63 protein-coding genes (1 of these 63 cut by a window edge) are annotated in these 56,695 nt (G+C 29.1%); 39 read left to right on the forward strand and 24 right to left on the reverse strand.

The window, feature by feature from the left end; translation table 11 throughout:
• Positions 1 to 34 precede the first annotated feature (34 nt).
• Genes ychF through rpiB form a run of 6 tightly spaced genes read right to left on the reverse strand, consistent with a single transcriptional unit; the run spans position 35 to position 4,477 of the window.
• Positions 35 to 1,135 (reverse strand): redox-regulated ATPase YchF, encoded by a 1,101-nt coding sequence (gene ychF / locus CAMP5118_RS01695; RefSeq protein WP_337216450.1) that lies wholly within the window; start codon positions 1,133 to 1,135, stop codon positions 35 to 37.
• A 2-nt stretch (positions 1,136 to 1,137) separates the two neighbouring features.
• Entirely contained in the window at positions 1,138 to 2,583 is a 1,446-nt protein-coding gene (locus CAMP5118_RS01700; protein WP_337216451.1) for a leucyl aminopeptidase, read from the reverse strand.
• A complete protein-coding gene (locus tag CAMP5118_RS01705) occupies positions 2,580 to 3,173 on the reverse strand; it encodes a DedA family protein (protein WP_263703136.1) in 594 nt (197 codons plus the stop codon). Before CAMP5118_RS01705 ends, CAMP5118_RS01700 begins: the two co-directional genes overlap by 4 nt.
• A gap of 1 nt (position 3,174) precedes the next feature.
• Positions 3,175 to 3,711, reverse strand: a complete 537-nt coding sequence (gene apt / locus CAMP5118_RS01710) for an adenine phosphoribosyltransferase (RefSeq protein ID WP_337216537.1) — start codon at positions 3,709 to 3,711, stop codon at positions 3,175 to 3,177.
• A complete protein-coding gene (locus CAMP5118_RS01715) occupies positions 3,711 to 4,043 on the reverse strand; it encodes a hypothetical protein (RefSeq protein ID WP_039618138.1) in 333 nt (110 codons plus the stop codon). The genes apt and CAMP5118_RS01715 overlap by 1 nt, the downstream gene beginning before the upstream one ends.
• Entirely contained in the window at positions 4,040 to 4,477 is a 438-nt protein-coding gene (rpiB, locus tag CAMP5118_RS01720) for a ribose 5-phosphate isomerase B (protein ID WP_039668316.1), read from the reverse strand. The genes CAMP5118_RS01715 and rpiB overlap by 4 nt, the downstream gene beginning before the upstream one ends.
• 139 nt (positions 4,478 to 4,616) lie before the next feature.
• Here rpiB and CAMP5118_RS01725 point away from each other — a divergent pair, with 139 nt between their 5' ends.
• Both CAMP5118_RS01725 and CAMP5118_RS01730 read left to right on the forward strand, forming a co-directional pair.
• Positions 4,617 to 5,168, forward strand: coding sequence for a CheB methylesterase domain-containing protein (locus CAMP5118_RS01725; RefSeq protein WP_263679346.1), 552 nt, complete (start codon positions 4,617 to 4,619; stop codon positions 5,166 to 5,168).
• 9 nt (positions 5,169 to 5,177) lie between these two features.
• Positions 5,178 to 5,960 (forward strand): CheR family methyltransferase, encoded by a 783-nt coding sequence (locus CAMP5118_RS01730; protein ID WP_263664281.1) that lies wholly within the window; start codon positions 5,178 to 5,180, stop codon positions 5,958 to 5,960.
• Here CAMP5118_RS01730 and CAMP5118_RS01735 read toward each other — a convergent pair.
• On the reverse strand, positions 5,957 to 7,150 hold the full coding sequence (locus tag CAMP5118_RS01735; protein ID WP_263683290.1) for an MFS transporter: 1,194 nt from the start codon (positions 7,148 to 7,150) through the stop codon (positions 5,957 to 5,959). The two genes, CAMP5118_RS01730 and CAMP5118_RS01735, sit on opposite strands and share 4 nt — an antisense overlap.
• Before the next feature lie 105 nt (positions 7,151 to 7,255).
• Between CAMP5118_RS01735 and CAMP5118_RS01740 the strand changes: the two genes are divergently transcribed.
• From CAMP5118_RS01740 to mog, 15 genes are all read left to right on the forward strand, one after another.
• The gene (locus CAMP5118_RS01740) at positions 7,256 to 8,302 is read left to right on the forward strand and encodes a dehypoxanthine futalosine cyclase (RefSeq protein WP_337216452.1); all 1,047 of its coding nucleotides are present in this window, start codon (positions 7,256 to 7,258) and stop codon (positions 8,300 to 8,302) included.
• The gene (locus tag CAMP5118_RS01745; protein WP_337216453.1) at positions 8,302 to 9,522 is read left to right on the forward strand and encodes a M16 family metallopeptidase; all 1,221 of its coding nucleotides are present in this window, start codon (positions 8,302 to 8,304) and stop codon (positions 9,520 to 9,522) included. Before CAMP5118_RS01740 ends, CAMP5118_RS01745 begins: the two co-directional genes overlap by 1 nt.
• Positions 9,512 to 11,335, forward strand: a complete 1,824-nt coding sequence (gene recG / locus CAMP5118_RS01750; RefSeq protein WP_337216454.1) for an ATP-dependent DNA helicase RecG — start codon at positions 9,512 to 9,514, stop codon at positions 11,333 to 11,335. Before CAMP5118_RS01745 ends, recG begins: the two co-directional genes overlap by 11 nt.
• A complete protein-coding gene (locus CAMP5118_RS01755; protein ID WP_214127250.1) occupies positions 11,328 to 11,930 on the forward strand; it encodes a Crp/Fnr family transcriptional regulator in 603 nt (200 codons plus the stop codon). The genes recG and CAMP5118_RS01755 overlap by 8 nt, the downstream gene beginning before the upstream one ends.
• A 43-nt stretch (positions 11,931 to 11,973) precedes the next feature.
• Positions 11,974 to 12,621, forward strand: coding sequence for an amino acid ABC transporter permease (locus tag CAMP5118_RS01760; protein ID WP_263664277.1), 648 nt, complete (start codon positions 11,974 to 11,976; stop codon positions 12,619 to 12,621).
• A complete protein-coding gene (locus tag CAMP5118_RS01765; protein WP_039618154.1) occupies positions 12,614 to 13,273 on the forward strand; it encodes an amino acid ABC transporter permease in 660 nt (219 codons plus the stop codon). Before CAMP5118_RS01760 ends, CAMP5118_RS01765 begins: the two co-directional genes overlap by 8 nt.
• Position 13,274: 1 nt before the next feature.
• Positions 13,275 to 14,012, forward strand: a complete 738-nt coding sequence (locus CAMP5118_RS01770; protein ID WP_337216455.1) for an amino acid ABC transporter ATP-binding protein — start codon at positions 13,275 to 13,277, stop codon at positions 14,010 to 14,012.
• A gap of 108 nt (positions 14,013 to 14,120) precedes the next feature.
• A complete protein-coding gene (locus CAMP5118_RS01775; RefSeq protein WP_442863221.1) occupies positions 14,121 to 14,918 on the forward strand; it encodes a cysteine ABC transporter substrate-binding protein in 798 nt (265 codons plus the stop codon).
• A gap of 2 nt (positions 14,919 to 14,920) precedes the next feature.
• On the forward strand, positions 14,921 to 16,171 hold the full coding sequence (locus CAMP5118_RS01780; protein WP_337216457.1) for an MFS transporter: 1,251 nt from the start codon (positions 14,921 to 14,923) through the stop codon (positions 16,169 to 16,171).
• A gap of 37 nt (positions 16,172 to 16,208) precedes the next feature.
• Complete coding sequence (locus CAMP5118_RS01785; protein WP_337216458.1) at positions 16,209 to 17,615, forward strand: COG3400 family protein; 1,407 nt, start codon at positions 16,209 to 16,211, stop codon at positions 17,613 to 17,615.
• A gap of 7 nt (positions 17,616 to 17,622) precedes the next feature.
• Positions 17,623 to 18,681, forward strand: a complete 1,059-nt coding sequence (aroB, locus tag CAMP5118_RS01790) for a 3-dehydroquinate synthase (protein ID WP_337216459.1) — start codon at positions 17,623 to 17,625, stop codon at positions 18,679 to 18,681.
• Positions 18,678 to 20,207, forward strand: coding sequence for a mechanosensitive ion channel family protein (locus tag CAMP5118_RS01795; RefSeq protein ID WP_318530084.1), 1,530 nt, complete (start codon positions 18,678 to 18,680; stop codon positions 20,205 to 20,207). Before aroB ends, CAMP5118_RS01795 begins: the two co-directional genes overlap by 4 nt.
• Positions 20,204 to 21,460, forward strand: coding sequence for a tRNA (N(6)-L-threonylcarbamoyladenosine(37)-C(2))-methylthiotransferase MtaB (mtaB, locus tag CAMP5118_RS01800; RefSeq protein ID WP_337216460.1), 1,257 nt, complete (start codon positions 20,204 to 20,206; stop codon positions 21,458 to 21,460). The genes CAMP5118_RS01795 and mtaB overlap by 4 nt, the downstream gene beginning before the upstream one ends.
• Positions 21,450 to 23,048, forward strand: a complete 1,599-nt coding sequence (locus CAMP5118_RS01805; RefSeq protein WP_337216461.1) for an AAA family ATPase — start codon at positions 21,450 to 21,452, stop codon at positions 23,046 to 23,048. Before mtaB ends, CAMP5118_RS01805 begins: the two co-directional genes overlap by 11 nt.
• Positions 23,049 to 23,050: 2 nt before the next feature.
• A complete protein-coding gene (gene mog / locus CAMP5118_RS01810; protein ID WP_039618174.1) occupies positions 23,051 to 23,578 on the forward strand; it encodes a molybdopterin adenylyltransferase in 528 nt (175 codons plus the stop codon).
• A gap of 12 nt (positions 23,579 to 23,590) precedes the next feature.
• Here the strand turns inward: mog and CAMP5118_RS01815 are convergent, their stop codons facing one another.
• From CAMP5118_RS01815 to CAMP5118_RS01860, 10 genes are read right to left on the reverse strand one after another with little or no spacing between them, the layout of a single operon-like run.
• Positions 23,591 to 23,965, reverse strand: a complete 375-nt coding sequence (locus CAMP5118_RS01815; RefSeq protein WP_337216462.1) for a rhodanese-like domain-containing protein — start codon at positions 23,963 to 23,965, stop codon at positions 23,591 to 23,593.
• 2 nt (positions 23,966 to 23,967) lie between these two features.
• Complete coding sequence (locus tag CAMP5118_RS01820) at positions 23,968 to 24,300, reverse strand: rhodanese-like domain-containing protein (RefSeq protein ID WP_257936695.1); 333 nt, start codon at positions 24,298 to 24,300, stop codon at positions 23,968 to 23,970.
• Positions 24,297 to 26,126 carry a molecular chaperone HtpG gene (htpG, locus tag CAMP5118_RS01825; RefSeq protein WP_337216463.1) on the reverse strand — a complete coding sequence of 610 codons (1,830 nt, stop codon included), beginning with the start codon at positions 26,124 to 26,126 and terminating at the stop codon, positions 24,297 to 24,299. Before htpG ends, CAMP5118_RS01820 begins: the two co-directional genes overlap by 4 nt.
• An 11-nt stretch (positions 26,127 to 26,137) precedes the next feature.
• On the reverse strand, positions 26,138 to 26,506 hold the full coding sequence (gene crcB / locus CAMP5118_RS01830; protein ID WP_337196854.1) for a fluoride efflux transporter CrcB: 369 nt from the start codon (positions 26,504 to 26,506) through the stop codon (positions 26,138 to 26,140).
• Positions 26,503 to 27,192 carry a lysophospholipid acyltransferase family protein gene (locus tag CAMP5118_RS01835; protein WP_263725356.1) on the reverse strand — a complete coding sequence of 230 codons (690 nt, stop codon included), beginning with the start codon at positions 27,190 to 27,192 and terminating at the stop codon, positions 26,503 to 26,505. The genes crcB and CAMP5118_RS01835 overlap by 4 nt, the downstream gene beginning before the upstream one ends.
• Positions 27,170 to 28,375, reverse strand: a complete 1,206-nt coding sequence (locus CAMP5118_RS01840; protein WP_337216464.1) for a hypothetical protein — start codon at positions 28,373 to 28,375, stop codon at positions 27,170 to 27,172. Before CAMP5118_RS01840 ends, CAMP5118_RS01835 begins: the two co-directional genes overlap by 23 nt.
• Complete coding sequence (gene purQ / locus CAMP5118_RS01845; protein WP_337216465.1) at positions 28,369 to 29,019, reverse strand: phosphoribosylformylglycinamidine synthase I; 651 nt, start codon at positions 29,017 to 29,019, stop codon at positions 28,369 to 28,371. Before purQ ends, CAMP5118_RS01840 begins: the two co-directional genes overlap by 7 nt.
• Positions 29,016 to 29,252 (reverse strand): phosphoribosylformylglycinamidine synthase subunit PurS, encoded by a 237-nt coding sequence (gene purS, locus CAMP5118_RS01850; RefSeq protein WP_337216466.1) that lies wholly within the window; start codon positions 29,250 to 29,252, stop codon positions 29,016 to 29,018. Before purS ends, purQ begins: the two co-directional genes overlap by 4 nt.
• An 8-nt stretch (positions 29,253 to 29,260) precedes the next feature.
• On the reverse strand, positions 29,261 to 29,974 hold the full coding sequence (purC, locus tag CAMP5118_RS01855; RefSeq protein ID WP_149062286.1) for a phosphoribosylaminoimidazolesuccinocarboxamide synthase: 714 nt from the start codon (positions 29,972 to 29,974) through the stop codon (positions 29,261 to 29,263).
• Position 29,975: 1 nt separating this feature from the next.
• Entirely contained in the window at positions 29,976 to 31,292 is a 1,317-nt protein-coding gene (locus CAMP5118_RS01860) for a S41 family peptidase (protein WP_337216467.1), read from the reverse strand.
• Between the two features lie 207 nt (positions 31,293 to 31,499).
• Here CAMP5118_RS01860 and CAMP5118_RS01865 point away from each other — a divergent pair, with 207 nt between their 5' ends.
• The 5 genes from CAMP5118_RS01865 to CAMP5118_RS01885 all read left to right on the forward strand — a co-directional run bounded on the left by CAMP5118_RS01865 (position 31,500) and on the right by CAMP5118_RS01885 (position 38,328).
• Positions 31,500 to 34,073, forward strand: coding sequence for an ATP-dependent Clp protease ATP-binding subunit (locus CAMP5118_RS01865; RefSeq protein WP_337216468.1), 2,574 nt, complete (start codon positions 31,500 to 31,502; stop codon positions 34,071 to 34,073).
• A gap of 159 nt (positions 34,074 to 34,232) precedes the next feature.
• Entirely contained in the window at positions 34,233 to 35,372 is a 1,140-nt protein-coding gene (locus CAMP5118_RS01870; RefSeq protein ID WP_337216469.1) for a hydrogenase small subunit, read from the forward strand.
• 2 nt (positions 35,373 to 35,374) lie between these two features.
• Complete coding sequence (locus CAMP5118_RS01875; protein ID WP_337216470.1) at positions 35,375 to 37,090, forward strand: nickel-dependent hydrogenase large subunit; 1,716 nt, start codon at positions 35,375 to 35,377, stop codon at positions 37,088 to 37,090.
• Between the two features lie 15 nt (positions 37,091 to 37,105).
• On the forward strand, positions 37,106 to 37,798 hold the full coding sequence (gene cybH / locus CAMP5118_RS01880) for a Ni/Fe-hydrogenase, b-type cytochrome subunit (protein WP_263663354.1): 693 nt from the start codon (positions 37,106 to 37,108) through the stop codon (positions 37,796 to 37,798).
• Positions 37,795 to 38,328 (forward strand): HyaD/HybD family hydrogenase maturation endopeptidase, encoded by a 534-nt coding sequence (locus CAMP5118_RS01885; protein WP_337216471.1) that lies wholly within the window; start codon positions 37,795 to 37,797, stop codon positions 38,326 to 38,328. The genes cybH and CAMP5118_RS01885 overlap by 4 nt, the downstream gene beginning before the upstream one ends.
• Before the next feature lie 20 nt (positions 38,329 to 38,348).
• Here the strand turns inward: CAMP5118_RS01885 and CAMP5118_RS01890 are convergent, their stop codons facing one another.
• Positions 38,349 to 38,771 carry a PepSY-like domain-containing protein gene (locus CAMP5118_RS01890; protein WP_263708355.1) on the reverse strand — a complete coding sequence of 141 codons (423 nt, stop codon included), beginning with the start codon at positions 38,769 to 38,771 and terminating at the stop codon, positions 38,349 to 38,351.
• Positions 38,772 to 38,904: 133 nt separating this feature from the next.
• Here CAMP5118_RS01890 and gltX point away from each other — a divergent pair, with 133 nt between their 5' ends.
• Genes gltX through CAMP5118_RS01905 form a run of 3 tightly spaced genes read left to right on the forward strand, consistent with a single transcriptional unit; the run spans position 38,905 to position 42,127 of the window.
• Positions 38,905 to 40,200, forward strand: coding sequence for a glutamate--tRNA ligase (gene gltX, locus CAMP5118_RS01895; RefSeq protein WP_337216472.1), 1,296 nt, complete (start codon positions 38,905 to 38,907; stop codon positions 40,198 to 40,200).
• Between the two features lies 1 nt (position 40,201).
• Positions 40,202 to 40,489: a YggT family protein gene (locus CAMP5118_RS01900; RefSeq protein WP_263708357.1), complete on the forward strand. Its 288-nt coding sequence runs from the start codon at positions 40,202 to 40,204 to the stop codon at positions 40,487 to 40,489.
• Complete coding sequence (locus tag CAMP5118_RS01905; RefSeq protein ID WP_337216473.1) at positions 40,490 to 42,127, forward strand: lytic transglycosylase domain-containing protein; 1,638 nt, start codon at positions 40,490 to 40,492, stop codon at positions 42,125 to 42,127.
• Here CAMP5118_RS01905 and CAMP5118_RS01910 read toward each other — a convergent pair.
• Positions 42,015 to 42,509 carry a hypothetical protein gene (locus tag CAMP5118_RS01910; protein WP_337214675.1) on the reverse strand — a complete coding sequence of 165 codons (495 nt, stop codon included), beginning with the start codon at positions 42,507 to 42,509 and terminating at the stop codon, positions 42,015 to 42,017. The two genes, CAMP5118_RS01905 and CAMP5118_RS01910, sit on opposite strands and share 113 nt — an antisense overlap.
• Before the next feature lie 86 nt (positions 42,510 to 42,595).
• Between CAMP5118_RS01910 and mobB the strand changes: the two genes are divergently transcribed.
• The 6 genes from mobB to CAMP5118_RS01940 all read left to right on the forward strand — a co-directional run bounded on the left by mobB (position 42,596) and on the right by CAMP5118_RS01940 (position 47,775).
• Positions 42,596 to 43,075, forward strand: a complete 480-nt coding sequence (gene mobB / locus CAMP5118_RS01915; protein ID WP_337216474.1) for a molybdopterin-guanine dinucleotide biosynthesis protein B — start codon at positions 42,596 to 42,598, stop codon at positions 43,073 to 43,075.
• A 9-nt stretch (positions 43,076 to 43,084) separates the two neighbouring features.
• Positions 43,085 to 43,933, forward strand: coding sequence for a class 1 fructose-bisphosphatase (locus CAMP5118_RS01920; protein ID WP_337216475.1), 849 nt, complete (start codon positions 43,085 to 43,087; stop codon positions 43,931 to 43,933).
• Positions 43,933 to 44,127: a hypothetical protein gene (locus tag CAMP5118_RS01925; protein ID WP_263702588.1), complete on the forward strand. Its 195-nt coding sequence runs from the start codon at positions 43,933 to 43,935 to the stop codon at positions 44,125 to 44,127. The genes CAMP5118_RS01920 and CAMP5118_RS01925 overlap by 1 nt, the downstream gene beginning before the upstream one ends.
• A 13-nt stretch (positions 44,128 to 44,140) precedes the next feature.
• The gene (metG, locus tag CAMP5118_RS01930) at positions 44,141 to 46,027 is read left to right on the forward strand and encodes a methionine--tRNA ligase (protein ID WP_337216476.1); all 1,887 of its coding nucleotides are present in this window, start codon (positions 44,141 to 44,143) and stop codon (positions 46,025 to 46,027) included.
• Positions 46,028 to 46,969 (forward strand): hypothetical protein, encoded by a 942-nt coding sequence (locus CAMP5118_RS01935; protein ID WP_337216477.1) that lies wholly within the window; start codon positions 46,028 to 46,030, stop codon positions 46,967 to 46,969. It abuts the gene before it with no gap.
• Between the two features lie 62 nt (positions 46,970 to 47,031).
• On the forward strand, positions 47,032 to 47,775 hold the full coding sequence (locus CAMP5118_RS01940; protein WP_337216478.1) for a substrate-binding domain-containing protein: 744 nt from the start codon (positions 47,032 to 47,034) through the stop codon (positions 47,773 to 47,775).
• 43 nt (positions 47,776 to 47,818) lie between these two features.
• Here CAMP5118_RS01940 and CAMP5118_RS01945 read toward each other — a convergent pair whose 3' ends face one another.
• Both CAMP5118_RS01945 and queC read right to left on the reverse strand, forming a co-directional pair.
• On the reverse strand, positions 47,819 to 48,391 hold the full coding sequence (locus CAMP5118_RS01945) for a YceI family protein (RefSeq protein WP_337216479.1): 573 nt from the start codon (positions 48,389 to 48,391) through the stop codon (positions 47,819 to 47,821).
• Between the two features lie 62 nt (positions 48,392 to 48,453).
• Complete coding sequence (gene queC, locus CAMP5118_RS01950; RefSeq protein ID WP_337216480.1) at positions 48,454 to 49,119, reverse strand: 7-cyano-7-deazaguanine synthase QueC; 666 nt, start codon at positions 49,117 to 49,119, stop codon at positions 48,454 to 48,456.
• 52 nt (positions 49,120 to 49,171) lie between these two features.
• Here queC and ybeY point away from each other — a divergent pair, with 52 nt between their 5' ends.
• Positions 49,172 to 49,585, forward strand: a complete 414-nt coding sequence (gene ybeY, locus CAMP5118_RS01955) for an rRNA maturation RNase YbeY (RefSeq protein ID WP_337216481.1) — start codon at positions 49,172 to 49,174, stop codon at positions 49,583 to 49,585.
• A complete protein-coding gene (locus CAMP5118_RS01960; RefSeq protein WP_337216482.1) occupies positions 49,586 to 50,554 on the forward strand; it encodes a DUF3298 and DUF4163 domain-containing protein in 969 nt (322 codons plus the stop codon).
• Positions 50,555 to 50,558: 4 nt separating this feature from the next.
• Here CAMP5118_RS01960 and CAMP5118_RS01965 read toward each other — a convergent pair whose 3' ends face one another.
• Positions 50,559 to 50,969: a PepSY-like domain-containing protein gene (locus CAMP5118_RS01965; RefSeq protein WP_263663340.1), complete on the reverse strand. Its 411-nt coding sequence runs from the start codon at positions 50,967 to 50,969 to the stop codon at positions 50,559 to 50,561.
• 114 nt (positions 50,970 to 51,083) lie between these two features.
• Between CAMP5118_RS01965 and CAMP5118_RS01970 the strand changes: the two genes are divergently transcribed.
• Together CAMP5118_RS01970 and CAMP5118_RS01975 are read left to right on the forward strand one after the other, a co-directional pair.
• Positions 51,084 to 51,614, forward strand: coding sequence for a rhomboid family intramembrane serine protease (locus CAMP5118_RS01970; protein WP_337216483.1), 531 nt, complete (start codon positions 51,084 to 51,086; stop codon positions 51,612 to 51,614).
• A complete protein-coding gene (locus CAMP5118_RS01975; protein ID WP_337216484.1) occupies positions 51,611 to 52,102 on the forward strand; it encodes a SixA phosphatase family protein in 492 nt (163 codons plus the stop codon). The genes CAMP5118_RS01970 and CAMP5118_RS01975 overlap by 4 nt, the downstream gene beginning before the upstream one ends.
• 421 nt (positions 52,103 to 52,523) lie before the next feature.
• On the opposite strand, the gene CAMP5118_RS01980 is transcribed toward CAMP5118_RS01975, so the two are convergent.
• Positions 52,524 to 52,721, reverse strand: a complete 198-nt coding sequence (locus tag CAMP5118_RS01980) for a molybdenum cofactor biosynthesis protein (protein WP_263679393.1) — start codon at positions 52,719 to 52,721, stop codon at positions 52,524 to 52,526.
• A 95-nt stretch (positions 52,722 to 52,816) separates the two neighbouring features.
• On the opposite strand from CAMP5118_RS01980, the gene CAMP5118_RS01985 reads away from it, so the two are divergent.
• Genes CAMP5118_RS01985 through CAMP5118_RS01995 form a run of 3 tightly spaced genes read left to right on the forward strand, consistent with a single transcriptional unit; the run spans position 52,817 to position 54,981 of the window.
• Positions 52,817 to 53,500, forward strand: coding sequence for an aspartate/glutamate racemase family protein (locus CAMP5118_RS01985; RefSeq protein WP_337216485.1), 684 nt, complete (start codon positions 52,817 to 52,819; stop codon positions 53,498 to 53,500).
• Positions 53,500 to 54,567: a tyrosine-type recombinase/integrase gene (locus CAMP5118_RS01990; RefSeq protein ID WP_337216486.1), complete on the forward strand. Its 1,068-nt coding sequence runs from the start codon at positions 53,500 to 53,502 to the stop codon at positions 54,565 to 54,567. Before CAMP5118_RS01985 ends, CAMP5118_RS01990 begins: the two co-directional genes overlap by 1 nt.
• 45 nt (positions 54,568 to 54,612) lie before the next feature.
• A complete protein-coding gene (locus CAMP5118_RS01995; protein WP_337216487.1) occupies positions 54,613 to 54,981 on the forward strand; it encodes a hypothetical protein in 369 nt (122 codons plus the stop codon).
• 2 nt (positions 54,982 to 54,983) lie between these two features.
• On the opposite strand, the gene CAMP5118_RS02000 is transcribed toward CAMP5118_RS01995, so the two are convergent.
• The gene (locus CAMP5118_RS02000) at positions 54,984 to 55,841 is read right to left on the reverse strand and encodes a DMT family transporter (RefSeq protein ID WP_337216488.1); all 858 of its coding nucleotides are present in this window, start codon (positions 55,839 to 55,841) and stop codon (positions 54,984 to 54,986) included.
• 86 nt (positions 55,842 to 55,927) lie between these two features.
• Here CAMP5118_RS02000 and murA point away from each other — a divergent pair, with 86 nt between their 5' ends.
• On the forward strand, positions 55,928 to 56,695 hold the 5' portion of the coding sequence (murA, locus tag CAMP5118_RS02005) for a UDP-N-acetylglucosamine 1-carboxyvinyltransferase (protein ID WP_337216489.1). Its footprint extends 489 nt past the window's final position; only the first 768 of its 1,257 coding nucleotides appear in the window; its start codon is at positions 55,928 to 55,930; its stop codon lies off the right edge, out of view.

Raw genomic sequence — 56,695 nt, forward strand, 5'->3', positions numbered from 1 at the left:
GAGATTGCAAGCTTGAAATAGCTTGCAATTTGAATTAAACATTGAATCTAAAATGCATTACATCGCCATCTTGTACGATATAATCTTTTCCTTCAAGACGTAGTTTTCCTGCTTCTTTAGCGCCACTTTCTCCTTTGCAAGCGATATAATCTTCATAAGAAATCACTTCAGCTTTGATAAAACCTTTTTCAAAATCATTATGGATTACACTTGCTGCTTTTGGTGCTTTCCAGCCTCTTTGTATAGTCCATGATCTAACTTCTATTTGACCTGCTGTAAAATAGCTAATTAGATTAAGCTTTGAAAATGCTGTGCGTATAACTACTTCAAGCCCACTACGCTCAATCCCTAAAGATTTTAAAAACTCAAAGTGCTCCTCATCACTTAAAGCTATCATTTCCTCTTCTATTTTAGAGCAAAGTTTGATAACCTCATGACCTGATTTTGCTGCAAATTCTTTGAGATTTCTTACAAATTCATTATCTTCTAAAAGGGAATTCTCATCTACATTTGCCCCATATATCACTTCCTTAGCTGAAAGCAATCTTAGTTCTTTTATAAGAGCATAATAGACTTCATTTTTATTTGGAAATGAGCTTGCACTATTGTTTTGATTTAAATGTTCTAAAAGCTCATTGGCTAAAGCTAGACTTTCTTTTGCACCTTTTTCATTAGCTTTTGCACCTTTGGTGAGTTTTTCTATTTTTTTACTAAGTTGTTCTATATCTGCTAGTATAAGTTCTGTTTCTATGATTTGCACATCACGCACAGGATCAACACTGCCCGCAACATGGGTGATATTTTCATCATCAAAACAACGCACAATATGTAAAATCATCTCTGTTTCACGTATGTTAGATAAAAATTTATTACCCAAACCCTCACCTTTGCTAGCGCCAGCTACTAAACCTGCTATATCAACAAATTCTATATTTGAGCGTATGATTTTTTGTGGATTGACAATCTTTGCTAGCTCTTTTAAGCGATAATCAGGCACAGGCACTACTGCTTTGTTTGGCTCTATGGTACAAAATGGATAATTTGCGCTTTCTGCATTTTGTGCTCTTGTTAGTGCATTAAAAGTGGTAGATTTTCCGACATTTGGAAGTCCTACTATACCAACTGATAAACTCATTTTTATTTCCTTGAAAGATAAAGTAAATATGAAAGGCACATTCTAACACCTGCTCCACTTGCACCAAAGCTATGATAACCCCAAGCTTTTTCTAAGTAAGCTGGCCCTGCGATGTCTAAATGTAGCCATTTGTCTTTGTATTCTTCTCTAATGAAAGAATTTAAAAATAACCCCGCTGTAATAGCCCCACCATAACGACTTGAAGAGGTATTACTTACATCTGCTATATTTGATTTTATAAGCTCTTTTAAGTGTGGATTAAAATGTAAAATAGTAGCTAAATCTCCACTTTTTTTACTTACTTTGAAAAAATCATTTTGTAAATCTTCATTATTTCCCATGATAGCACTTGTGTATTCTCCAAGTCCTACTACGCAAGCTCCAGTTAGAGTGGCAAGATCTATTAATAAATCAGGTTTTAGATCTTGAGCAAGCGAAAGACAGTCTGCTAAAACTAATCTTCCTTCTGCGTCGGTATTTCTAACCTCTATACTCACACCTTCTCTTGAGATGAGTACATCATCAGGCTTGTAAGCATTTCCACCTATCATGTTTTCAGTTGCACCGATGATAGAATGCACTTCTATATCAAGGTTTAATTCACTTGCACCTTTGATGATAGCCATTGCGGCCGCACCACCACTTTTGTCAGATTTCATCGTTAGCATATAATCAGCAGGTTTTAAACTAAGTCCACCACTATCATAAGTTAGCCCTTTACCTACAAACACTACTTTCATTTTTGCATTTTTTGGTTTGTATGAAAGATGAATGAGTTTTGGTGGATGGATCGAAGCGCGATTTACTGCTAAAAATGCTTGCATTTTTTCTTGCTCTAAGAAATCACTCTCATAGATTTTACATGAAATCTTGCAATCATTTTGACTTAAGCTAAGAGCATCCTTAGCCATTTTTGCAGGAGTATAAATTTGAGGAATTTCATTTACGATATTTTTTGCAAAATCACAAGCATTTGAAAAAACCTGACCATAGTTTATACCTATGCAAGCTTCTTCTAGGTTATATGCTTTGTCATTAATTTCATCTTTTGAGATGAAAATATTCTCTAACTTACTCTGTGTTTTTTCTTTTTTATATTTATCAAACTCATAAGCACCAAAAGTAAATCCTTGAATCATAGCATTAAAGCTATTTACTACGCATTTTCCTACAACACTCTTTGTTTTAACACTTTGAATTTCAAGTTTTTTTAAAGTTTTATAAGCATTTGCAAAAGCAAGTCTTATATCTTCATATTCTAAACTTTTAAGTTCGCTATAAAGAATTTTATTTTGCATATCTATGCAAATTCCTTCGCCTTTATAGTTTGAAAGTTTAAAAAGTTTTTGACTTTGAGTGTATTTTTCTATCTTTTTATCTTGTATTAAAATGATTTCAAAGTCAGCATTTATAGAATTTATAGTTTCTTCTTTAAAATTAAAAATCATTTATGTTCCCTTTTTCTAAGTATTGATTTTTCTATTTGTTTCATACCTAAAAATAAAGCAAGTAAAAAACAAGCAATAATAGGCACTGCAAAATACCAGTGATCTCCAGCCCATTCCACTGCAAGCCAAATTTGTTTTCCAAAAAACCATGCAAGCAAAATGGTTATAGCAGCCCAAGCCCAAGCACTAATGAGATTAATAAATGCAAATTTTTTCGCACTATAGCGTGTTAGTCCTATGCTCATAGGTATAATGGTTCTAAAGCCATACATATATCTTTGTATGAATATAATAGGCCAGCCAAAACGCTGTAAGAGTAAATGCGCTATGGCAAATTTACGCCTTTGGGTGCGAAGTTTTTTCTGAATGTATTTTTTATTATATCTTCCTATATAAAAGTATATTTGATCACCTACAAAACCACCCAAACCTGCTACAAAGATGATAAATCCTAAATTTACATGACCTTCATGTGCAAAAATACCTGCTAAAATAAGCGCAAGTTCTCCCTCAAGTATGCACCATAAAAACACGATGATATAAGCCCAGTTTTTATAATCATACAAAAGTTGTTTTAAAAATTCTTCCATTTTATACCTCTAAAACACTATAAACAGAAGTTAATTTAGCTAATTCTTTAGCCCCATTAAGATCTTTTAATTCTAGTAAAAAACAAGCTTCAATGCATTTTGCATTGAGTTTTTCTATGAGTTTAACAGCAGCGATAGCTGTGCCACCTGTGGCGATGAGATCATCTATGAGCAAAACGTTTGCTTTTTGATTATTAAATGCATCGATATGAATTTCTATGGTATCACTACCATATTCTAAGCTATAAGATTCTTGCAAGCATTTTGAAGGTAATTTACCTGGTTTTCTAATAGGTACAAAAGGTAGTTTTAATCTAGCACTTAGTGCAGCTCCAAAAATAAAACCTCTACTTTCAATGCCAACGATATAATCAAGCTTTGTGTTTTGGTATTTTTCAACTAAATGATCCATTAAAAATGCAAATGCTTCTTTATTATTTAATAAAGTAGTGATATCTCTAAAGATAATTCCTTCTTTTGGAAAATCTTTAATAGCTCTAATACTATCTAATAAGTATTTTTTATCTTGTTCTTTCATCATAGTAATGCCTCGATTTTTGCTTCTAATTCTTTGATTCTTTGTCTTAATTTTTCATTTTCGATACGATATTGTGAATTTCTTGTTCTAAGAGAGGTTAGGTCTGCTTTGCTTTTGTTTAATTCCTCAGTTAAAATATCAATATTACCCAAGCTTCTTTGAAGTTGTACTTGTAATTTTCTAATGACTATTTCAGTATCATCAAGATTATTTTTTATGAATTCTTTTGCTACTTTTTCTTTATGAAGTAAGGTTTTATAATAAAGCAACATAATAGTCATATAAATACTAACACAAATTAATACAGTTAATACAAGCCAACTTAAAATCATAATTTTGCCTCTATTTTACTAATTCGCACGCAATGTCTTCCACCGCTAAAAGAAGTATTAATGAAATTTGAGATGATTTCAAAAGCCATATCTACTCCGGTTAGTCTAGCTCCTAAGGCTAAAACATTTGCATCGTTATGTTCTCTTGAGAGTTTAGCGCTTAAAGGTTCGTTACACAAAGCACAGCGTATATTTGTATGGCGATTTGCTGCTATACTCATACCAATACCTGATCCACATACTAAAATTCCAAAACTATTTTCATCAATTTTAGAGCTTAATAAATGTGCATAATCAGGATAATCACAACGATCATTACTAAAAGGACCTAAGTCTTCAAAGCTTATATTTTTTTCTTGTAAAAAATTGATAATTTCTTGCTTTAAAATAAAGCCAGCATGATCACTTGCTATGTAAATTTTTTCTCTTAACATTTAATAATCACTTATCATTTGAAATTTAAAGTATTAATTTTATCATATTTAATTAAAATTTTTCTTTCTTGTATATAATTATTTTTTAATATTTTCAAATATTTAATTTGATATAATAATACTAAACTTAAGGTAAAAAATGAAGCTTATTTTGATTGGTTCTTCAACGGGCGGTCCAAGCCAACTAAAGTTTTTACTTAATGATATAGAACTTAAAGATTGTGCGGTAGTGATTGCCCAACATATGAACCCAGCTTTTATTCCTTCTTTTGTAAATCAATTCAACAAAGAAGCAAAAAGTGATGTGATCATACCAAATGACAAAGAAGTTTTAAAAAATAAAATTTATATTTGTCAAAGAAATATGGTTTTAAGTGGAAATAATGCTTTGGTGTTAAATACTACAGAGCAAACAAGTAGTTTTAATCCAGGAATTGATGTTTTATTTCATTCAGCTGTAAATCTTTGCAAATATCATAAAATTTTAGCTTTGATTATGACAGGAATGGGTGATGATGGTGCTAAATCTTTATTTGAGCTTTATAAAGTTGGTGTGAGGTGTTTATGTGAAAATGAGGCAGATTCTATAGTATATGGAATGCCGAAAAAAGCTAGAGATACTAATCCAAATTTAAAACCTATGAGTTTAATAGAACTCAAAAAAGAAATAATAAATTTTATCAAATCATAGGATGGAAAGATGATAAAAATTACAGAAAATGAAATGAATGATTTTATAAAAATAGTAGAGCAAATAAGTGGAAATAATCTTAATACTAAAAAAGATATTTTATCTATAAAGCTACCTAAATTTTTACAAGAATTAGGTTTAAGCAGTCTTAGTGAATTAAATGAAAAAGTGCAGTTTCAAAGAAATTTAAAGCAAGAAACTATGGATTTTATTACAGTTTGTGAGACATATTTTTTTAGAGAATTAGAACAATTAAAAGATGTAATTTTTTATATAAAATCTCTTGATCGACCTGTAAATGTGCTTTGTGCTCCATGTTCAAGTGGTGAGGAAGTGTATTCTTTAGCTATTTTAGCAAGTGAGAATTTTGTTAAAGGTATGAATATAGTTGGTATAGATATTAATAAAAAAATGATAGATAAATGCAATGAAATGTTATATTCAGAGCGCTCAGTAGCTAGATTAAACACTATGCAAAAAACGCGTTATTTTGATGTAAAAGATAGAATGTATCAGCTTAAAAAAGAGACTTTAGCTTGTAGATGTCGTTTTGAGCTTTGTAATGTTTTTGATGATTCTTTATTTAAACTTGGGAAATTTGATGTGATTTTTTCAAGAAATATGATGATTTATTTTGATCAAGATTTCAAAATAAGATTAATGGAGCGTTTCCATAGGATATTAAACAGAGAAGGTAGAATATACCCAGGAAAATCAGATCTTGTACCTGAAACAGCGTATTTTGAAAAAAACTTTTCAGCGGGTGGGGTTTATTATTCTAAGGTGGATTAATTATATTTTTTATTAAACCACCACCAATAAATCGCCGCAAAGATAAAACATACTCCTAAGCCAAAAGTAAAATGGCTTAATTTTACTCCATAAAATTCAAATAAATATCCTGTTGAAAAAGCAATAATTGCACTAAAAGTTAAATACACCATATCATTATAGGCAATCACTCTACCATAATATCTTTTATCACAATCATTTTGCAAAAGTGTGTAAGTATAGCTCCATAAAGATGAAGTACAAAAACCTGCCATTACTAAGCCTATAAAGGCAAGATAAAAGTTAAATTGCAAGCAAGCCCAAAGCATTATACCTATACCTTGCGCTAAGTATAAATATACTAAAGTGTTTTTATTAATATAAGGACTAAGCACATAAGGTCCTATGAGTAAAGATATGGCTCTTATAGCATTAGAAAGCCCTATGGCTAGAGGTATGGAAATAACTTTTGCGTATTCATATTCGGCTAAAAGAGTGATTAAAACATCATAAGCGGTTATTCCTACAACTCCATGAAGTAAAATCAAATGAATGATTTTTTTATTGTTAAATACATAAACTAAACCTTCTTTGATTAATATAAAAAGATTGTTTTGTGTGGTGTTTTTTTCATCAGGTAAGATTAAAGTTTTAAGTATAAGCATAGCACAAAATAACATTAAAGTATCAGCTATGAAAGCTGGTTTTACTCCAAAAAGATCTATAAAAAGTCCTGCTGCGCCCATACCCAAAGCATATGATACAGCCCATATAATACTATGAAGCTCATTGCCTAGTTTTAATTCTTGTGGGGTTAAAATTTTAGGTAAAACTGACATTTCTGTTTGAAAATACATGCTTGCAACCGCCATACGCACAAAGGTTAAAAAGTATAAAAACCAAAGCATAGCTAAAGAATTTACAAAAATTAGCATAAAAATAGAAATCATCTCAATGCTAATCATTGTCAGTAATAAATTCTTAGGTTTAAATCTATCTACTATAACTCCATTTATAGGTGCAAGTATAATAGAAGGTAAAAAAACAAAAATAGCTGAAAAGCCTATGATATTTGCAGGCGCTTGTAGCTCTTTGGTTAAGAGAGTAAAAACACCTACTTGAGAAAACCATGCACCAAAATAACTTATAAATTGTACCATTGCTAAAAGGCGAAAAGTTTTATTATTTTTAAGTAAAGACCTATAAGTCATGAGTATCCTATGAATATATGAAATTAAAGGGCTTGATTATATCGTTTTTAAGATTATTTTACATTTAAATGCTATAATAATTCTTTTTTATAAAAAAGGTTAATAATGAATAGATTAAGCAAAAAAGAAGCATTGAATTTACTCCAAAATGCACCTTTATACGAATTAGGCGCAATGGCATATGAGAAAAAATTAGAGCTTCACCCTGAAAAAATAACTACTTTTGTGGTGGATAGAAATATAAATTATACAAATATTTGTTGTATTGATTGTGATTTTTGTGCTTTTTGTAGAAAAGAAAAAGATGATGATTCTTATATTTTAAAATACGAAGAAATAGGACAAAAAATAGAAGAATTACAAGCCATAGGTGGAACGCAAATTTTATTTCAAGGCGGGGTGCATCCAAAACTTAAAATAGAATGGTATGAAGACTTACTTTCTTATATAAAAACTAATTATCCAACCATCACTGTGCACGGTTTTTCAGCAGTAGAGATAGCTTATATAGCAAGAGTTTCTAAAATTTCTATAGAAGAGGTTTTAAAAAGATTACAAACTAAAGGACTTTTTTCTATACCTGGAGCGGGTGCTGAAGTATTAAGCGATAGGGTAAGAGATATCATCGCACCACACAAATGCGACACGGCTACTTGGCTTAGAGTACATGAGAGTGCGCATAATATAGGTATGAAAAGTACTGCTACAATGATGTTTGGTACGGTTGAAAATGATGAAGAAATCATTGAACATTTTGATCATTTAAGAAATTTACAAGATAAAACAAATGGTTTTAGAGCTTTTATTTTATGGTCATTTCAAAGTGAAAATACTCCTTTGATTAAAAAACATCCTGAAATCATCAAGCAAAGCTCTAATAGGTATTTAAGACTGCTAGCTTTGGCAAGATTATATTTGGATAATTTTAAAAATTTACAAAGTTCTTGGGTAACACAAGGCTCTTTGATAGGCCAACTTGCTTTAAAATTTGGTGCAAATGACTTAGGTTCAACTATGATGGAGGAAAATGTTGTAGCTGCAGCGGGTGCAAAATATAGAATGAATCAAGAGCAAATGATAGAACTAATCAAAGATATAGGAGAATTACCTGCTAAACGCGATACAGCTTATAATATTTTAGAAAGGTTTTAATGCTAAATTTAGACTTTAATAATACTAAAATAGACATAATATATGAGTATGAAAACGAGCTTCCTGTAGTATTTTTCAAACTCATTTTTAAAAATAGTGGAAAAATAGCAGAAAAACACAATAGGGGTTGTGCAAGTATGCTTGCTAGGTTTTTAAATGAAGGAAGTAATGATGAGTTTTTTAAAAGCTTAGAATACCGTGCTATAGAGCTTTATGCTAAGGCTAGTTTTGAGCATTTTCAAATTAGTATTAAATGCTTGAAAGAACATTTTGATTTTGCTTTAGAAAAATTACAAGAATTATTTTTAAATGTGCGTTTTGATGAAAAAATCTTACAAAGATTAAAAACTTTAGCTTTGGGTGAGCTTGCAAGTTTAAATACTGATTATGATTATCAAGCAAAAAGACTTTTGAATAAGAATGTTTTCAAAGATGAAATTTTTGCTAGTGGTCTTGATGGGACTAAAGAAAGCATAGAAAAGATTAGTTTGAAAGAATTACAAGATTTTATGAGTGAAAATTTAGTACTTGATAATGCTTTATTTGTTTTTGGTGGAGATATTAAAGAAGATGAAGTAAAGATTAAAGTAAAAAAAATTTGCCAAATTCTAAAAAGAAACACTCCAAATCAAAACAAAAGCTACAAGCTCGTTGATGAGAGTATAGAAGTAAGTGAGCAAAAAAGCACCGAGCAAGCTTATATATACTTTTGCTCTCCATTTAATATACAAATTAATGATGAAAAAATGTATTTAGCTAAACTTGCTTTGTTTATTTTAGGTCAAGGTGGTTTTGGTTCGCGTTTGATGGAAGAAGTGCGTGTAAAAAGAGGCTTGGCGTATTCAGCATATGCTATGCTTGATGTAAATTTAAATTATAGTAGAGTTTTTGGGTATTTGCAAACTAAAAATGAAAGTTCTAATGAGGCTAAAACTTTAGTTGAAGAAGTTTTTGAAAACTTTGTTCAAAATGGAGTCAATGAAAAAGAATTTCAACTAGCTAAGCAATTTTTAGTAGGTTCTATGCCTTTAAGGTATGAAAGCTTGGCTAAAAGACTAGATATAATGTTAAATGAGTATTTGCATGGTTTAAAACTTGGAAATTTAAAAGAAGAAATGCAAAAGATTAAAAACACTACTTTAAATGAGTTAAATGACTTTATTAAAGCACATAGTGAAATTACCAAAGTGAGTTTTGCAAGCATAGAAAATGAAAGTTGAAGAAAAGGATTTAAAACTACTTCATGCTTTAGGGGTTAAAAATTGTATCGATTTGGCTTTGATTTTACCTAAAAAATTTGATGATTTTAGAATTTCAAAGTTTCCAAAAGATACATTTTGCACCCAAAATGTAAAAATTATCAGCACGCAAAATCATCACTCCCAGCTTTTTATACTTTGTGAATGTTTAGAATGGGGTATAAAGGCAAATATAGTAATTTTTCATCCTAATAAATGGCATTTTAAAATTTTTAAACACAATGCTTTGATTTGTATCCATGCAAAGATGAATTTTTTTAATGGAATTTGGCAGTTTATAAACCCAAAAATAGTAAAAAATATAGGTCAAATAGTCCCTAAATACCAAATTAGCTCTATTAAAGATGAAAGCATAAAAAAACTTATCTTAAAATATGTCAATGAAGCTAATTTAAAAGCGCTAAATTTAGAACAAAAATACATTAATTTGCTTTTAAATTTGCACAATTATGATGATTTAACTCTTTATGAAAATTTTAACGCCATAGTTAAAGACTTAAAATATATAGAAATTTTTAATCATTTAAGGCGTTTAAAGGGTAAAAAAATATCACAAAATGCTTATGAAATAGAACTTTTTGATATAAGCTTTTGGCTTAAGGGTTTAGAATTTAACCCTACAAATGATCAGCTTTTAGCGATAGAAGATATTAAAAAAGACTTGCAAAATAAAGTTGCTAAAAGGCGTATGGTAATGGGTGATGTGGGTTGTGGTAAGACTTTGATCATACTTGCTGCAAGTTTGCTTGTATATCCTAAAAAGGCTATTTTAATGGCTCCAACTAGTATATTAGCAGAGCAAATTTATTATGAAGCAAAAAGACTGTTACCTAATTTTGTTAATGTATTGCTTTTAAAAGGTGGTAAAAAAGATAAAGATTTAGCAAAATTAAAAAAACAAGCTCATTTTATCATAGGTACGCATGCGCTCATTCATCAAGAAGAATTTGAAGCAGTTTTAGTGATGATAGATGAGCAACACCGCTTTGGTTCTAATCAAAGACAAAAAATAAGCGAGCTTAGCAAAAACTCTCAATATGCTCCACATATCGTGCAATTTTCTGCCACACCTATACCAAGAACACTTTCTATGATACAAAGTGAGCTTGTAAATTTTAGTTTTATTAAACAAATGCCTTTTAAAAAAGACATTAAGACTTTTTGTATACAAGATAAAGATTTTAAATATTTGCTTAAAAAAATCGATGATGAGCTAGCTAAAAATCACCAAGTAATCATCATTTATCCTTTGGTAAATGAAAGTGAAAATATAGATTATTTATCGCTAGAACAAGCACAAGGATACTGGATAAACAAATACAAAAATGTTTATGTAACTCATGGAAAAGATAAAAATAAAGATCAAATTTTGCAAGAATTTAGAGAAAAAGGCACGATTTTGCTTTCTACAACGGTGGTTGAAGTGGGGATTTCTTTGCCAAGACTTAGTGTGATTGTAGTTGTTGGGGCTGAAAGACTTGGGCTTGCTACCTTACATCAGCTTCGAGGTAGGGTAGGTAGAGTAGGGCTTGAGAGCTTTTGTTATTTATACACTAAGCAAAAAGAAATTCCAAGCCGTTTGCTTGAATTTGCTAAAACTTTAGATGGATTTAAAATAGCTGAGCTTGATTTGAAAAATAGGCTAAGTGGGGATTTGCTAGATGGTAGAGTGCAACATGGCAATCATTTTAAATTCTTTGATTTTGCAGATGATGAAGAGTTAGTTTTAAAAGCAAAAGAAAGTATCAAAAATATGGAAAAAGAAAATGGATAAACACTTTGAAATTTTAATTTCTAAAGGCAAGAAAAAACATTTTAACAAAGGGAATATTTTATTTTTTCAAGGTGAAAAAGCAAATAAAATTTATATTTTACTAAGTGGAAAAGTGCGTATATATAAGGTGAATACAAAAGGTTTTGAACTAACACTGCATACTTTAACTCCAGTAAATTTTATAGCTGAAATGCCTGTGTTTGAGGGTATTAATTACCCAGCTAATGCTATTTGTGAGCAAGATTGTGAAATTTGTGTTTTTGATTTTGATGAATTTAAAAAATTATGCTTAGAAAATGGAGAATTTAGCTTTTTACTTTTGACTTCTTTAATCGGTAAAATTCGAATTTTAGAAAATTTCATCAGACAAAAATCTTTGGATTTAAAATCAAGACTAGTCAGCTTTTTACTAGAAAATGAAGAAAAATTACAAAATTTAAAGCAAAAAGAAATTGCTGTGATTTTAAATTTACCCCCAGAATCTTTATCGCGTTTTTTAAAAGAATTAAAACAAAATGAGCTTATTTGCACAAATAAAGGTAAAATAGCAATTTTAAATAAAGAAAAAATGCAAAATTTAATTAAGTCTTTTTAAGTCTTATTTGTTACAATATTGTATTTAAAGTATGGAAGGTTTTATGGATTTTGATTTTTTAATCAAGTTTAGCCCTATGTTTATACAAGCTTCTTGGCTTACTTTAAAACTTGCTATTTATGGAGTATTTTTTTCATTTTTAGTAGGTTTATTTTGTGTGGGAGTAAGTTATTTTAAATTTTCTTTTTTAAATACAATCTGTAAAATTTACATAGAATTTTCAAGAAATACACCTTTATTAATCCAACTTTTCTTTTTATATTATGCTTTGCCTGAGTTTGGAATACACCTTAGTTCTTTTGCTTGTGCTGTGATAGGACTTAGTTTTTTAGGTGGTTCTTATATGGCTGAGAGCTTAAGAGCAGGTATGGAAGCGGTGAAAAAACAACAATATGAATCAGGACTTTCTTTGGGTTTGAGTAAATGGCAAAATTTTCGCTATGTGATCATGCCTCAAGCTTTGGGTATAGCTATGCCAAGTATTAGCGCAAATATCATTTTTTTACTCAAAGAAACTTCTGTAGTAAGTATTATTGCTTTAGCGGATTTAGTATATGTGGCTAAAGATCTTATAGGACTTTATTATAAAAGTAATGAAGCATTATTTGCTTTGGTGCTTTGTTATTTGATTTTGATTTTACCTTTATCTTTAGTGTTAAACCGTATAGAAAAAAGGTTAAATTATGTTTGAAATTTTAAATCAAGATACCTTTTTTAGACTAGCACAAGGTTTAAAGGTTACTTTAGAGCTTTCATTGATTAGTGTTTTGATTTCACTTATTGGAGGAGTATTTTTTGGAATTTTAATGCATTCTAAAAATAAAATCCTTTATGCTTTTTGTCGTTTTATGCTTGAGTTTGTGCGTATTATGCCTTTGATTGTTTGGCTTTTTATAGTGCATTTTGGCTTGGCGAAATGGTTTGGATGGCATTTGAGTGCTTTGGGTTCAAGTATTATTGTTTTTAGTATTTGGGGCGTGTTTGAGATGATGGATTTGGTTAGATCATCTTTAGCAAGCATACCAAAACACCAGTATGAATCAGGGCTTTCACTAGGTTTTAATAAATTTGAAGTTTATCTTTTTATTATTATACCTTTATCTTTAAGAAGATTATTACCAATGAGTATTAATCTTTTTACAAGAATTATTAAAAGTACTTCAGTGATTTATCTAATTGGTGGCATAGAGCTTATTAAAGTAGGCCAACAAGTGATTGAGCTAAATTTATTTCAAAATTCTTACGCGGCTTTTGTGATTTATGGTTTGATTTTATTGATTTATTTTATACTTTGCTATCCTTTGTCGGTATATTCAAAGTTTTTAGAGAAAAAATGGAGCTAATATGAGTATTTTAAAAATACAAAATTTACAAAAATATTATGATGATCATCATGTTTTAAAAGATATAAATTTAGAAGTAAATCAAAAAGAAGTAGTGGTTATACTAGGTCCAAGTGGTTGTGGGAAATCTACACTTTTAAGATGTATTAATGGTTTAGAAGAAATGGCTAATGGGGTTATTTTTGTAGATGATGAAAAAATTGATAAAAATTATAAAAAATGGACTCAAATTCGCCAAAAAATAGGCATGGTGTTTCAATCCTATGAGCTTTTTGATCATTTAAATGTGGAGCAAAATATACTCTTAGGGCCTTTAAAGGTGCAAAAAAGAAAAAAAGAAGAGGTTTTAGAAGAAGCAAAATACTGGCTTGATAGAGTAGGGCTTTTGCATAAATTAAAAGCCTATCCTAAAGAATTAAGTGGTGGACAAAAACAACGTATAGCCATAGTTAGAAGCCTTTGTATGAATCCTGAAATCATGCTTTTTGATGAAGTTACAGCAGCGCTTGATCCTGAAATTGTGCGTGAAGTTTTAGATGTGATTTTAAATTTAGCAAAAGATGGTATGACTATGCTTATAGTTACGCATGAAATGGGTTTTGCTAGAGCAGTTGCTGATAAAATAGTTTTTATGGATGATGGAAAAATAGTAGAAATTTCAAAGCCTGATGAATTTTTTGAAAATCCAAAAACTGATCGTGCGAAGAAATTTCTCAATTTGTTTGATTTTCATCGTTAATTTTATTTTAGAAAAGATTTGTTTAAAAAATTAATATAAGGTTTAAAAAATTTAAATTTCAATCATTAAGGAAAAAATATGAAAAAGATTTTTCTTTTATCGTTTTTAATGGCACTTTTTTTTAGCGCCTGCTCAAATTCAAATTCTAATGAAAACTCTATAGAGAAAATCAAACAACAAGGTGTTATCCGCATAGGTGTGTTTGGTGATAAACCTCCATTTGGTTATCTAGATGCTCAAGGGAAAAATCAAGGCTATGATGTGTGTTTTGCTAAACGTATAGCAAAAGAACTTTTGGGTGATGATTCTAAAGTACAATTTGTTTTAGTTGAAGCAGCAAATAGGGTGGAGTTTTTAGAGTCAAATAAAGTAGATTTAATCTTAGCAAATTTTACTAAAACTCCAGAAAGAGAAGCTGTGGTGGATTTTGCATTGCCTTATATGAAAGTTGCTCTTGGAGTAGTGGCTCCTAAGGGATCGGATATTAAAACTATAGATGATTTAAAAAACAAAACTTTGATTTTAAATAAAGGCACAACAGCTGATGCGTATTTTACAAAAAATATGCCAGAAATTAAAAGTATAAAATTTGATCAAAACACAGAAACTTTTGCAGCTTTAATCGGTAAAAGAGGCGATGCGCTAAGCCATGATAATGCTTTACTTTTTGCTTGGGCTAAAGAAAATCCAAATTTTGAAGTGGTAATTAAAGAACTTGGAAATCATGATGTCATAGCTCCTGCTGTAAAAAAAGGCGATGAGGCTATGTTGAAATTTATCAATGATTTGATTATAAAATTACAAAATGAGCAGTTTTTTCACAAAGCTTATGATGAAACCTTAAAGCCATTTTTTAGCGATGATATAAAAGCTGATGATGTAGTAATCGAAGGTGGCAAAATTTAATAATGCAAAAAGCCTTTAAAAATACCATCTATGCTTCTTTAGGTGGTATTTTAGAATTTTATGATTTTGTTTTATTTATCTTCTTTGCAAGTGTTTTTGCAAAAATTTTCTTTCCTCAAAATGATGATTTTTGGCCATTAATCTATACCTATGTAGCCTTTGGAGCAGGGTATTTAGCTAGACCTTTTGGTGCTGTTGTTTTAGCACATTTTGCAGATATTAAAGGGCGTAAGAATGTTTTTTATGTCAGTATGCTTTTAATGGTCGTGCCAAGTTTTGTTTTGGCCTTTTTACCTACTTATGAAAGCATAGGACTTTTAGCTACTTTTATGCTTTTTATCATACGGATAGCTCAAGGACTAGCCATAGGAGCTGAAGTTAGTGGTGCTTGGGTTTTTGTGAGTGAGTTTGTGGGCAAAAAAAGACTTGGCTTGGCACTTGGTTTTATTTCAGCGACTTTAACTTTAGGTTTATTACTTGGAAATTTAGCGACTTTAAGTATATATGCGTATTTTGATAAAGAAGAAGTAAGAAGCTTTGCTTGGAGAATTCCTTTTTTTATAGGGGGATTTTTTGGCATATTAGCTTTATTTTTGCGTACAAAACTTAACGAAACACCAGCTTTTAAAAATATAAAAGAAAAAGAAAAAATTTTAAATTTTCCACTTTTACAAGCTTTAAAAACACATAAAAAAAGTATGTTAATATGCGCTTTACTTACCGTGGTTTTAACAAGTGGGGTAGCTACTTTAATGATACTGCCACAATATTTTGAAAGCCTATTAGGAGTTAGTAAAACTACTGCTTTGACATATCAAAATTTGGCTATAGTGATGATCATACTAGGAAGTTTAGCACAAGGGTATTTAGCGGATTTTTTAGGACATTTTAGAATTTGCTTGATTTTCACTTTGGTTTTTGGAGTTTTTGGTGTAAGTTTTAGCTTTTATAATGAGTGGTTTTTATCATTTTACTTACTTGCTTGTTTTGCGCAAGGCATTATAGCTTTTGCTCCTATTTTTATGACTCAAATTTTTACTACAGAGTTAAGATCAAGTGGTCTTTCTTTTGCTTATAATATCTCTTATGCGATTTTAGGTTTTTTAACACCCTTTGTCGTTAATTTTATGTATGCTGAATATTTGTGGTTATATATTATTTTCATAGTAATTGCTAGTTTGTTAAGCATGTTTTTGATAAAAGTATTTTTAAAACAAAAACCAGTATTAAAAACTTTAAATTATAAACTATAACTTTGCTATAATTATATTTTATATTTTAGAGGTGTAAATGAATAAAATTTTATTACTAGCTGATGGGATTTTTGCTAAAGATTTTTTAAGGAAAATTCATAGCAATAAAACTTTTAAAGAGTCTTTGAGTGTTGTTTATTATAATGATGAAAGTGTGGATTTGGATTTAGAAAATGAACAAATATCTTTTTATAAATTTGATCCTACAAGTTTGGTTAAACTAGAAAATTTATCAAAGGAAGAATTCCATCAAGCTATCATCTATATGCAAGAAGAAGCTGATATGCTAGCTTGTTATAAAAATTTAAGAAAATTACATTCAAGATTAAATATAGTTATCATGGATTTGTGGAATAGTCAAATTGATGATAATTTTTGTGAAGTGATTAATATTTATGATACTTTAAGCACGAGATTAACAGGTTGTTTAGATAATATGCCTTCTATGGCACAATTTATAGGGCTTGGACAAGGTGAGATAATGGAGGTAAAAATTCCTGCAGGATCAAGCTTTGCTTATAGACATATAAGCTCTATTAGCCAAAAACGCTTTAAAATTGTAATGGTTTATAGAAATAATGAATTTATCCTAGCAAGACCTGGGCTTATTTTAATGCCAAATGATAGTATTTTAATCGTAGGTGATCCTAAAGTTTTACAAAGTGTTTTTACTAATGTTAAAACAAGTTTAGGACGCTTTCCATCGCCTTTTGGTGATAATATACTTTGTATTATAGATATGAAAAAAATGAGTGAGTTTGCTATAGAAAAGCTTATTTTTGCAAGTTTGCTTTTGCATGTAAGGATTAATAGTAAAAAGCTTTATTTTAAAGTGATTAATCCTACTTTAACTCCTATGTATTATAAACTTAAAGCCTTGCATAAAAATAGCACTGAGGTGATATTTGACTATGAAAATACAAATGTAAAAAACATTAAACCTTTTGTGGAAAATACTAGTATAGGTTTACTTGTAGTGGAAGATTATCTTTTTGAAAAAGAAAAAAGTTTTCTTTTTACTTTAAAAATTCCTGTTTTAAAAGCAGGTAAAGGGGATTTTGCTGACTTAAAATCATCGGTGGTTTTAAGCTCAAATTTTGAAGATGTGGAAGGTATTGCTTCTATTATGCTTGATTTAAATAAGCAAATCCAACTAGGGCTTGCTTTGTATTATTATGATTTAAAACTAAATAAAGCTGAAATTTTTGAATACCATCAATATTTTGAAAGCCTTTCAAAACTCCATGATGAAAAATTACTTTTAATAGAAGAAAAAGAACATAACCCTATCAATAAATTTTCTTATAAACAAAATGTATTGCATTTTGTGCCATTTAATGAAAAAATTTTAGGAAGTAATTTCAATAAAATTTTAAAAACAGATTTAAATACGATATATTATAAGATGAGTAAAAATTATCAATTATTTATACCATCGTTGTGAGAAAACAATGCAAGTTAAGGTAAATTTAGAAAATAATACAAGTTATAATGTCTATATAAATGAGCTAGAAAAGTTAAATTTTGATACTAAAGTAGTGATTTTAACTAATGAATTAGTAGCAAAGTTGCATTTAGATACGCTTTTGGAAAAAATTCAAGCTAAAGAGCTTTTTATCATAAAAATTAAAGATGGTGAAGAGTATAAAAATTTACAAACTATAGAATATATCTTAGATCAAATGTGTGCTTATAAGCTAGATAGAAAAAGCTTGCTTATAAGTTTTGGTGGCGGGGTTATCTCTGATATGGGTGGTTTTGTAGCAAGTATATATCAAAGAGGGATAGAATTTATTAATATTCCCACAACTTTACTAGCTTGTGTGGATGCAAGTGTGGGTGGTAAAACTGGAGTGAATAATAAATTTGGCAAAAACTTAATAGGTACTTTTTATCAACCAAAAGCGGTGTATTGTGAGAGTAAGTTTTTAAAAACGTTGCCTTCAAGAGAACTAGCTGCGGGTATGGCTGAATTTATCAAAATGGCTGTGGTATTTGATGAAGCAATTTTATCTTTTTTAGAAAATTTAGATGAGGATAAATTTTTAAATGCTAAATTAGATGATATTACCTTGGCTCAAATCATCCAAAAAAGCATAGAGCTTAAAGTTAGTGTGGTTTCGCAAGATGAAAAAGAAAGTGGTTTAAGAATGCTTTTAAACTATGGACACACTTTTGCTCATGTTATAGAAAATCAAACAGGATATAAAAAATACTTACATGGTGAAGCTGTGGCTATAGGTATGAATATGGCAAATATTTTAGCATTAAATTTAGGATTATTAAGTGAGAAAGAATGCCAAAGAGTGCAAAATTTACTTGTGAAATTTAAATTACCTATATCTTATAAAATTTCAAATACACAAGAGTTTTATAATGCCTTTTTCTTAGATAAAAAGACACATTTTCAAAAGATTAGTTTTGTTTTAGCTTGTGGTTTGGGAAAAGCTTGTATAAAAAATGATATAAACAAAGAAGATATTTTACGCACTTTAGAGGTGTTTGCATGAAAAAGATTTTTTTACTTTTATTTTTACCTTTTTTGATGCTTTTAGCGCAAGATGATATAGAGCATTTAGAGCAAAAACTCAATGAATTGCATAATAATTTAACATATAATACTTGGGTGATTAAATATAATAATTTTAATATTTACAGAAAAACTCAAAATGAAATTTTAGCTTTAGAAAAAGAAAGCTTAAAGGCTAATGAGCGCAATAAAAGCATTATAGAAAGGCAAATTTTAATCTTAAAAGAAAGATTAGAGCTTTTAAGTGAGTATAAAAGTGCAAATTTTTCCAAGATGGTTTTAGCGCCCGAAGAAGTTGATAAAATAGATAAACTAACTAATCCTTTAGCCATCATTTCAGCGTACTCACACATAAAAAAACTAAGACGTGATAAAGAAGAATATGTTAATCTCTTAAATAGTTTTAAGCAAACTTTAGATGAGCTTATAAAAGAAAATGTTTTAGTAGCTGAGATAGCTAAATTGGCCCCTAGTAAAGAACATGATGAGTATTTAAAAATATCCAATCAAATGGTGAGAGATTTTTCACAAACCTTGCGTTTTGGAGAAATTTCTTATTCTGTGTATGAGAAAAAAATTCAAGAAGAAATTGAAAAAACAACAGCTTCTATTAAAATTCAAGGTGTAAGAGCTTTTAATATAGTTTTGGCTATTATTATCGTTGTAGCCATAGCATTTTTACTCAAATTTATAGCTAGAAAATACATAGGCGATAATGATCGCTTTTATACAGCAAATAAAATCATTAATTTTATTAATATCAATGTGATTATTTTGATTTTACTTTTTGGATATATTGAAAATATTAGCTATTTGGTTACTGTGCTTGGTTTTGCCTCTGCTGGTTTGGCTATTGCTATGAAAGATATGTTTATGTCTATGCTTGGCTGGTGTGTGATAGTTTTTGGTGGAAGTTTTAGAGTGGGCGATAGGGTTAGAGTTTTTCAAAACAATACGCATTATATTGGTGATATAATTGATATTTCGTTTTTAAGAATAACCTTATATGAAGATATTTCTTTGCTAACTTATACAGATAATCGAAGAAGTGGTAGGATAATTTTTATACCAAATAATTTTATATTTACTAATCTTATATCAAATTATACTCATCATGGCATGAAAACAGTTTGGGATGGACTTGATATTACTTTGACTTTTGATTCAAATCATCAAAAAGCCTTAGAAATAGTGGAAGAAATCGTTATAAAAGCTTCTAAAGGTTATACAAAAATTGCAAAAGAATCTATGAGTAAATTAAGAAATGAATACAGCATTAGAAATCCTAAAGTAGAGCCTAGGTTTTTTACATTTTTGGAAGGTTATGGTATGAGAATTTCTGCTTGGTATATGACAAATTCTTATGCGGCTTTGATTTTAAGAAGTAATATAAGCAAAGAAATCATTAATGAATTTAATAAACATGATGATATAAAAATAGCTTATCCATCGCAAAATTTATATATGGCAAAACATGAATTTATAGAAAATAAGGAAGATATTTGAAAAAAAAGGTATATTTTAAAACTTTTGGTTGTAGAACTAATATTTATGATACGCAATTATTAAAAACTTATATTAAAGATCATATTGTTACACAAAATGAGCAAGAAGCTGATGTGATAGTGATAAATTCTTGTACTGTTACAAATGGTGCTGATAGTGGACTTAGAAGCTATATTAATGGTGTAAAGAAAAATGGAGTTAAGGTTATACTTACAGGCTGTGGTGCTGTAAGCAAGGGAAAGGATTTTTTTGATAAAAAAGAAATTTTTGGAGTTTTAGGGGCTTCTAATAAAGATAAAATTAACGAGTTAATCTCGCAAGATAAAGCCTTTTATGAGCTTGGAAATTTACGCTTTATTGATACAAAAATCGTAAGTAATTATGAAAATCACACTAAAGCTTTTGTAAAAATTCAAGAAGGATGTGACTTTGCTTGTAGTTATTGCATAATTCCAAGTGTTAGGGGTAAATCAAGAAGTATGCCAAGTGAGGAAATAATAAAACAAATCAAACTTCTTGCACAAAATGGTTATAGTGAAGTGGTTTTAACGGGTACTAATATAGGAAGTTATGGTTTGAAAGATAAAACTACACTTGGAAAATTATTACAAGAAATAGGTAAGGTTAATGGTATAAAAAGAGTAAGACTTGGGAGTTTGGAGCCTGCTCAAATTGATGAGAGTTTTAAAGAAATTTTAGATGAGCCTTGGCTTGAGAAGCATTTACATATTGCCCTGCAACACACTCATGAGAAAATGCTACGCATAATGCGTAGAAGATCGCATACGCAAAATGATTTAGCACTGTTTAATGAGTTAAGTCAAAAAGGTTTTGCTTTAGGAACAGACTTTATCGTAGCACATCCTGGAGAAAGTGAGTTAATATGGCAAGAAGCTTTAGAAAATTTCAAGCAATTTAAACTTACGCATATTCATGCTTTTATTTTCTCACCGCGTGATGGAACGCATTCTGCTTCTATGAGTGAACGAATTAATGGTGAAATAGCCAAAGAAAGATTAAATATTTTAAAAGATATAGTTGCTCAAAATAATTATGAGTTTAGAAAAAATCAAAAAAATACTTTAGAAATTTTAGTCGAGAGTAAAAAAGATGGTTTTTATGAAGGCTATGATCAATTTTTCAATAAAATCAAAATTACAAGCAAAGAAGATATTGCTAAACAATGGATAAATATTGAAAAATATGAATGCAAAGAAGATTGTAACTATGTAAGGTTAGGGGATGAAAAATAAAAAGATTATCTTAGCTTCATTTTTATTGCTTTGTGTTTTTGTAATAGTTGCGTTTATAAAAAATCAACCTGATTATATTAGCAAGTCTGCTTATGAAGAGCTTTTAGAGCAAAATTTAATCCAAAAAGCCATAGTAGAAAATAATGAAATATTATTAAAAAGCAAAGAAGGAAATTTTTTAATTGCTAAAGATGTAGTGGATTTAAATGCTTTGTGGCAAAAAATTCCTTTAGAATATGCTAAAGATTATAATTTAAGTGAGTTTTTTTTCATATTTATTTTGCTTGCTTTTCTTATAAGTTTTTTACTCTTTCTTAATAAAAAAAATAAAGATAGACAAAATTTACTTTCTTTAGAAAAAAATATTTTAGAAAAAAATGAACAAAATAACACTATACAAGATGTAGTAAGTGAAGTTAAATTTAAAGATGTAGCAGGGGTTGATGAGGCTAAGGTAGAGCTTTTAGAAATCGTTGATTTTTTAAAAAATCCTCAAAAATATAAAGATTTTGGCGTGAAAATGCCAAAAGGGGTTTTACTAGTAGGCCCTCCTGGAGTAGGTAAAACCTTGATAGCAAAAGCAGTAGCAGGCGAGGCTGGGGTGCCATTTTTTTATCAAAGTGGGGCTAGTTTTGTAGAAATTTATGTAGGTATGGGTGCAAAAAGAGTAAGAGAGCTTTTTTTAAAAGCTAAATCAAAAGCTCCAAGTATCATTTTTATAGATGAAATTGACGCAGTTGGTAAAAGTAGGGGGGATTTTTCTAATGTAGAAAGAGATAATACCCTAAATCAACTTTTAACTCAAATGGATGGATTTGAAGATAATAGTGGTGTTATAGTGATGGCCGCTACAAATAAAATCGATCTTATGGATAATGCGTTATTAAGGTCAGGTCGTTTTGATAGAAGAATTTTTATATCTTTACCTGATTTTAAAGATAGAATGCATATTTTACAAAATTATATGAAAGAGAAAAAATCTAGTGTAGATTTAGAAAAAATTGCAAAAGCTAGTGTGGGTTTTAGTGGAGCAGCTTTAGAGACTTTAGTTAATGAAGCGGCTATTAATGCTATAAGAAGAAAATCAGATTTAATAGAAGAAAATGATTTTTTTGCAGTGCTTAATAAAGTTTTAATGGGTAAAAAAAAGATTTTCTCTCTAAGTGATAAGGAAAGAAAAATTCAAGCCACATACCAAGCAGCTAAAGCTTTGTGTGCTTTTTATTTTGATGTTAAATTTGAAAAAATTACCTTAATAGAAGATAGATTTAAAGAGTATGAAAATACTATCAAATCAAAATCAGAATTATTAAATAAAATAAAAGTTTTTCTAGCAGGCTCAGTTGCTATGGAGCTTATTTTTAATGAAAGCTATACTAATGCACAAAGCGATCTTTTAAAGGTTAAAGAATTGCTTACTTTCATGGAAACTTTTGCTATGGCAAATGAGAGTTTATTGCAAGAGCAAAAGCAAGAAGTGAAAGAATTTTTAGAATTAATGAAAGAAAAAGTTGTGAGATTAGCTAGCATTCTTTTAGAAAATGAAAAAATAGAAAAACAAGATGTAGAAAAAATCATAATGGAGTAAAAATGGTAAAAATAGGAATTTTAGTACTTTCAGATAGAGCAAGTAGTGGAGTTTATGAAGATAAATCCGGAGTAGAGATAGAAAAAATTTTAGATTCTTATATAAAAAATGAAAAAAGCTTTTATTATGAGCTAATTCCTGATGAGTATGATTTAATTATAGAAAAATTAGCTTATTTGGCTGATGAAGTAAAATGTGATTTGATTTTTACTACAGGGGGTACAGGGCCTGCTTTGCGTGATGTGACACCAGAAGCAACACAAGCAGTGTGCGATAAAATGCTTCCAGGTTTTGGGGAGTTAATGCGTGCAAAAAGCTTAGAATATGTACCAACAGCTATACTTTCAAGACAAAGCGCGGGTATAAAAGGAAAATCATTGATTATTAACTTACCGGGTAATCCAAAAGCTATAAGAGAATGCATTGAGCCTATATTTCCTGCTATACCTTATTGTGTGGATTTAATAGGTGGAGCTTATATTGAAAATAATGAAGAAGTAATTTCTGTATTTAGACCAAAGAAAAAGTAAGTCTAGCTAGACTTACTTTGAGGTTTTATAACCTTGTGATAAAAGTGCGTTCATACCGCCTTTTAAATTAGTAACTTCTATACCGTTTTGATCTAGTAAAGCAGAAGCTTTAGCGCTTCTTGAACCACTTCTACAAACTATAGTGATAGGTTTACTACTTGAAATCTTTTTAATTTCCTCGATGAAATTTTCATTTAAGCTACCATCTTCATTGTAAAAGCTAATTTTAATGGCATTTTTTATAGTACCAGTTTGCGCCCATTCGCTAGGTTTTCTAACATCAATTACTTGATAATTTTCTAAAATTCCTGCGTTAATATCGATATTTTTAACTTCTGCTAAAACAAAACTAGCACAAAGTGCCAAAGATAAAAATATTTTTTTCATAATCAACCTTCTTTTGTTGCTTCATAACCTTGCGATAAAAGTGCTACCATGCCACCATCTAAATTAGTGCATTCTATACCTAGAGTATCTTCTATCATCATAGCAGTGTGTTTGCTTCTTGAGCCTGTAGCACATACAAAAGCTATGTTTTTATTTTGATAATCTACTTTTTCTTTAAACTCTTGGATGAAATTTTCATTCATAAAGCCATTATCATCGCAAAGTGCGATGAGTATAGCTTCTTTTATAACCCCGCTTTTCCATTCGCTAGGAGTTCTTACATCTATAATGCAAAATTCGTGTAAAATATCTTTAGAAATAGCTATATTTTTCATTTTTCTAAAGCCTTAGAAACGATTTTGCTTAAGGTATTGTTAAATTCACTAGGGTTATCTATACCCATACCTTCGCTAAGTTTAGCCATATTTAAAAGAATATGTGCCATTTCATTAGCTAAGGTATCATTTTCTTTTAAGGCTTTTAAAATTTCATGATTAGGATTGATTTCAAGTATAGGTTTAACTTGTTGTTCTTGTCCCATTTGTTTAAGAATTTGTTGCATAGCAAAATCAGGTTTATTTTGATCATAAACAATACAACTTGGACTATTTGAAAGTCTTTGGCTAAGTTTTACCTCTTCAACTTCATCTTTTAAAACTTCTTTTATTTTGATGAGTAAGCTTGCAAATTCAGCCTTTTGTTCTTCGCTAGTTTCTTCACTAGCTAGATGATTGATAGCACTAAATTTTAAGCCTTCAAATTCATTCATCATAGGCATAACTATGGTATCAATTTCCTCATCAAACAATAAAACATTGATATTTTTTTGTTTATAACTTTCAAGAAGAGGAGAATTTCTTAAAAGTTTTTCATTTTTTCCACTAATATAAAAAATTTCATTTTGTCCTTCAGCTAAGTTTTGTTTATACTCTTCAAGATCAATTAATTCTTCTTTATTTGAGTTTTTAAAGTATAAAAGCTTAGCTATAGCGTCTTTATTTTCGCCAAAACCATATAAACCTTCTTTTAAAACTTTTCCAAAATTCTCATGGAATTTAAGATAGTTTTCTTTATCTTTTTCTTTGAATTTTTTAAGTTCAGCTAAGATTTTTTTAACACTTGCTTCTTGAACGCTTTTTAAAATTTTATTTTCTTGTAAAATTTCACGACTTACATTAAGCGGTAAATCTTCTACATCAATAATCCCGCGTACAAATCTTAAATAAGTTGGTAATAATTCTTTATCATCATCGCTGATAAAAACTCTTTTAACATAAAGTTTTAAACCACTTTTATAATCTACTCTATATAAATCAAATGGAGCTTGTGCAGGTATAAAGAATAAAGAATTATATTCTATAGAACCTTCAGCTTTTGTGTGGATATAAAGCATAGGTTTGTTTGAGTCATGAAAGTTTTGCTCATAAAATCTTTCATAATCTTCAGCTTTTAAGCTTGCTTTATTTTGTCTCCATAAAGCACTTGCTGTGTTAATTTGAGTGTTTTTTAATTCTTTTTTAGGTTCTTTTTCACCTTCTTCTAATGGCAAATATTCTTCTTTTTCCATAAAAATAGGAAATTGTATGTGGTTTGAGTATTTTTCTACTATACTTTCAATGCGGTATGAGTTTAAAAATTCTTCATCTTTTAAATGTAAGGTTATGCAAGTGCCTTGCTCATCTTTATTTGCATCTTCTATTTCATAACCACTAGCATCAGAAGTCCAAAGATAAGCTTTATCATCTAATGCTTTTTTGCTTAAAACTTCTATTTTAGAAGCCACCATAAAAGCAGAGTAAAAGCCTACACCAAATTGTCCTATAAGTTGAGAGTCTTTTTTGGCATCACCACTTAAGTTTTCTAAAAAGCTTTTTGTACCACTTTTAGCAATGGTTCCAAGATGATTGATCAAATCTTCTTTATTCATACCTATACCATTATCACTTATGGTTAGGGTTTTTGCTTCTTGATTGAAGTTGATTTGAATTTTTGGTTCAAATTTTAAATTTTTATAAGCATCATCACTCACGCTTAGATAACTAAGTTTATCAAGTGCATCGCTTGCGTTAGAAATAAGCTCTCTTAAAAAAATTTCTTTGTTTGAATACAAAGAATGAATCATAAGTTGTAAAAGTTGATTAACTTCAGTTTGAAATTGCATTTATATCTCCTTTATTTAAAAATTAAAAAACCAATCCATACTGCCAAAAGACAAAGGATAACATTTAAAATAATATTTAGAAAAAAGTGAAAATAATCACCACTTTGCAAAAATAGCAAATTTTCATAAGAAAAAGTTGAAAAAGTCGTAAAAGCACTTAAAAAACCTGTGCTAATTAAACTTTTAGTAAAAATATGCACACCTTTAGAGTTTGCATAAGAAAAAAACAAGCCCATTAAAAAAGATCCTATGATATTAACAAGTAAAGTACCATAGGGAAAATCATGTGGAATGATTTTATTAAAAAAGCTACTAGTAAGCATTCTAGATACAGCCCCTAAAAAGCCACCAAAACCTACAGCCAAAACCGTACTAATCAAGCTTTTGACCTTTCATTATCTAAGATTGTTTGCATTTTTTCTCTAGTTTGCTCAAGCCAATCATCTTTACTTATATCAACAAGATCAAGAAATACTACTTTTAAAACACCACTTTTTGCACTAAAGTTTTGTGTGTCTAAAATTTTAGCTGAATCAACAATTACCACAGGTTGGACTTTTAGATTAAGTTTTTCACTTAAAATTTTAGCTCCAACTTTAAATTTTAAAAGTTTTTGCGTTTTAGATCTTGTACCTTCTGGAAAAATAGCCAAAATTCTATCTTCTTTTAGTCTTTCTTTAGCTTCTTTTAGAAGTTTTACTAGACCTTTTGGACTTCTATCTATACAAATAATTTTAGGTTTTTTAATCAAAGTTTTAAAAACGGGGAGTTCACCAAGTTCTTTTTTTGCTATCCAAGATATATTTTTTGGACATAAATCTTCCAAAACAACTATATCTAACAAGCTTTGGTGATTGATTAAAAGTAAATTAGCTTGAGGGTGTATAGAACCTTGAGTTTGGATTTTATAATTTATTATATATTTTTGCAGTTTTGACCATGCTTTTCTGATTTTCCAAATTTTTTCTTGTGATTGCAATAATAAAAAGGCAATGCATAAAAATATAATAGATAAAATAAATTCAATCCAAAATACTAAAGCTTTAAATCTTTGATAAATCTTCACTTTTTACCCAGCCTATTTTTCCATTATTAAATAAAATTTTTTTATATTCATCTCTTGAATCTAACACTTCTACTTCTTGGTTATATTTTCCAGAATAAAAATGAGTTGAGTTAAGAGTTGGTAAAATTTGCACTTTGCTTTCAGCCTTTAATATGGCTTTGTATATGTTATTTTGGGCTAAAAAACTTGCTATTAGAGCCAAAATTGCTAAGCCTAAAGCTACATAGCTTTTCTTAAATACAAACCATAAAGCAAAAATACCACACAAGCTCCACAAAAATACTTGTTTGTAAAAATTAAAGTCATTAGTTTTTGGATTTAAATCACTTTGCGTGCTTATGCTATCTTCTTTAAGTTCTATTTTTAAAGAAAAATCTTTTAATTCTTTAGAATTTAAATTAAAATAAGAAAAATCAAAGCGTGTTTTGCTTTTATCTAAAATAGCATAATAAAACCCACTTTGTTTTTCAAAATCACCTTTAATAGCCTCTACGCCTTGTTTTTGAATATCTTTTATATTAAAACTTGCTAGGTTTGTGTTTTCTCCTGCAAGTTCTATAAATAAAATCATATTATCATTGTCAAAATGGCTTGCTTTTACTTGTTTTACTTCTAAATTACTTGCAACTATGTGTGAGTATTTGTTAGAAGGAGCGTCGATTTTTTTAAGTCTAATAGGTTTTATAATTAGTGATGAGCTTTGAAAAATATGATCATTTCTGCTTAAAGAAACGATGATTTTATTTAAATTAGCATTTAAACTTTTTGCTTCAAACCATAATTTTGTGTGATATGAATTAGCCTTTTGCTCCCAAATAGGATTAGGATTAATCCAAAGCATATCGTCATTTTTTTCAAAGCTCATATTTAAATCAAAACTTACATTAGTTGTGGTGATAACCTCAAGATCTATAGCAAAAGCTTCATCTATGTAAGCCTCATCAGTGTATTCTTTTGCATTTAATACTAAAGAACCTTGAGGAATAAAATTTTCATCATTGATTTTACTTTCATAGTTACTCTCATCACTTGGAGCGATAGTTTGATATATTTGCTTAGCTTGATCGTCTAATTGATTGTAATTTTTTTCTAGGGTGTTATAATCTTCAAAAACGCTATTTTCTTGAGCATATAAATTAAACGCTAGTAAAAAAACACAAAAAACTTTGAAGGTTTTTAGCAATTTAAAAATCCTTCAAACATTTTAAGTCCTACTTTTGAGCCAAGTATATCATCACACATTCTTTCAGGGTGTGGCATAAGTCCAAAAACTTTTTTATTCTCATCACAAATTCCAGCTATATCGTTTAAAGATCCATTTGGATTATTGATATATCTTAATAAAATCATATCTTTATCTTCTAGCATTTTAATACCATCTTCGCTATTAAAATAATTTCCTTCTCCATGAGCAATAGGCAATTCTATAATGTCATTTTTTTGGAAATTTTTCAAAAAAGCATTATTGTTTGATACTACTTGCAATGCTTGCATTTTAGAAATAAAACTTAAGCTATTATTATGTTTCATAGCTCCCTTTAAAAGACCAAGTTCTAATAAAATTTGAAAACCATTGCAAATACCTAGGACATATCTACCTTTTTGTACATGTTCTTTAAGTGTTTTCATAGCAGGAGCAAGTTTTGCAATGGCTGCACATCTTAAATAATCTCCATAAGAAAATCCACCTGGTAAAACAATTAAATCTGCGCTAAAATCTTGTCTTTCATGCCAAATGATTTCAGTTTTTACACCTAGTTTTTCAAAAGCATAAGCTGTATCAAACTCGCAATTAGTTCCGGGAAAACGAATAATAGCTACTTTCATAATATTATCTCATAATCTTCTATCACAATATTTGCAAGCAATTCTTTACACATTAAATCAACATGTTTTAAAGCTTCTTCTTTATTATCACAAGCTATATCAAAACTAATTTGTTTTGAGGTTTTAACATTTGATATGTTATTAAAATCTAAAGAATGCAAAGCCTTTTCTATGGCTTTGCCTTGAGGATCTAAAACCCCGTTTTTTAGTGTGATATTTATAATTACTTTCATTATTTTTCCTAACTTAGAATTCTTTTTAATACTTCTTCATAGGCCATTTTTACATTACCTAGGTCTTGTCTGAAGCGATCTTTGTCTAATTTTTCATTAGTTTTGCTATCCCAAAATCTACAACTATCAGGGCTAATTTCATCAGCTAGTATCATATTTCCTTCACTATCAATACCAAATTCTAATTTAAAATCAATCAATCTTAAACCTTTAGATTCAAAGAATTTAACCAAGATAGAATTGATTTGTCTTGCAATGTTTTTTATTAATTCTAAATCTTTTTCACTTTTTACTAAATTTAAAATCAAACAATGCTCATCATTGATAATAGGATCGCCTAAATCATCATTTTTATAACAAAACTCAACTACAGCAAAAGGTAAAATCGTACCCTCTTTAATGCCCAATCTTTTTGTTAAAGATCCTGTGGCTACATTTCTAGTAATAACTTCAATAGGTATAATATTGCATTTTTTTACAATTTGTTCTTTATCGCTGATAGTTTCTACTAGGTGTGTTTTAATACCTTCTTTTTCTAAAAGATGAAAAATTTCAGTACTAATTTTACAATTTAACGCACCTTTTCCCGCTTCATTACCTCTTTTTTCTGCATTAAAAGCAGTTAAATCATCTTTAAATTCCGTGATGAGTAAATTCTCATCATCAGTTTTAAACATTTTTTTACCTTTTCCCTCGTATAAAAGATCTAGTTTTGTTGCCATTTTACTCTCCTTTTGTGATGTTTAAAATTTTGATTGCATCTATTGCAGTTTTTAATTGTATATCATTATCAATTTGTTCTTTGGTGATGATATTTTTATCTTCTTTATTATCTTTTTTCTTTTCTTGATGTCCGATTTTATCAAGTTCAGCTTGTAAGTGTTTTTTTAGATCGCTTTCTTTGATTTCAAAGCCATGATTTTCTTCTTTACTTACTTTTCCTGGGAATACTTCTATATCAGGACTAACCCCGACAGCTTGTATGGTTCTACCACTTGGTAAATAATATTTTGCTATAGTAAGTCTTAAGCCTTCTTTGCCTTTTTCATCCATAGGTAATATAAGTTGCACACTACCTTTTCCAAATGTTTTTTCGCCTATGATAATAGCACGTTTGAAATCTTGTAAAGCTCCGCTTACAATCTCACTTGCACTCGCACTACCACCATTTACAAGCACTACTAAAGGTGCGTTGGTGATTTTTTTACTAGGATTTGCTTTAAATTCTACATTCTCATTTTCTATTTTTCCTTTTTGTGAGACAATGACTCCTTTATCTACAAAAAGATTTACTAAGCCTACAGCTTGATTTAAAATACCACCTGGGTTGGTTCTAAGATCTAGTATAATTCCTTTTACATTAGAATGTTTTTTGATAGCTTTACTAGCTTCATCTGCGACATTTTTATCAAAATTAGTCACTCTTAAATAAAGCAAGTTTTCATTTTCGATTAATTTTGTATAAACGCTATCTACTTTTATAATATCTCTTTTTAAATTGACATCAAATGGTTTTGCATCGCCTTTTCTATAGATAGTTAGAGTGACCTTTGTCTTGGGTTCTCCGCGCATTTTAGAAACAGCTTCATTTAAAGTCATACCTAAGGTTGATTCGTTATTAATTCTTAAGATAATATCATCAGTTTTAATGCCTGCTTTATCTGCTGGACTTCCTTCTATAGGAGCTACAACGCTAATTGCTCCATCTTTTTGCGTAATAGTAAAGCCAAGTCCACCAAATTCTCCATTAGTTTGCTCTTTAAGTTCTTTATAACCTTTTTCATCTAAGAAAGAAGAATGAGCATCTAAATTTGTTAGTAAGCCTGCTATGGATTTATCAACCAAATCTGTATAATTAACATCATCAACATAGTATTGTTCTATGATGGACATGGTTCTTGTGAGTTTAGATAAAGCTTCTATTTTCTTTTCTGCTTCACTAGGAGCGGGGTTTTTAGCTTGTAAATTAGTAAAAATAAAAGAAGCGGCTACTAAACTACAAATGCTAGCTGCGATAATAAGATTTCTTTTTGTCTTCAAAGGAAAAACTCCAAAATAAATATGAATTTATAAAATAATTATCTAATTTTAGTTATTTTTGCTTAAAAAATCGTAAATAAAGTAAATATTTTTATTATATTAGTGTGTTTATATAAAAAATTATTTATAAATATAACTAAATAAACTTGACAATAATAGACTAAAGTTATATAATACATCTCATATAAAAGTAAAAAAGGAGTAAAAATGGCAAATATACAAGATTTTTTAACAGATTCTATGCTTTCAAATATAGAAAGTGCGATTTCTTTGGCCATTCATTCTAAGAATAGTGAAATAAAACCTTTGCATTTATTATGGGCTTTAAGTGTTGATAGTTCAAGCTTGCTAAATCAAGTTTTTAATAAACTAAATGTTTCTAAAGAGGCATTTGAGCTAGAAGTAAAAAGTAAAATTTCATCTTTTCCTACTAGCTCAAATGTAAATAAAGATAATATTAAATTTTCAAATGAATTTATTAATTCTTTAGAAAAAGCAAAAGGCTTGGCTTTAGAAAACAAAGATAGCTATTTGGCTGTGGATATGTGGCTTGTCTCAGAAAGTACGAGCGGGGTTATTAAAGAACTTTTATCTAAATTTGTAGATTTAAATGAATTTAAAAAAGAATTAGAATTTATTAGAGCTGGAGCTAAAATAGAAACCAAAACAAGCGATGAAACGCTTGATTCTTTGTCTAAATTTGGTATTGATTTGACTATGAAAGCTAAAAACAATGAACTTGATCCTGTCATAGGCAGGGAAGAAGAAATTCAAAGATTAATGCAAATTTTAATCAGAAAAACTAAAAATAATCCTATTTTATTAGGTGAGCCAGGGGTAGGAAAAACTGCTGTAGTAGAAGCTTTAGCACAAAGAATAGTAAAAAAAGATGTTCCTACTTCATTGCAAAATAAAAAAGTCATAGCCTTGGATATGAGTGCTTTAATAGCAGGAGCAAAATACAGAGGTGAATTTGAAGATAGATTAAAAGCTGTTGTAAATGAAGTAATAAAACACAAAAATATAATTTTATTTATAGATGAAATTCACACCATTGTAGGTGCAGGTGCAAATGAAGGAAGTATGGATGCGGCAAATATTTTAAAACCTGCTTTAGCAAGAGGTGAGCTTCATACTATAGGCGCTACAACCTTAAAAGAATATAGAAAATATTTTGAAAAAGATGCGGCTTTGCAAAGAAGATTTCAACCTGTAAATGTAGCTGAACCTAGCGTGAATGAAGCTTTAGCAATGTTAAGAGGTATAAAAGAGAAATTAGAAATTCATCATAATGTAACTATTAATGATAGTGCATTGGTAGCAGCTGCAAAACTATCTAAGCGTTATATAGCTAATAGATTTTTACCTGATAAGGCGATTGATTTAATTGATGAGGCCGCAGCAGAATTAAAAATGCAAATAGAAAGTGAGCCAAATTCTTTAAGAAAGGTTAGAAAACAAATTGAAAGCTTAGAAGTAGAAAATGAAGCTTTAAAAATGGAAGAAAATGAAATTAATGAAAAAAGATTAGAAGAGATTAAAAAAGAATTAGCAAATTTAAAAGAAGAGCAAATCAAACTTAATGCTAAATTTGAAAATGAAAAAGCAGTATTTAATGGCATAAGTGCAAAGAAAAAAGAAATCGATACTTTAAAAAATGAAGCTATTTTAGCTAAAAATAAAGGAGATTTCCAAAAGGCTGCTGAAATAGAATATGGCAAAATTTTAGAGTGCGAAAAAGAGGTATTAAATTTAGAGGAAAAATGGAAACAAATGACCCAAAAAGGAGTTTTACTTAAAAACCAAGTAGATGAGGATTTAGTAGCTAGTATTTTAAGTAAATGGACGGGTATTAGCGTGCAAAAAATGCTTACTTCTGAAAAGCAAAAATATTTACACATTCAAGAGTATTTACAAGAAAGCGTCATAGGGCAAGATGAGGCTTTAAGTGCCTTGGCTAAAGCTATTAAGCGTAATAAAGCAGGGCTAAATCAAGCAACTAAGCCTATAGGAAGCTTTTTGTTTTTAGGGCCAACTGGAGTAGGTAAGACAGAAAGTGCTAAAGCTTTGGCTAAATTTTTATTTGATGATGAAAAAGCTATGGTGCGTTTTGATATGAGTGAATTTATGGAAAAACATAGCGTATCAAGACTTTTAGGTGCACCTCCAGGGTATATAGGGCATGAAGAAGGCGGGGAACTAACCGAAGCTGTTAGAAGAAAGCCTTATAGTGTGATTTTATTTGATGAAGTAGAAAAAGCTCATAAGGATGTATTTAATATACTTTTGGGAATTTTAGATGATGGTAGGGCTACAGATAGTAAAGGTGTAACGGTTGATTTTACTAATACTATCATTATCTTAACTTCTAATATAGGTGCAAATTTTATCATGGAGCTAAAGGGCGAAGAAAGAGAAAAAGCTATTAAAGAAGCTCTTAGAAGCTTTTTTAGACCTGAGTTTTTAAATCGTTTGGATGATATTATTACTTTTAATCCTTTGGGAGAAAGTGAAGCTGAAAAAATAGTTAAATTGCTTTTTAATACCTTGCAAAAAAGTCTTGAAAATAGAGGTATTAAAGCAAGCTTGAGCGATAATGCTGCTAGGTTAATAGCAAAGGTTGGTTTTGATGTTGATTTTGGTGCAAGACCATTAAAAAGAGCTTTATATGACATGGTAGAAGATAAATTAAGTGATATGATATTATCTGATGAATTAAATGAAAATGATGAGATTATTATAGATTCTAAAGATGATGAGATTGTCATCATTAAACAATAAGCAAGTGCAATACTTGCTTATTTTAGAGTAAAATTATCCTATTAACATTAAATTGTAAATACTTCGTATATTTGTTTAAAAAAATATTATTTTTTATCTATTCTTAACAATAAATGTTTTAAAATCTTTAATGATATTTCTATATTTAAGGAACAACAAATGAGTGATTTAGATATTTTTAATCGCCGTTTAGACGCATTAGAAAAACTTCCTCTTTTGAAAAATGAGATTTCTATCTCTAAAGTCTTAGAACAATCAGGTTTTTCAAGAAGAGATTTTATGAAATGGGCTAGTGCAATGACTGCATTTTTAGCACTACCTGCTAGTTTTACTCCAGTAGTTGCAAGAGCTGCTGAGCTTAGTGATAGACTTCCAGTGATTTGGCTTCATATGGCTGAATGTACAGGATGTTCTGAGAGTTTATTAAGAAGTGATGCTCCTACTATTGATAGTTTAATTTTTGATCATATTTCTTTAGAATATCATGAAACTATAATGGGTGCAGCAGGTTGGCAGGCTGAGCATAATCTTGAAGCTGCTATGGAAAAATATAAAGGTAGATATATTTTAATGGTAGAAGGTGGTATACCAACAGGTGCTACAGAAAACTTTTTAACCATAGGACCACACGGTAAAACAGGCAAGCAAATAGCAGTTCAAGCTTGTGATAATGCTTTGGCTATTTTTGCTATAGGCACCTGTTCAGCTTTTGGTGGTATTCAAGCTGCTAGACCTAATCCAAGTAATGCTGTGAGTTTAAGTAAAGTTACAAATAAAACAGTTATTAACGTTCCAGGTTGTCCTCCAAGCGAGAAAAACATTATAGGTAATGTGATTCATTATATATTGTATCAAACATTGCCAGCGCTTGATGCTTATAATAGACCAAAATGGGCTTATGGATTAAGAATTCATGATCTTTGTGAAAGAAGAGGACGCTTTGATGCGGGTGAATTTGTGCAACAATTTGGTGATGAAGGGGCAAAAAAGGGATATTGTCTTTATAAGGTAGGTTGTAAAGGACCTTATACTTTTAATAATTGCTCAAGAGAAAGATTTAATCAACATACTTCATGGCCAATCCAAGCTGGACATGGTTGTATAGGTTGTTCTGAACCAGATTTTTGGGATACTATGGGGCCTTTTGAAGAAGTGATGGCAGGAAGATTATTTGATACTGTTTATGGTTTGGGTGCTGATAGTATTTCAGATAAAATTGGTATAGGTGTGCTTTGTGTAACAGGTGTTGCTGTTGCTGCGCATGCTGTGATTGCTTCATTAGAAAAGAATAAGGATTAAGAATGTCAAAAAGAATTATTATAGATCCACTTACTAGAATAGAAGGACACTTAAGAGTTGAAGTGGTGGTTGATGAAAATAATGTCATTAAAGAAGCATATTCAGGATCAACTCTATGGAGAGGTTTGGAAACTATTGTAAAAGGTCGTGATCCAAGAGATGCAGGCTTTTTAACTCAAAGAATTTGCGGTGTTTGTACTTTTTCACACTATAGAGCAGGGATTATTGCGGTAGAAAATGCTTTAGGTATTACCCCACCATTAAATGCTGTTTTAACTAGAACTTTAATGAATGCAGCTTTATACATGCATGATCATGTGGTGCATTTTTATCAACTTCATGGGCTTGATTTTGTTGATGTTGTAAGTGCTTTAAGTGCTGATGTAAAAAAAGCAAGTGATGAAGCGTTTAAATACACCGATATGCCTTATGCAACAGGTGCAGATAAACTTTTAGAAGTACAGCAAAGACTAAAAACCTTTGTAGATAAAGGAAATCTTGGACCATTTGCAAATGCTTATTATGGACACGCAACTTATCGCTTTACTCCTGAGCAAAACCTTATTGCGCTTTCACATTATTTAGAATGTTTAAGAATTCAAAGAACAATAGCTCAAGCTATGGCGATTTTTGGTGCTAAAAATCCTCATCCACAAAGCTTAACAGTAGGTGGTGTGACTTGTGTTATGGATCTTTTAAACCCATCAAGAATGGCTGAATATATGACTAAATTCCAAGAAGTAGCTGATTTTATTAATCGTGCTTATTATCCAGATATCATAATGGCTGCAAAAGCTTATTCTAAAGAAGCAAGTGTGTTAAATGATGTAGGGGTAAATAATTTCTACACCGAAAAAGAATTCCAAGTTTCTAGCGATGAGTGGCTGTTTGAAGGTGGTATTATTAGAAATGGTGATTTGAGTAAGGTTGAAGAAGTAGATGAAGCTAAAATCACTGAAGAAGCTACAAGATCATGGTATGCAGATAATGAAGCTTTACATCCTTATGATGGCAAAACTAATCCAAACTATACAGGCTTAATTGATGGTGAAAGCATTGATGATAAAGGTAATATAGTTCATAGTAAGGTATTTGATACTAAAGGTAAATACAGCTGGATTAAAGCTCCAAGATATGAAAATTTACCTATGCAAGTTGGACCATTAGCAAATATTTTAGTAAATTATGCTAAGGGTAATAAAATCGTAGTAGAAGCGGTTGATTCATTCTTAAAAGCTACGAATTTACCAGTTAAAGCACTTATGAGTACTTTAGGAAGAACGGGTGCTAGAGCGATTGAAGCTAAAATCATTGCTGATCATGGTTTAAAAGCATTTAATTCTTTGGTTGAAAATTTAAAAACAGATGAAAGCACTTGTGCTACTTATGTAATTGATAAAAACAAAGAATACAAAGGTAGATTTATGGGAAGTGCGCCTCGTGGTGCGTTGAGTCATTGGTGTAGAATTAAAAATGGTGTAATTGAAAATTGGCAAGCAGTAGTACCTTCTACTTGGAATGCAAGTCCAAAAGACGCAAATGGAGTAGGTGGTAGCTATGAGCAATGTCTTATCGGTATGAAACTAGCTGATGTTAAACAGCCTTTAGAGGTAATAAGAGCTATTCACTCTTATGATCCTTGTATAGCATGTGCTGTGCATGTAATGGATACTAAAGGCAATAATCTTAGCGAGTATAAAGTTAATGTAAATTTATAAGGAAAGGACTTTAGTATGGATTCTAAACATTCCTTAAAATCAAATAGAAAGGCTGAATACGAATTTAGTATTGGCCTTCGTTTTACACATTGGTTAAGAGCAGTTGCGATCGTGATTTTAGTAGGGACTGGATATTATATTTCTTATGTGTTTCAATCTCCATCTATTTCATCTGAACCAACTTTATTTATGCAGGCAAAATACCGTATGGTACACCAAATTTTTGGATTTATCTTAATAGCTTGTGTGATTTTTAAAACATATTTGTTCTTTTTTGATTCAAAAAGTGATGGTGAGAGAAAAAGCATAAAAGATATTTTTAATGTAAAATTATGGATAGAGCAGATTAAATTTTACATTTTCTTAGGAAAGCACCCGCATTTGCAAGGTGTATATAATCCTTTGCAATTTGTAACTTATTTTTTCTTTTATCTTGTTATGTTTGGACTTATCTTAACAGGATTAATCCTTTATATGCATGTATATCATGAAGGCTTGGGTGGATTTTTATATAACATCTTAAGACCTATTGAAGTAATGTTAGGTGGATTGGCCGATGTTAGAACCTACCATAGAATTTTAATGTGGATTGTGTTGATTTTTGTTCCAGTGCATATTTATATGGCTGTGTTTAACTCAGTTAAAGGTAAAGATGGTGCTTTAGATGCTATCTTTAGTGGTTATAAATTTGTAAGAGAAAATCATTGAAACTTCTAATCTTAGGTATTGGTAATATTATGTTTGCAGATGAGGGCTTAGGCGTTCATCTTTGCAAACTTTTAGAAAAAAATTATAAGTTTTATCACGAAAAAGACTCAGTAAGCTTTGTAGATGGTGGAACTTTGGCTTTACAACTTAGTTATATTATAGCTGAATATGATGAAATGGTTGTGATTGATTGTATTGCAGCAGATGATGCTAAGATCGGAGATATTTTTTTCTTTCCTTATGATGCAATGCCCAAAAAAGTTAATTGGAGTGGTAGTGCACATGAGGTTGAAATGCTTCAAACTTTACAATACATGGAGCTTATGGGAGATTTGCCTAAAACTCAAATTTTAGCCTGTGTGCCAAAGCGCATAGAACCATTGAGTTTTAAACTTTCAAAAGAAGTCTTGAGTGCTTTAGAAAAAATGGAGAAAATTTTACTTACTTTTTTAGAGAAAAAAGGCTTTACTTATGAGAGAGTTGCTAATTATAATATACAAGAGCTTGCTCTAAATTCTTATAAAAGCTAAGCAAAAGCTTAGCTTAATTTTTAATCATCAAATTTTTGTCCTAAGAAATTTCCATTTACATCAGTATAAATTTCCATCATATTATTTAGTTTAAATTTATAACCTTGAATTTCTTTTTCAACTTTAATTATACTTGCATTTGGGTGCATTTTCTTAATCGTTGTTAAAACATTTGGACTTAAAAAAGAAGTATCAATTGGTCTGTATTTTGCATCAATTTCTTTCCAATCTCCATTGATAAAAAACTCAAGTTCAGTTCCATTGTCTAAATAAACATCAAAACTATCAATATCTTGTTTAACTAAAGCTATGTTTGAGCCTGTAAAATGTTTTTGTATAAAATTTTTAGAATTTGCCGGTAAAGCATTTACACCTACAACCATATCTCTTGCAAAAACACAACTTGCTAGAGTTAATGCCACTAAAGCTATTTTTAATTTCATTTTTTATCCTTTAAATTGAATTATTTGTGAAATCATATAAATATTGAGTGAATTTTGTGTGAACTTTGTTTTTTTAAAATAAATAGCAAGTATTTAATTGTATAATGATAAAAAAGTTTTAAAAGGATAAATAATGTATAGGTTTGCACCATCGCCTACTGGAGATATGCATATTGGAAATTTAAGAGCAGCTTTGTTTAATTATATTAAAGCAAGACAAGAAAATACAGATTTTATTTTGCGTATTGAAGATACGGATAATGCTAGAAATATTGCTGGAAAAGAAGAGGAAATAAAAGCTATTTTAAAAGAATTTGGTATAACTTGGCAGCATTATTATGTACAAAGTGAGAATTTGAAATTTCATCGTCAAATGGCTTTAAAGCTAGTAAGTGAAAAAAAAGCTTTTGCTTGTTTTTGTACTGAGGATGAGTTAGCTCATAAAAAAGAATTAGCTAAAAGTAAAAATCAAGCATATAGATATGATGGTACTTGTGAAAAATTAGCAGATATTGATGTGTTAAATTGCGAAAAACCTTTTGTAATCCGTCTTAAAAAACCTCAATCTCAAATGAAATTTACTGATTATATTAAAGGTGAGATTAGTTTTAATCCTGAAGATATTGATAGTTTTGTGATTATGAGAGCAGATAAAACCCCAACTTATAATTTTGCTTGTGCGGTTGATGATATGCTAGAAGGTGTTACTTGTATTATAAGGGGAGAAGATCATGTTTCAAATACTCCTAAGCAAGAGCATATTAGAGCAAGTTTGGGTTATGATAAAAGCATGACTTATGCACATTTACCTATCATTTTAAATGAAGAAGGTGTTAAAATGAGCAAAAGAGAGGCTCATTCTAGTGTAAAATGGATGCTTGATAATGGATATTTAGCAAGTGCTATTGCAAATTATTTAATCCTTTTAGGCAATAAAACTCCAAAAGAGATTTTTACTTTAGAAGAAGCTATAGAATGGTTTGATTTGAAAAAAGTTTCAAAATCTCCTGCTAGATTTGACACTAAGCGCTTGATGCAAATTAACCGTGAGCATATAAAAATGCTTGATAATGATAAATTAAATTCTTTGTTAAATTTAGGCAAAGATGTAGCAGAGCTTGCAAAATTTTATACTCAAGAGGCTAGCACGCTAAATGAGATAAAAGAAAAAATACAAGCTATTTTTGCAGTTAAAAATTATAATGAATTTGAAAATGAGTGTAAGTTGATTAAAGAGATTTTAAAAGATTTGGATTTACCTCAAGAATATGATGAGTTCAAAAAGATTTTAATGGAAAAAACAAATTTAAAAGGTAAAAATTTCTTTATGCCTTTGCGTTTAGTATTAACAGGGACTACTCACGGACCTGAAATGAGTGAAATTTATACTTTAATCAAGCCTTTTATTAAAGAAATTATAAAGGAGTAAAATGGGAGTTGGAACAAGTTTGATTGTGTCTTTGGTGCAAATTTTTTCTTTAGTGATTGAAATTTATGTATGGATTATAATTATTGCTGCTTTAATTTCTTGGGTAAGGCCTGATCCATATAATCCTATAGTACAAATTTTATATCGTTTAACTAATCCTGCTTATGCTTTTGTAAGAAGATTTATCCCTACTACTATAGGAAGTATTGATTTAACACCTTTGATTATTATTTTAGGGCTTAAATTTATACAAATATTTTTATCAAATTTAATTTTAGGAAGTTTATAAGTGTTGAAAAAAAGTGTGGTATTACTCTTAGCTGGAGTAGTTTTTGCAAATAGTGCTATGTATTCTTATAAAGAATTAGAGCAAAAACCAAATTCTTTAGCTAAGGATTATTATTTATATCGTTTATTAGAAAAAAATGAATTTAAAAAAGAAGAAGTTGAGGGTTTAAAAGAACATATTTATCGTTATGCAGGGCGTATTAAAAATGCTATTGAAACGATCATTCCGCCTTTGGGATATAATAAAAAATATGAAGCTTGTTATAAATTTAATGCGCAAAATATCTTAGATGCTAATGCTACTTGTCAGCTTATAAGATTAAACAGTTTAACTTTTATACAAGATCTTAATACTTCAACGCGTAATGAGATGAAAAAAATTATTCCACAAGATAATCCAAATTTAGTAAAGCTTTTAGAAGCTTTTAATGCTAAAGATCCTCTAAGTTATACGGTTTTAAATTATGATAGTGCAAATTTTTATAAAATTTATGGCTTTTTAAAAGATAAAAAGGATTTTTTCTTAGAAAAAGATTTTGTTGATGAGTTAGTAAAAGAAAAAGAATTTACAAATTTTGTAAAAGAAATTATCATTAAGAAAAAAAGTCCATTGATAAGAAAATCTTTGGTCAATGTGGATGCAAATTTAACTTTTCAAGATAATGCTTTTTATCTGGGAGTGAATGCTATTTTAGAAAATGACGATAAAAAAGCACTGGAATTTTTCCAAGTAGCAAAAGATACTTTTAAAAGCAAGCCTTTAGTAGATAATGCAAATTTTTGGATTTATTTAATCACTCAAGATAAAAAGTATCTTGATGAGCTTGCTCAAAGTGATTCTTTAAATATTTATAGTCTTTATGCAAGAGAGTTAAAAGGCTTGCCTTTGCCTAAAATAGAAAAATTAAAGCCAAAAAAACAAAAAAATGACTTTGATATGAAAGATCCTTTTGCTTGGCAAAAACTTGCAAAAGAAATTGCAAAAGGTGCTCCTAATGAGCTAGAAAAGCTTGCAAAAGATTTTTATACTAAAGAAAATATCGCTATTTATGCTTATATTAAAGAAAGAGCTGAGGGTTTTAAAAAACATTATTTTATTATGCCTTATTTTGAGTATTTAAAAGATTATTCTACACAAAGAAAGGCTATGATTTTAGCTTTAGCTAGACAAGAAAGCCGTTTTATCCCAACAGCTATTTCAACCTCTTATGCTTTAGGTATTATGCAATTTATTCCATTTTTAGCTAATCATATAGGCAATAAAGAATTGCAAATTCCAAATTTTGACCAAGATATGCTTTTTGACCCAAAAACAGCTTATACTTTTGCAAATCATCATTTAGATTATTTAGAATCTAAGCTTAATTCTCCGGTATTTGTGGCTTATGCTTATAATGGAGGTATAGGATTTACCACTAGAATGCTCAAAAGAGAAGATATGTTTAGAGCAGGAAAGTACGAGCCATTTTTATCTATGGAGCTTGTTCCTTATGCAGAAAGTAGGGTGTATGCTAAAAAGGTTTTAGCTAATTATATTGTGTATTTGCATCTTCTGAACGATAATACACCGATTTCGAAATTTTTTGAAACTTTAACTCAAAACACTGATTCTCAAAACACAAATCAAGTTTTAAAATAGGTTTTTGTACCAACTCATCAAGGGTGATTTTGTAATAACTTGCATAATCACTTTTGATGATATATTTAAACAACTCATCATTTTGATCTAAGGCTTTTAAGTTAGTTTTTTCTCCATCTATGAGTATTGAAATTTGTTCTTGTTTGATATTGATATTTGGTAAAAAACTAAGCACAAAAACTTCTTTTTGGCTTTTTTCATCTAATACAGGATTTAGATAACTTAACAAAGCTACTACTCTATTATCTTTATAATTAAAATTGATTTTTTGTGCATACATAAGAGTTTGACTTTTTAAATCGATTTCACTTTGTTTTTGGGTTTTATTTGAGCATGCAGTAAAAATAAGTGTTAAAAAAATAATCATATAAATTTTTTTCATATTTTATTCCTAATTTTTTTATAATTATAAGCTTTTAACTTTTAAAAAGATATAATTTTGTTTATTTTCTTTGATTTAAGGAAGTTATGAAAAGATTAGCAATGGCTTTTAGTGGGCCTTCCAATTCAGGTAAAACAACTTTAATAACCCAAGTTGCTAAATATTTTATGGAACAAAATTATAAAGTATGTATTATAAAACATGATCCAAAAGATAAAGCAAGTTTTGATATAGCAAAAAAAGATAGTTTTAAATTTTTTCAAAGTGGTGCTGATGTAATGGTTTTAAGCCCTACAAGAACAACTTTATTTACACATTCTCTAAGTACTTTAGATGAAGCTATTTTCAAACTAGGGGAATTTGATTTTTTATTTATAGAGGGCTTAAAAACCTTAGATATGCCAAGAATTAGTGTTTTTTGCAAAGAAGTAGATGAGAGCTATTTTGCTTATTCTAAGGCTATTGCAAGCTATGAGAAAATCGAAAATAAAAATTTAACTTGGCTTTATTTGGATGATTTAGAAAGTATTTGTGATTTTATATTAAAAAATTCAAAAAAAGTATAGGGGTAAAATATGCAAGAATTAATTAACGATATGCAAAAAGCAGTGATTGAAATTTCAAAAGAACTTAGATATTTAAAAGATTTTGATTATACTACTTCTCAAAATGCTACTGGAGATAATCAATTAAAACTCGATGTAAAAAGTGATGAGATCATCACTAGAATTTTAAAGCAAAGCAAAGGTATAAAAAGCTTAATTAGTGAAGAAAAACAAGAGCAATTATTAATCAATGAAAATGAAAAATACATTGTTGCTTATGATCCTTTAGATGGCTCATCTTTGGTAGATGTGAATTTTGCTATAGGTTCTATTTTTGCTATTTATGAGCAAAAGGCTAGTACAAAAAATCTAAAAGCGGCAGTTTATGCTATTTATGGTGTGCGTTTAGAGCTTATAGTATGCATAGATACTCCTAAGCTTTATAGGTTAAATGAAAATGATGAATTTGTTTTTGTTAAGGATTTAAAATTAAATGAAAAAGGCAAATTAAATGCAAGTGGTGGGACACAAAAAAATTGGTCAAATACTCATAGAGCTTTTATAAAATCTTTATTTGATGAAGGATATCGCTTAAGATATTCAGGTGCTATGGTAAGTGATTTACACCAAATTTTACTCAAAGGTGGAGGATTATTTTCATATCCTGCAACAAGTGATGCACCAAATGGAAAATTAAGAGCATATTTTGAGGTATTTCCTTTTGCTTTTATTTTTGAAAAAGCAGGAGGGCTTTCTACTAATGGAGAAAATAACTCTTTACTTGATTTAGAATTTGAAAAAATCCATGCAAGTACACCATGCTTTTTGGGCTCAAAATATGAAATTGAAAAACTAAAACAAGCTTATAAAGGGCTTTAATGACTGAAGTTAAAGATGAATTTGAACTAGCTTTAGAAGTTAAAAAAAACGAACTTCAAGCTTGTCAAAATGATAAAAACTTAAAATCTTGTTTACCTTGCTCTATGATTTTTGAGTGCTCTTTAAGAAAAGAGTATATTGATGCAGTTTATAAGAGTATGTCTAAAGGTAAAGAAGGTGGATTTGATTTTTAATTAAAGGTTTAAAATGCGTTATATTACTACTCCGATATATTATGTAAACGATGTGGCTCATATTGGTCATGCTTACACTACGATTATAGCAGATACTTTGGCTAGATTTTATCGCTTGCAAGGAGAAAAAACATTCTTTTTAACAGGTACAGATGAACATGGCCAAAAGATAGAGCAAGCTGCTAGTGCTAGAAATTTTACCCCTAAAGAATATGCAGATGAAATTAGTGCTAAATTTAAAAAACTTTGGGATGAGTTTGAGATTTCTTATGATTATTTCATTAGAACTACAGATGAAAATCACAAATTAAGCGTACAAAAAGCATTTAAAAAAATGTTTGATAAAGGTGATATTTATAAAGGAACTTATGAAGGCTTTTATTGTGTTTCTTGTGAGAGCTATTTTACCCAAACTCAGCTTGTAAATGAGTGTCATTGTCCAGATTGTGGTAAAAAAACACAGCTTTTAAAAGAAGAAAGTTATTTTTTCAAGCTTTCTAAATATCAAGATCAAATTCTTAAATGGTATAAAGAAAAAGAGCCGATTTTACCTAAAAATAAGGCCAATGAATTAATCCACTTTGTAGAAGGTGGTTTAAAAGATCTTTCTATTACAAGAACGAGTTTTGAATGGGGTATAAAGCTTCCAAAAGAACTAAATGATGAAAAACATGTGGTATATGTTTGGCTTGATGCTTTGATGAATTATGTGAGTGCTTTGGGTTATGGACTTGATGATAAAAATATGGATCTATGGCCTGCTCATATTCATTTTGTAGGTAAAGATATCTTGCGTTTTCATGCGGTGTATTGGCCTGCGTTTTTGATGAGTTTAGAACTCCCTTTGCCTAAATTTGTAGCAGCGCATGGCTGGTGGACTAAAGATGGTGAAAAAATGAGCAAATCTAAAGGCAATGTAGTAGCACCTAAAGAAGTAGCAGATACTTTTGGTTTAGAAGCTTTTAGATATTTTTTACTCAGAGAAGTTCCTTTTGGCAATGATGGGGATTTTTCACAAAAAGCATTAATCACTAGAATCAATGCAGAATTAAGCAATGAGCTTGGAAATTTATTAAACAGAATTATCGGTATGAGTGCTAAGTATTCTCAAAATATTATTGATTGTAAAGATGTGAATTTGTATTTTAATCAAGAATTAAATGAATGTAAAGAGTATTTAGATAATGCAATCAATGCTTTAGAAAATATCCAGCCAAATCGCTATTTAGAAGAGCTTTTTAAGGCTTTATCTTTAGCAAATTTAAGTATTAGTAGGTATGAGCCTTGGAATTTAATTAAAAATGATCAAATGCAAAAAGCTAATGCCTTAGTAGCTTTATGTGCTAATATTTTAACAAAAGTTACTATTTTACTTTCAGCTGCTATGCCAAAAACAGCTTTAAAAATCGCCAAAGCTTTAAATTTTGAAATTTCAAACGAAAATTACCAAAAATTAATTTTAAACAACCAATTATGCAGTTTAAAATCAAGTGCATGTGAAGCTTTATTTCCAAAAGTTGAATTAACCCAAGAAAACAAAAAAGAAGAAAAAGTAGAAGAGAAGCCAAGTTTAGCTCAAATTAAAATTGATGATTTTAAAAAAATTGAAATTAAAGTAGCACTAGTAAAAGATTGTCAAAATATAGAAGGCAGTGAAAAGCTTTTAAAATTTCAACTTGAACTTGAAAATGGCGAACTAAGACAAGTGCTTTCGGGTATTGCTAAATTTTATAAAGCTAGTGAGTTAATAGGTAAGCAAGTTTGTGTCATTACCAATCTAAAAAAAGCTAAAATTTTTGGCCATGAAAGCCAAGGTATGATTTTAAGTGCAGAAAAAAATGGTAAATTAGTTTTAATTAGTCCACAAAGCTTTATCGAAAATGGAGCTTTAATAGGCTAGATGAATATTTCTAATTTTATTGAGCTTGTTAATGCTCAAGTTTTAAACTATGGAGCAACTTCTAGTGTTTATGATTTTAGTATAGATTTAAACAAAGTCAAACAAGCAAGTGTATTTTTTGCTAAGAATAATGAACAAGCTAGTTTTGCTATAAAACTTGGAGCTTATGTTATAGTAAGCGAGGAGAAATTAAATCTTGAAGATAAAGATGTGTTTTATCTTCAAGTTGATGATCTTGAAGAAGCTATTTTTAGGCTTTTTAGATTTTTATGTGAAGAAAAATCTTATGAATTTATATATTGCAATCATGTAGAATTAAAATTTGCAAAAGCCTTTAATTTTAAAGTCTTAAATTCAAATATTTTATTAGATTTTGATCTTTTAAAAAATTCTAAAGAAAAAACTTTCTTTTGTTCTGATGATGAAAAATTTATTTTAAAATTAAAATCAAATTTTCATACCTTAAAAGCTTGTAAATATGAAATTTTAGGCTCAAAATCTTTATTTCAAACGAGTTTGCTTTGTAAAAATTTGTATTTTAAAGATTTAAAATTTGCATTTTTTTATGCAGATATTTTTGCTAGTTTTATTGAATTTATAGAAAGTCAAAAATTACCCTTTAGTTTTAATGATAAAAAATTAGAACTTTTTAAAGCCTATTTTTTAAACTCAAAAAATGAAATTTGTGCTTTTGGATGTAGCTCTAGGGTGATTTTACTCGTGGAAAATGATGAGGATTTTGACTTTATAGCACAAAAACTTCAAGACACTAAGGGTTTTAAAACTGCATTAAAAAATTCTTTATTTTGTGATTTTTCTTATACAAATTTAAAAGAATTAAAAAATTTTATTGACTTTAGATATTGCTTGATAAAAGAAAACATAGAAGACTTTTTAGAATGTTTTTTTGTCTATGAAAAAAATATTAATTTATTTGATTAAAAAAATATATACTTTAAAAAGCTATATTTCTAATTTTATTTTATTAATTTAAAGGAAAAAATATGAAAAAATTTTTATTTTTAAGTTTATTTGCTGCAGCTGCATTGAATGCTGAAATTTTAGTTTATGGCCCAGGCGGTCCAGCTCCTGTTTTAAAAGAACTTGCTAAACAATTTGAAGCAAAAAGCGGAGAAAAAGTTATCGTTAATGCAGGGCCAACACCTAAATGGATCAAACAAGCTAAAATGGATGCTGATATCATTTATTCTGGTAACACATCTATGATGGATGGATTTGTTAAAGCTATGTCAAAACAAATCAAAATACAAGATGTTCAAGTTTTAAATGCTAGAGGTTCAGGTGTGATAGTAAGAGCTAATAACCCTAAAAAAATTAAAAAATTTGAAGACCTTTTAAAAGATGGTGTTAATGTTATGGTGGTTGATGGAGCAGGGCAGGTTGGCTTGTATGAAGATATGGCTTTAAAAACAGGAAAAATCGAAAACCTAGAAAAACTTAGAAAAAACATCAAAGTGTATGCTAAGAATTCAAAAGCAGCAGTTGATGAGTGGAAAAATAATCCAAATATCGATGCTTTAATCATTTGGACACATTGGATTAAAGCAGTTGGTGAGAAAGAAAATAAATTTATAAAAGCAGATAAAAACTCAATTATTTATAGAGCTGCTGAAATAGTACCAACACAAAAAGGTTTAAAAAATCCAAAAGTAGCTGAATTTATAGAATTTACACAAAGCAAAGAAGCGCAAAAAGTATGGGAAAAAGAAGGTTGGTTAGCTAAGTAAATTAAGTTAAAGCATTTTACTTTAATGTAAAATGCTTTTTAAATTATTTTTCGTTAATTTCTGCTTCTATATTTATTTGCACTTCATCACTAAGTGTCAAGCTAGAGGTATCTGGAGCAAATTTAAAATCACTTCTTTTAATTTGTCCTTGTAAAGTAAATCCTGCCTTTTCTTTACCACTATCTGTTTTAATAACCCCACCAATTTCAGTATCTAAAACAATATCTTTACTTACACCAGCAATATTTAAAGAGCCATACATCTTACCTTTTTCATTAGAAATTTTTTCATATTTGCTCATAGTAAAAGTGATGTTTGGGTGAGTTTTTGCTTTGAAAAAATCATCTTGTTGTAAATGAGCATCTCTTGCTTTATTTTCAGTATTTATAGAAGCAACTTTTACATTTGCTTGAAGTTTATTAAATTCAAATTTAGTACTATCAAAATCAACCACTGCATTATAGTCTTTAAAATTTCCATTTACATTGCTAATTTGTAAATGCTTGATTTTAAAAGCTACATTTGTATGAGCTTTATCTAGAATAAATTCTTTACTTAAGGCATTGCTTGCTAAAATTGAAGCAGCTAAAAATGAACCAAGTAGTATTTTTTTCATTAATTCTCCTTTTTTAATTTGTAAAATCTATTATACAAACAAAAATAAAATGAAAGTAAATTTTAAATGTATTCTATAAAATCTTTCACATTGGCTTCTTTAAAGCCTTTTAGTCTTAATAAACAACTATCACATTTGCCACAAGCTTTATCTTCTCTTTCATAGCAAGACCAAGTGTATTCTAAGGCTACCTTTTCTTTTAAGGCTAATTCAACTATTTGTCCTTTGCTTAGATGAACTAATGGGGTTTTAATTGTAATATTACAAGTTTTTGTTGTGCCTTCATTGATAAATTCACTTGCTTTTTGTATGAAATTTGCACTACAATCAGGATAACCACTACTATCTTCTTGCACTACTCCTATGAAAATACTTTCGCATTTTTCTTTTTCAGCTATGGCTCCTGCAATAGATAAAAAAATGCCATTTCTAAAAGGAACATAAGTATTTGGAACTTCTTTTTCGTGTAGCTTTTCTTTGGGAATTTCTAAATTTAAATCCGTTAAAGAATTACCACCAATATTTGCTATAAATGAAACATCTAAAATGTATTTTGTTTTTATATTAAGTTTTTCACAAATTCTATTAAAACATTCTCTTTCTTTAAGCATGGTGCGTTGATTGTAATCAAAATGTAAAGCAATAATTTCATATCCTTCTTTTTTGGCTAAATATGCACATAAAGTACTATCCATACCACCACTTATAATACAAAGAGCTTTTTTCATACTTTTCCTTAATTTTGATATAATTTGAAATTATAAAATCAAAAGGATAATAATGATTTTTTGCGAAGAAGAAATAGATATTTCTTTTCTTGAAAAAATTGCTCAAAAAATGAGTGATCAAAATATAGAACTTGTTTTGGTAGATGAAAAAACCATGCATGAAATTAATCTTAACCAAAGAGGAGTAGATAAAACTACAGATGTTTTGTCTTTTCCTTTAGTGCAAAATTGTGAAAATTTGATTGGTAGTATTGTGATAAATTTAGATGAAGTAAGTAAAAAAGCAATGGAATATAAACACAGCAATGAAGAAGAGATGGCATTGCTTTTTATACATGCTATGCTTCATTTGCAAGGTTATGATCATGAGGTAGATCAAGGACAAATGAGACAAAAAGAACAAGAATGGATTGAGTATTTTAAACTACCAAAAAGTTTAATTATAAGAACACAAGAAGGGGATTGAATGATTAAAAAAATAATATTAAATTTAGGTTTATGTGCGAGTTTATATGCATATAATGAAAATACATTTACATTAAATATTTTAGAAGGAAAGGAATTTGATATTCACTTATATAGTTCCATTAAAAGTAACACTAGTTATGGTTTTGTCCAAACAAAACAAAAACAATACAGTTTTTGGGGTAGTGCTAGGAATGATGAATATTATATAGATATAGCATATTTTGGAACTTGCGTTTTAAAAGATATGCATAAAAATAAATTTGATGCTTTATGCAAAATAGATGAAGTAAAAAAAGAATTTAGTTTTTTAGCCAGCAAGACAAATACGATGATTAATCAGCTATCACTTAAAGAACAAAAACAATTAGATGCTAATAAAACTATAGAATTTGACTTTAGTGAGGATATTTTAAAATCAACAAGTAAAAATGAAAAATTAAATAAAATTATTGATGACTTTAATGAGAATTTAGATAAAAATTCATTAAAACAAAAAGCAAAAGAAAGCTTTGAAAAATGGAGTAAAGAAAACATTTCTAGTAATGAGTTTTTTTCTCAAGCTTATATGTTTTACCAAGATGAGCATATTATCTCTTTAGGAAAAAATATTTATGAATATAAAGGTGGTGCTCATGGTATGACTAATTTTTTAAGAAAAACTTATAGTATTGATGATATGAAACTTATAATTATAAAAAATGAGTTAAAAATAGAAAGTGAAGATTTTCAGAATATGATTAAGCAAAAGATTTTAAGTTTATACAGTGAAAATGAATTATTTGATATTAAAGAACTTAAAATGAGTGAAATTTTTGAAGTAAGAAAAGATGGGTTAAATTTTATATGGGAACCTTATGAGATAGCTCCATATTCAACAGGAGCAGTTGAAGTTTTTATAAGTTTTGATGAATTAAAACCTTTTTGGAAGAAAAATTCAAAACTTGCTTATTTGAGTAAAATCAAATAAGCATTTAATCATCAAATTTTTGTCTTAAAATTGTTCCATTATCGTCTATGTAAAGCTTCATTTGATTGTTTAGTTTGATTTTATAATAAGAAATTTTTCTTTCTATTTCTATGATTGCTGTATTAGGGTAGATATTTTTGATGGTATTTTGTATTGTTAAAGGTAAAATCGCATAATTTAACGAGCTGAAATTTTCAGCCTCTTTAAATTCTCCATTAAGTGAAAACTCAATCTCACTTCCATCGCTTAAATAAATCTCATAAGAATAACCATCTTGTTCTACTAGGCCTATTTCTGCATTAAAATAATCTTTGATAAATTGTTTGATATTTACCGGTAAAGAATCAGGTGCTATAACTATACCTGCATTAAGGGTATTTAGAGTGATCAAAAAAGCAAAAGCTAGTTTTTTCATTTTTAACCTTATTTTATTTTTTGACGATATTGTATCTTATTAGTGTGAATTTTATGTGTAAGCTAGAATTTAAATAGCTTTTTGTTATAATTATTAAAAATACAAAGTAGGGTAATGATAGCTTCTTTTCTAATTGCTTTAAATATTGTGATATTTGTCTTTGTGAATTATCTTTATTTTGGATCCTTAAATTTAGATGCTATTTTAGGTTTAAATTTATTTTTCTTTCAAGGATTTTACTGGCAAATTCTAAGCTCAATGTTTATGCATGGAAATTGGCCTCATTTGATTTTAAATATGATAGTGCTTTTTCAATTTGGCTCTATGCTGGAAAAATACTTAAAAAGCTTTAAATTTGCTTTGCTTTATTTAATTGGTGGAATTCTTTGCTCTTTGCTTAGTGCTTTTTATGTGTATTTAAGCTTTGATGGCAGTTTTGTAAATGTAGTGGGTGCAAGTGGCGCTATATGTGTTTTAATGGGGTATTATGCATATTTGGATAAAACCGCCACTAAAGGACTTATCGTAGCTATATTATTAATGAGTTTTGTACCTGTTTTTATGGGTGTAAATATAGCTTGGTATGCACATATTTTTGGCTTTATATGCGGATATCTTTTGGGTAAATTTAAGGTTATAAAATGAAATATATCTATTTTATCCGTCATGCTAAGGCTCAAAAAGAAAACTATGAACAAGATTTACAACGAGAGCTTAGTTCTAGTGGAAAAGATGATTTAAAAACTATGATTTATAGGATTAAAGATTTAGAATTTAAAGCCCAAAGTATCATTTCAAGTCCTGCTAGGCGTTGTATAAAAACAGCGCAAAAACTCTGCAAAAGCTTTTCTTTAAAAGAAAAAGATATCAAGATAGAAAAAAACTTTTATGATGGTAATTTAGAAGATGTATTAAATTTTATAAAAGAATTAAAAGAGAGTAGGGTAGTGCTAATTATGCATAATCCTTTATTGCAAGAACTTTGTGAATATTTAGCTCATATAGATTTAGAAAACTTTCCAACTTCTGCTATTTTATGTATGCAATTTGATATAAAAGAATTTAAAGATATAAAAGAACACAGCGGGGAAGTTTTGTTTTTTGATTATCCTAAAAGTCAAGAAAATAACTAATCTACATTTTTAAACTTCAATTTTATTTAAGTAAAAATACAAACTAAAATTTAGTTGAAATAAAAAATATACATCTTTAGTCTTTCATAGCTACATAAAATAACTTATAATATTTTTCAAAAAATTATACTTATTTTTTTATGGATAAGTTATGTTCACTCAAAAATTAAAATGCTTTAAAATACTATAATATAGGTATTTTAAAATATATTTTACTTATGAAAGAACAGATAAATATAAAAGTTTGAAAATTATAGTTTTCAATACAAAATATATATAATTTCAAGATTTTACTATTTATCATATAATTTTACATATATATTAAGTTTAAGTTAAAATATTTTTATAGACTAAAAAAGCTAAAATGATGAGTAAAAAGGAAAATAAATATAAAAGTTTAGCTTGTATGGAATTTTTGGTTTTATTTGGATTTCTGGATTAATCTTGAAAGCTGTCTTGCTAAAAGTTTGGCACTATTTTCATCTTTGCTAAGTTTTTTCATATTTTCTCTAAATTCATAAAGTCTTTTTTCTTGTGCAAAGTCATTTGAAGTATTATTTTGTTTTGAGGTATTGCTTTGGTTTGCTTGCTTTTGCGCGGTTTTTTTCTTAAAAAACATATTATCACCCTATTTTGTTTTTATAATTATAGCTTGATATTTTTTAAGTAAGATTTTTTTATAATTTTTATATTAATTTTAAAGGAAAAAAAAGTTTGAAAACCATAGGTTTAATAGGTGGAATGAGTTATGAAAGCACACTTAGCTATTATGAAATAATCAATAAATTAACAAATGAAAAATTAGGAAAATTACACAGTGCTAAGATAGTTTTAACTAGCGTTGATTTTGAAGAAATAGAAGAATGTCAACGTAAGAATGATTGGCAAAAAGCAAGTGAAATTTTAACCCAACATGCCCTACTTTTGCAAAAATGCGGAGTTGATTTTATATTAATTTGTACTAATACTATGCATAAATGTTATGAAAATATACAAAAAAACATTCAAATTCCTATCTTACATATAGCTAAAGCTATGCTTTTAGAGCTTCAAGAGCAAAATATAAATAAAGTATTATTGTTAGGGACAAAATACACTATGCAAGAAGATTTTTATAAACAACTTTTAATTAACTCAAAGATCGAAGTTTTTATTCCCAAAAATGATGATATTTTAAAGCTTAATGATATTATTTTTAATGAGCTTTGTAAAGGTATTATAAGTGAAGAATCGAAAAGATATTTGTGTGATTTGATTACTCAATTTCCGGAGGTTCAAGGAGTAATTTTGGGTTGTACTGAACTTGGTTTAATTGTAAAAGAAAGCTCTAAAAAGCTATTTGATAGCGTATATATTCATGCAAAAATGGCTACTTTGAAAGCCTTGGAGAATGAGTGATGAAATATCCTCTAGATTATGAAGAAAATTTTGAAAAATCCTTTTTGTTTTGGCTTTGTAGATATGTGAAATTTAAGCTTAATTCTTTATCAAATAAGGAATTAAAAGACCCTCAAGCTTTGGCTGTAGTAAATTTAGCCTTAAGTAAGGGTGTTAAAAATATACAAGAGCTTGATGCTTATGTAAAAAAAGCAAGAAATGCAGGACTTAGCGGTGTAAATACGTATTTTAATCCTTTGAAAAAACTTTATGAGTATTTGTTATTTTACAAGCTTTATTCACTAAAACAAATCGATGAAGAGCTTTTAGTGGAAATTTTAGCAAGTATTAGCGCTTCTTTATCTGATGCGAGTAAAAAAAATTATCGCATAGCCGTGATTAATTTTTTTGCATTTTTAGATAAACAAAATGAAGAAGATCAAAAGGCGCATATTTTTGATATTAATCTTAAAAATTGGGCGGGTATAAGTGGTTCTAAAGGAGTTAAACTGCCTGAATATATGAACGAAGATGAAGTGAGTAAATTTTTAGATGCTATTGATAATACAGATTTTAAAAGCAACACTATACGCAATCGTTTGATTATTAAAATCATCATTTTTACAGGAATTAGGGTTAGCGAGGCTATTAATATAAAATTAAAAGACATTAGCGAAGAAAATGATCTTTATATCATACGTATTAGAGCTAAAGGCAATAAATACCGCGTTGTGATGATTAAAAAAGAGCTTATAGAACATCTTTTAAAAGATGTAAGGGTAAATTATCTTTCTTGTGATGGACTTTTATTTGTCAATCGCAATGGCAAAGCCTTAACCCAAGCTTATGTTTCGCGTATAGTAGAACAAATTTTATTTAAAGCAGGAATTCGCAAGCAAAAAAACGGAGCTCATATGCTAAGACACACTTTTGCTACCCTACTTTATAAAAAACAAAAAGATTTAGTTTTAGTCCAAGAAGCACTAGGCCATGCAAGTTTAAATACTTCAAGAATTTACACACACTTTGACAATGAAAAGTTAAAATTGGCTGCAGAAGTAGCTAAAAAACTTCACGATAGAACTTAAATTTTTATAAAAAAATCCGATATATCCTTAAAGAAAGGATATATCATGCAAATAAATGATTATGCTAGTAAAATTAATCCTTATATTTTAAACACTCAAAAGGAAGAAAAAGAAAGTAAAGAGAATAAGAATTTTATAGAATTTAAGTTTACACAAGGTGTGAAAGAGCTTGAAAAAAGTGTTAAAGATAATCAAAATAACAGTGAATCTGAAGATCAATTAAGCAAGCTTTATAGCGAGTTAGCTAAGATACAAGCTAAAATTGCAGAATTAAATGCAAAATTACAATCAAGTCAAGATCCGCAAAAAGCTCAAATGATTAATTCTCAAATTCAAAGTTTAAATACACAAATGCAAAGTATATATGGCCAAATCATGCAAATACTTTCTCAAGCTATGCAAAGTATGCAGTGATTTTAATGTTTTTTGGCATTTAAAAACACACTAAGAATGATCAAAGCAAAAGCAAAAAGATCAATCACACTATAAATAGTTCCTAAAAATAAAAAACTCATAAAAGCAGCAGCCACAGGTTCTATACAAGCTATCATACTAGCTTTAAAAGCTCCTATTAATTCAACTCCTTTTAAGTATAAACAAAAAGCCCCTATTGTGCCTATAAATACAATCGCGCTCATAGCCAAAAAGGAATTTAAAGAAAAATCATGTTTTGGGATATTTCCTTGTAATAATACAAAAAGCAAAAAAGAAGCAAATAAACTAGCCAAACCCATGATTAAAAATAAGCCATATTTTGCTATGATAAGCCTAGCACTCAAAGAATAAAACGCTACTCCAAGAGCTCCAAAAAAAGCCCAAATAACACCTCTTATATCAAGTTTTAAGTTGTTAATATCTCCATTTGTTATAAGTAAAAATAAGGCAAAAAGTATTAAAAACAAAGCGATTAGTTCTATTTTTTTAGGTAAAATTTTATTTTTAAAACACATAAAAAGCATTATGATTAATGGTGCGTTGTATTGTATCATCGTGGCGGTTCCTGCATCGGTATAATAAATAGCCTTAAAATAACCATATTGAGTTATCAATAAACCAAAGATAGAAAAAATCAAAAGAGAGCTAAGTTCTTGTTTTTGCTTTAGTAGTTTTAATTTGAAATTTTTTGCACCCAAAATTATTAAAATAATGCCTGTAAAAAGCAAACGATAAAAACTCACCCATTCAGCAGAATAATGATTTTTAAACAAATACTCAGCCAAAACTCCACTTACAGCCCAAAATATCCCACCAAGTATGACTAGAAAAACTCCCAAAAAATACCTTTAATCTTATTAATTTATATAATATTTGTAGTAAAATATTATTATATCATTAAATGTATGTATTTTAAGGAAAATTAATGACTTATTTAGAGATTGATGGTGTTGAAAAATTAAACGGAGAAGTGATAATAAGCGGTGCAAAAAATGCAGCACTTCCTTTGATAGCTTCAAGTATTTTAGCTAAAAATGAAGTGCAAATTTCAAATTTACCAAATGTAGCAGATATTTGTACCCTACTTTCTTTGCTTGAAAATTTAGGAGCAAATTATACTTTTAAAGACAATTTTGCAAAAATAAATACAAAACATTTAAATAAAACCATAGCAAAATATGACATCGTGCGTAAAATGCGTGCTTCTATACTTACCTTAGGGCCTTTACTAGCTAGATTTGGAAATTGCGAAGTTTCTTTACCGGGAGGTTGTGCTATAGGCCAACGCCCTATTGATTTACACCTTTTAGCTTTAGAAAAAATGGGGGCTAATATTGAGATCAAGCAAGGTTATGTGGTAGCTAGCGGAAAGCTTAAGGGTGCTGATGTGATGTTTGATAAAATCACTGTTACGGGTAGTGAAAATATCATCATGGCAGCAGCCCTAGCTCATGGTAAAACTAGACTTTTAAATGTTGCTAAAGAGCCTGAAGTGGTGCAACTTTGTGAGGTTTTAGCTAGGGCTGGGCTTGATATACAAGGCATAGGATCTTCTGAGCTTGAAATTTATGGTACAAGTGGAGAACTTTTAGAATTTAAACCTTTTGAAATCATTCCTGATCGTATTGAAGCAGGAACTTATCTGTGTGCAGGAGCTATCACTAACTCAAAAATCACTCTAAGAAAAGTCAAT

The organism is Campylobacter sp. LMG 7929, assembly GCF_024723595.1.
GTDB lineage: Bacteria > Campylobacterota > Campylobacteria > Campylobacterales > Campylobacteraceae > Campylobacter_D.

Bases quoted from the DNA above. Each gene is read 5' to 3' on its own strand.
- ychF (WP_337216450.1), bottom strand. From the start codon at position 1,135: ATGAGTTTATCAGTTGGTATAGTAGGACTTCCAAATGTCGGAAAATCT.
- CAMP5118_RS01700 (WP_337216451.1), bottom strand. From the start codon at position 2,583: ATGATTTTTAATTTTAAAGAAGAAACTATAAATTCTATAAATGCTGAC.
- CAMP5118_RS01705 (WP_263703136.1), bottom strand. From the start codon at position 3,173: ATGGAAGAATTTTTAAAACAACTTTTGTATGATTATAAAAACTGGGCT.
- apt (WP_337216537.1), bottom strand. From the start codon at position 3,711: ATGAAAGAACAAGATAAAAAATACTTATTAGATAGTATTAGAGCTATT.
- CAMP5118_RS01715 (WP_039618138.1), bottom strand. From the start codon at position 4,043: ATGATTTTAAGTTGGCTTGTATTAACTGTATTAATTTGTGTTAGTATT.
- rpiB (WP_039668316.1), bottom strand. From the start codon at position 4,477: ATGTTAAGAGAAAAAATTTACATAGCAAGTGATCATGCTGGCTTTATT.
- CAMP5118_RS01725 (WP_263679346.1), top strand. From the start codon at position 4,617: ATGAAGCTTATTTTGATTGGTTCTTCAACGGGCGGTCCAAGCCAACTA.
- CAMP5118_RS01730 (WP_263664281.1), top strand. From the start codon at position 5,178: ATGATAAAAATTACAGAAAATGAAATGAATGATTTTATAAAAATAGTA.
- CAMP5118_RS01735 (WP_263683290.1), bottom strand. From the start codon at position 7,150: ATGACTTATAGGTCTTTACTTAAAAATAATAAAACTTTTCGCCTTTTA.
- CAMP5118_RS01740 (WP_337216452.1), top strand. From the start codon at position 7,256: ATGAATAGATTAAGCAAAAAAGAAGCATTGAATTTACTCCAAAATGCA.
- CAMP5118_RS01745 (WP_337216453.1), top strand. From the start codon at position 8,302: ATGCTAAATTTAGACTTTAATAATACTAAAATAGACATAATATATGAG.
- recG (WP_337216454.1), top strand. From the start codon at position 9,512: ATGAAAGTTGAAGAAAAGGATTTAAAACTACTTCATGCTTTAGGGGTT.
- CAMP5118_RS01755 (WP_214127250.1), top strand. From the start codon at position 11,328: ATGGATAAACACTTTGAAATTTTAATTTCTAAAGGCAAGAAAAAACAT.
- CAMP5118_RS01760 (WP_263664277.1), top strand. From the start codon at position 11,974: ATGGATTTTGATTTTTTAATCAAGTTTAGCCCTATGTTTATACAAGCT.
- CAMP5118_RS01765 (WP_039618154.1), top strand. From the start codon at position 12,614: ATGTTTGAAATTTTAAATCAAGATACCTTTTTTAGACTAGCACAAGGT.
- CAMP5118_RS01770 (WP_337216455.1), top strand. From the start codon at position 13,275: ATGAGTATTTTAAAAATACAAAATTTACAAAAATATTATGATGATCAT.
- CAMP5118_RS01775 (WP_442863221.1), top strand. From the start codon at position 14,121: ATGGCACTTTTTTTTAGCGCCTGCTCAAATTCAAATTCTAATGAAAAC.
- CAMP5118_RS01780 (WP_337216457.1), top strand. From the start codon at position 14,921: ATGCAAAAAGCCTTTAAAAATACCATCTATGCTTCTTTAGGTGGTATT.
- CAMP5118_RS01785 (WP_337216458.1), top strand. From the start codon at position 16,209: ATGAATAAAATTTTATTACTAGCTGATGGGATTTTTGCTAAAGATTTT.
- aroB (WP_337216459.1), top strand. From the start codon at position 17,623: ATGCAAGTTAAGGTAAATTTAGAAAATAATACAAGTTATAATGTCTAT.
- CAMP5118_RS01795 (WP_318530084.1), top strand. From the start codon at position 18,678: ATGAAAAAGATTTTTTTACTTTTATTTTTACCTTTTTTGATGCTTTTA.
- CAMP5118_RS01805 (WP_337216461.1), top strand. From the start codon at position 21,450: ATGAAAAATAAAAAGATTATCTTAGCTTCATTTTTATTGCTTTGTGTT.
- mog (WP_039618174.1), top strand. From the start codon at position 23,051: ATGGTAAAAATAGGAATTTTAGTACTTTCAGATAGAGCAAGTAGTGGA.
- CAMP5118_RS01815 (WP_337216462.1), bottom strand. From the start codon at position 23,965: ATGAAAAAAATATTTTTATCTTTGGCACTTTGTGCTAGTTTTGTTTTA.
- CAMP5118_RS01820 (WP_257936695.1), bottom strand. From the start codon at position 24,300: ATGAAAAATATAGCTATTTCTAAAGATATTTTACACGAATTTTGCATT.
- htpG (WP_337216463.1), bottom strand. From the start codon at position 26,126: ATGCAATTTCAAACTGAAGTTAATCAACTTTTACAACTTATGATTCAT.
- purQ (WP_337216465.1), bottom strand. From the start codon at position 29,019: ATGAAAGTAGCTATTATTCGTTTTCCCGGAACTAATTGCGAGTTTGAT.
- purS (WP_337216466.1), bottom strand. From the start codon at position 29,252: ATGAAAGTAATTATAAATATCACACTAAAAAACGGGGTTTTAGATCCT.
- purC (WP_149062286.1), bottom strand. From the start codon at position 29,974: ATGGCAACAAAACTAGATCTTTTATACGAGGGAAAAGGTAAAAAAATG.
- CAMP5118_RS01865 (WP_337216468.1), top strand. From the start codon at position 31,500: ATGGCAAATATACAAGATTTTTTAACAGATTCTATGCTTTCAAATATA.
- CAMP5118_RS01870 (WP_337216469.1), top strand. From the start codon at position 34,233: ATGAGTGATTTAGATATTTTTAATCGCCGTTTAGACGCATTAGAAAAA.
- CAMP5118_RS01875 (WP_337216470.1), top strand. From the start codon at position 35,375: ATGTCAAAAAGAATTATTATAGATCCACTTACTAGAATAGAAGGACAC.
- cybH (WP_263663354.1), top strand. From the start codon at position 37,106: ATGGATTCTAAACATTCCTTAAAATCAAATAGAAAGGCTGAATACGAA.
- CAMP5118_RS01890 (WP_263708355.1), bottom strand. From the start codon at position 38,771: ATGAAATTAAAAATAGCTTTAGTGGCATTAACTCTAGCAAGTTGTGTT.
- gltX (WP_337216472.1), top strand. From the start codon at position 38,905: ATGTATAGGTTTGCACCATCGCCTACTGGAGATATGCATATTGGAAAT.
- CAMP5118_RS01900 (WP_263708357.1), top strand. From the start codon at position 40,202: ATGGGAGTTGGAACAAGTTTGATTGTGTCTTTGGTGCAAATTTTTTCT.
- CAMP5118_RS01910 (WP_337214675.1), bottom strand. From the start codon at position 42,509: ATGAAAAAAATTTATATGATTATTTTTTTAACACTTATTTTTACTGCA.
- mobB (WP_337216474.1), top strand. From the start codon at position 42,596: ATGAAAAGATTAGCAATGGCTTTTAGTGGGCCTTCCAATTCAGGTAAA.
- CAMP5118_RS01920 (WP_337216475.1), top strand. From the start codon at position 43,085: ATGCAAGAATTAATTAACGATATGCAAAAAGCAGTGATTGAAATTTCA.
- CAMP5118_RS01925 (WP_263702588.1), top strand. From the start codon at position 43,933: ATGACTGAAGTTAAAGATGAATTTGAACTAGCTTTAGAAGTTAAAAAA.
- metG (WP_337216476.1), top strand. From the start codon at position 44,141: ATGCGTTATATTACTACTCCGATATATTATGTAAACGATGTGGCTCAT.
- CAMP5118_RS01935 (WP_337216477.1), top strand. From the start codon at position 46,028: ATGAATATTTCTAATTTTATTGAGCTTGTTAATGCTCAAGTTTTAAAC.
- CAMP5118_RS01940 (WP_337216478.1), top strand. From the start codon at position 47,032: ATGAAAAAATTTTTATTTTTAAGTTTATTTGCTGCAGCTGCATTGAAT.
- CAMP5118_RS01945 (WP_337216479.1), bottom strand. From the start codon at position 48,391: ATGAAAAAAATACTACTTGGTTCATTTTTAGCTGCTTCAATTTTAGCA.
- queC (WP_337216480.1), bottom strand. From the start codon at position 49,119: ATGAAAAAAGCTCTTTGTATTATAAGTGGTGGTATGGATAGTACTTTA.
- ybeY (WP_337216481.1), top strand. From the start codon at position 49,172: ATGATTTTTTGCGAAGAAGAAATAGATATTTCTTTTCTTGAAAAAATT.
- CAMP5118_RS01960 (WP_337216482.1), top strand. From the start codon at position 49,586: ATGATTAAAAAAATAATATTAAATTTAGGTTTATGTGCGAGTTTATAT.
- CAMP5118_RS01965 (WP_263663340.1), bottom strand. From the start codon at position 50,969: ATGAAAAAACTAGCTTTTGCTTTTTTGATCACTCTAAATACCCTTAAT.
- CAMP5118_RS01970 (WP_337216483.1), top strand. From the start codon at position 51,084: ATGATAGCTTCTTTTCTAATTGCTTTAAATATTGTGATATTTGTCTTT.
- CAMP5118_RS01975 (WP_337216484.1), top strand. From the start codon at position 51,611: ATGAAATATATCTATTTTATCCGTCATGCTAAGGCTCAAAAAGAAAAC.
- CAMP5118_RS01980 (WP_263679393.1), bottom strand. From the start codon at position 52,721: ATGTTTTTTAAGAAAAAAACCGCGCAAAAGCAAGCAAACCAAAGCAAT.
- CAMP5118_RS01990 (WP_337216486.1), top strand. From the start codon at position 53,500: ATGAAATATCCTCTAGATTATGAAGAAAATTTTGAAAAATCCTTTTTG.
- CAMP5118_RS01995 (WP_337216487.1), top strand. From the start codon at position 54,613: ATGCAAATAAATGATTATGCTAGTAAAATTAATCCTTATATTTTAAAC.